The sequence below is a fragment of the Aureimonas sp. AU4 genome, assembly GCF_001463765.1.
Taxonomy (GTDB): domain Bacteria; phylum Pseudomonadota; class Alphaproteobacteria; order Rhizobiales; family Rhizobiaceae; genus Aureimonas.
Map to the genome: position 1 here is coordinate 1 of NZ_BBWK01000022.1, position 57,671 is coordinate 57,671.

Below are 57,671 nucleotides of genomic sequence, written 5' to 3' on the forward strand. Positions count from 1 at the left end.
GCATGTGGTCTCCCACGGCTCTTGGGAAGGAACGGCCGCAACCGCTCCATCTGCTCGTCCGTCAGCCAGTACAGATCGCTCATATCCAGTCCCCGGACGGAGCCTGAATCAGACGGCCTACCTCATATCAATGGGTCCTGACCCTAGTGTCCCCGCCCCTTCGGCGGCGAGCTGATGGCGCCGCGAGGCGGTCATCGACAACTTGGCGACCTCGGCCACGACGGCCCTGACACCCCGGTGCCGCCAACCCCTCCTCGAAGCACGCGAGGAGCGTGGCCTCGTCGGACAGTTCGGCGTGGATGACGCATCCCGGCGTTAGGCCAGCTTGCGCCAGCGCCGGGGTAAAGAGGTCCTAGCGCGTCACGCACCACAGGATCTGCCCGCGCGTGCGAGCGGCGATGCCGGCGACAAGGAACGCTCGATCGCGGAGCCGACCTTCGTGGCCGAGCCAAAAGCGGATCGCCCAGACCTGCGGCGGCTTCAGTACGAACTTGGCACCAACCGTGCGCCCTGCGTTCCAGGCCTTGCGTGCACTAGCAACCGAATCGAATGTCGAATATTCCATTGCCGTTCTCCCATGACCAGAATGGCCAAAGGAAGTTTCCAACTGGGGACGTGCTGCCGGATGCTTCCTTTCCGGGATCTTGGGCCGAAGGCCGAAAGAGAGCTCCTCAGCAACAATCGCTCAACGCTGCCGTCTACAGTCACGGAACAAGGCGAGTTTGTGTAGCGCGTGCGGTACATCACTCGCTCGAGGAAGCAGCGGCGGTTGTCCTAGCTCCCTCGGCGATCACATGAAGACCGAGCTCCCGCACGTGTGAACAACCCAAGTGACCAAGGGTTGTCCAAAACTCGCGCTTGAGGAGCTCGAGCGTTCGGTGGACACCGTCTTGCCCATCTGCTGCCAAGCCAAGGGCGATCAGGCGTCCGAGAGCGACGGCGTTGGCGCCAAGTGCGATCGCCAATGCGATGTCGCTTCCCCTGCGGACACCGGAATCGAGAATGATGGGGACGTTGCCTCCCACTGCCTTCCGAACCTTGGGAAGGATATCCAATGTCGCGGGAACCCGATCGATTGTGCGACCACCATAGTTCGATACGTAGAGGCCGATGGCTCCAGCTTCCATGGCCTTGCCAGCGTCCGCAACACCCGCAATGCCCTTCACGATGCACGGAAGTGGAGACTGCCGGATCACCCGTGCCGCCTGCTCCCACGTCCAGCGAGGCTGCTTGAAGTCGAGGAGTTCGTGCAACGCGGCTGGATCCGACTTGCCGGGTCCGAAGTTCGAAGGCCCCGTCTCGCCTCGAATGCTGAAGCGGTCCTCCATCATCCTCTCGCGCCACTGCCGGATCGGCGAGTAGGTGACGCAGATATGTCGGTAGCCCGCAGCCTTGGCCCGCTCGATCAGAGCAAGGACGCCGTCTTCGCTACCGACAAACGTCATCTGGAAGATGGACGCGACGTTCGACACCCCTGCCACCTCTTCAAGAGAGTGGCCAGCCGCGACCGGGACCATCTGATGGATACCAGCGGCCTCGGCGGCGCGGCCGATCGCGAGATGCCCATCCGGGTGGAACTGACGCTCGCCACCCCCGAACGGGGCGATGAAGGCGGGGAAGCTCAGATCATATCCCAGAACGCGAGTGCTCGTGTCAGGGTTCGCGACCCCGGCAAAGAGCGGGGTATCGAAGCGCGGACGGTCGAAGGCGTCCGTATTCTCGCGCAGCGTAACCTCGTCACCCGTCCCGCACCAAAGATAGTTCCAATCGATCTGTGACAGACGCCGCTCAGCGTCACGACGCAGGCCACGCAACGTCGTATATCGCTCGTTCGTCGCGTAGCGATCATCCACCCGGCTCGGCTGATCCGTCATCGCCCGTTCACCCGTCAGATCTTGGCGGCGATCAGGACAACCTCGATCAGGCGCTTGGGATCGCCGAGATCGGCCACGCCGATCGTGGCGCGCGACGGCAGGTCGTCTTCACCGATCCATTCCAGCCAAGCCTCGTTCATGGCTTCCTTCGCAGTCATATCGGTCAGGTAGATGCGAGCCGACAGAATATGCCGCTTGTCCGAGCCCACTTCTGCCAAAACGGCATCGAGCTTGGCGCAGGTCTCGAGCGTCTGCCCCTTCATGTCGAGCGATAGGTCGCCGGCGGCGTGACCGCCGAGATAAAGAACGCCGTTGTGCTCAACGACGCCGTGCATGATGCGGTGCTTGCGGTGACGGGTGATCATGAGGTTGGTATCCATGCAAAAGGGAATTGGAATGGGCCGCGATTAGGCAGCGGTGGGTTGGTAGCGATCCAGCGGGACAGCGAGCCCCTCGCCGGTCACGACTTGCGCCAGCAGCAGACCGGCAAAGGGTCCGACGGTCAGACCGGACGCACCCAAACCGTTGCCGATCACCAGTCCATCCATGCCCGGAACGCGACCGAGGATCGGCCGGATCGTGCCGGCCGCAGGACGGAAGCCGATCCGTGTCTCGATATGCGTTGCGTTTGCCAGCCCTGGCGCGATGGAAAGGCCGGCCTGCAACACCTCCATCTGACCGGCCGCGGTGACGCGGTAGTCGAAGCCTGAACCGTCCTCGCGCGTCGCACCGATCACGACTCGCGAGTCGTCGAACGCCAGCATGTAGTGGCTGCCCATGGGGAGCAGGACCGGCCAGCGGGATGTGTCGACGCCCGGTAGACCGAGATGCACGATCTGCCCCTTCTGAGGCTGGACCGGATGATCAAGTCCGAGCGGACGAAGGATCTGAGCTGCCCAAGCGCCTGCCGTAACGACGATCTCGTCCGCCGCGATGATCGCGCCGTCGCTCGCGCGGCATTGGGGCCGCCCTTCACGAAGCTCGAGCGATACGTGATCGCGACGTAGATGAGCGCCCATCGAGACCGCCGCCCGGACCATGCTGGCCGCCAGCAGCCGTGAATCGACGCGGGCGCCACCGGGAATATGGATGGCGTCAAGATCGTCGCGCAGCGGCGGAAAGAGACCACGCGCCTCGGTAGCTGTAACGCGGCGCGCCGCTCCCGCTTCCGGTGCATCGGCGATCCGTCGCATGACGCGCTCTTCGGCGGCATCAAGTTCGGCGGGATCCTCGGCGACCACCAGTGCACCCACCTTGCCGTAGCCAAGTTGGGTCTCGCCCCGGTCCCGCAGCCCGGCAACGAGTTCATCGTAGTACCGGGCACCCAACGCATACATTCGGTACCATTCCGGCTCGTCGGCCTTGGTCGCCCAAGGACAGACGATACCAGCACCTGCCATTGTCGCCTTGCCCTGATGGACCTCATCGACGATCTCAACGTCTGCCCCCAACCGAGCGAGATGGTAGGCTGCGCTGGCACCCAGGATGCCGGCGCCGATGATCAAAACACGCATGTCATTCCATTCTGTCAGGTAGAGCTTCGGGTTATGGCCCGCAGCGCAATGGACGTCCCGTCCCCTATTCCACGCTCACGCCGGACAGACGGGTCGAACCAAAGATGGCCGGCTGGTAGTTCCGCACCGTCTTCGCGACCACGGTCAGCGCATCGGCACCGCCCAGAATCACGCCAGGCACCTCCTCATGGAAGCGCACTTGCGCTTGCTTGTAGAGCTTGTCGCGCTCAGCTTGGTCGGTGATCACACCCGCCCGGTTCAACAGGTCGATGAACTCGGCATCGCACCATGCACCGATGTTGGAAGGGCTCGGCTTTCCTTGAGAGTCGCAGCTGAAGTAGTTGTTCAGGATCTGGCTTGGATCGGGAAAGTCGTAGATCCCGCCGAACATACCAACCTTCGCCTCGCCGGCGCGCGAGCGCTGGATGTACTCCGCCCATTCGTAGCTGCGAATCTCTGCCTTCACGCCGATCGCTGCCCAGTCGGCTTGGATCAGTTCGGCGGCTCGGCGCCCGTTGGGCATGTAGGGTCGGGCCACTGGCACCGCCCAAAGCTCGGTCGGAAAGCCGTCGGGAAAGCCCGCTTCGGCCAGAAGGGCCTTGGCCCGGTCCGGATCGTAGGCGTGCGGTCCGATGTCCGGATCAAACCCCCATAGAGCAGGCGGCACGATCGCGCCCGTTGCATGTCCCATGCCACTGTAGACGATCTCAACGAGCTTGCGCAGATCGATCGCGCTTGCCAGTGCTTCGCGCACGCGCTTGTCTTGGAAGCGCTCGTCCCGGAAGTTGAAGTTGATGAAGCCGACCGAGGCGACCGGCGTCTCGACGAGATCCAGCGTTTGGCTCGACCGGATCGCGTCCGCATCCACCAGGTTGGGATAAAGGGCGACCTGACACTCGCCCGCCATGGCTCGCTGGAGGCGAACAGAGGCGTCCTGGCTGATGGCGAGGACGACGCCATCGACGGCCGGCGTGCGGGCCGCATCCCCGAGCGCTGCGCCCCACGTCCCGGCGAACGGCAGAAGGCGAACGGCCACGTCGGGCTGGTAGGCTTGCAACATGAACGGACCGGTTCCAACCGGATCCAGGTCGAAGCGCTCGGGCTGTCCGGCCGTCAGGAGCTTCCCGGCATACTCGGCCGAAGTGATGGCTAGCGACTGGTGCGCCATGATGCCGATGAACGGGGCCAGCGGGCGCTTGAGCCTGAACGTCACCGTCCGATCGTCGACCTTGGCGACCTCTTCCAGTTCATCGGCAAGCTTGGTGTTGAACGTGATGAAGTTGCCGCCGTTGACCTTGGCGTAGGGATGGTCCGCCTTCATCATGCGGTCGAAGGTGAAGACGACGTCGTCAGCGTTGAAGTCACGGCTTGGCGTGAAGTTGGATGTGGTTTGCCATTTGACGCCCGGCCGCAGCTTGAAGGTGTAGGTCCGTCCGTCGTCGGAAACCGTCCAGCTTTCGGCCAGCGACGGCTCGATCTCTGAGGATCCCGACTTCACCGACACCAGACCGTCGTAGATCTGGGTGAGGACGTAGGAGGTCGATCCGCTGCTCGTCAGCTCCGGATTGAACGTCTCCGGCGACGCCTCGATACAGACGGATAGGATGCCGGCTTGAGCTGAAGTCAGCGAGGCGGCGAGAAGTCCGGCAGCCCATGCGAACTTGATCATACCTGTCTCCTCAAACCCTGCCCGTTGGTGCCGTGGTGTTGGTTCCGCTGTCCCTGCGCGTTCACCGAACACGCAGAAGGGGGATCGATGGGAGTAGAAAATCCCGACATATGATTGTCAAATCGCTTGTTGTGCTACCAACATGACAAGAAGTTATGAGGCGAGACGAGGCTTATGAACACGCGGCAGTTGGAAGCCTTCCACGCAACGATTGCGACGGGATCGGCCACAAGGGCGGCCGAGCGTCTGGGCGTGTCTCAGCCCGCTGTGAGCAAGCTTCTGCGCAACCTGTCCGACAGCTGCGGCTTCGAGTTGTTCGCTCGCAGCGGAGGCCGGCTTGTCCCGACCTTGGAAGGACGTTTGATCGCGGCCGAGGTCGAGAGAATGTTCTCGGGCACGCAGCGTATTGCGCAACTGATAGAGGCTGTCCGCAATCAGGAGGCTGGTCAGGTCACGATTGCGGCTCCGGCGGCATTGGCTACACGGTACCTAGCGACCACTCTCGCCCCAATGATGCAGATTCAGAACGAACTGCGATTGACGATTCTCAGCCGAACATCTCCGCAGATCGCGGAACTCGTCGCGGCACAGCAAATCGACATTGGCCTTTCGCTGATCCCCTTCGATCATCCAAACGTGCAGGCGTCACCGATCATGCGCTTCAGCATGGTCTGCGTGATGCCTGCCGATCACCCGTTGGCTCACAATGCGGTGGTGCATGTTGAAGAGCTGGCCGGCGAGACGTTCATCGCTCTGGCCCGTGACGATTGCTCGCTCATGACGATCGATCGCGCCTTCCAGATGACCGGGGTCCAGAAGCGTAGCCGAATCGAGGTTCCCATGTCGGAGACGGCCTGTGCGTTCGTTGCGGCGGGTGCCGGCGTCTCCATCCTGCCACCGTTCGTCGGACTGGACTACGGTGAGGATCGCCTCGTGCGCCGCCCTCTCGAGCCCGACACGACGATGGACTTGTGGATGCTGACCCCAAACAGATCCGCATCCTCCCTGGCCGCGCGACGGGTTGCGGACTTTCTCAAAACCGCACTTGCGCCGTTCGACGCAGCGTCTCGGTGAACGTTTTGGGGCAAAAGCGATCAGGCGGCTTTTTGAGTTGGCCAAGCAGAAAGCTACCCATCCGCCCTCGACCCACCGCTATCCTTTGAGGTGCCATCACCGTGTCGCAGAAGCGGACGTAAAATCGTCCTGGCCTACCTACCTCACCTCGACCGATAGGCGGCAGGAGGCCGGCCCCGGCGTCGACACGTGCGAGCGCCGGGGAGCCATACTCATACCGTTCTGATCGTCCCGCCATCGATGACGAACTCGGCGCCATGGATGGCAGCGGCTCGGTCGGAGGCAAGGTAGGCGATCAGGTCGGCCACCTCTTCCGGCTCGGCGCCGCGCCCGATTGAGATGCCGCCAAGGGCATCGAGCACGGACCGACGCGCATCCTCGATCGTGCCGCCGTTGGCAGCTCGAAGCATCTCGAGGAAGTCCCCAGTGGCCTCCGTCATGATCCAGCCTGGAGAGACGGAGTTGACCCGCACGCCCTTGGGACCGAGTTCCTTCGAGATCGACTTGCTGTAGGTCCGTAGCGCAGCCTTTGCGGCGGCATAGCCTGTCGTGGACTCAGGCAGCGGCAGGACAGACTGGATTGAGGTGACGTGCACCACGGTACCCTCGCCTCGCTCCAGCATCGGCGGAATCAGAAGCCGATCGAGCCGGACGCTCGCCAGAAGATTGAGGTTGAGTTCGGCAAGCCAGTGGTCGTCCGTCAGCGCAGCGAAGCCACCTGCTGGCGATGCCGAGCCGCCGATGACATGGGCCAAGATGTCGATGCCGCCCAGCCGCTCGAGGGCTGCCTTGGCCAGCGCTTCTCCGCCCTCGGCGGTGGTCAAGTCCGCTTGGACGTATTCGACGCCCTCCATCGTGTCCTTGATCGTGCGGGCGGCGGTAACGACGCGGGCTCCGCCGGCAAGGAAGCGCTCGACCGTGGCGCGGCCCAGACCCTTGGTGCCGCCGCTGACCAAGACCCGCTTGCCGGCGAACTCGCTCGGATCCGCCCTCATGCCCGCACCGTGGTCTCGAGAGCCTTGATGGCGTCGTTCGCCATCGTGAAGCGATAGGTGAAGCGAAGCGGGCTGCCCGGGAACTCGCCGTGAGCGGGGCCTTCCAGCACGACACCGCTGTCTTCCACCTGAACGGTGTCGGGCGTGAAGACCGCCTTGACCGCAATCGCTTCCTCCTCGAGCAGCTTGCGGATCTCGGCGAGCCCTTCGTAGCGCTTGCCGTTGTCGATGAAGGTGGCATCGGGTCGGAAATGCTTCAGCATGCCTTCGAGGTCGAGACGTGCATTTGCCTCGATGTAGTCGGCGATCGGTTTGGGAAGGTTCAGCGACACGCTCATCTCCTTGGTGGTGATGAGGCTAAGCTAGCGATGGACTTGCACCCTGATAATCGAGACAAATCGGCATGCGGTGTCACGAAAAACGGGACAATGGCTCGTCATTCGCTCAGTGAGCTCGAAGCGGTTCTGGCCATCGTGCGATGCGGGTCGTTTCGGGCCGCGGCGCTTGAACTCGGCATGTCGACCACGAGCATCAGCAACGCGGTGGGCAAGCTCGAGCGCGAACTCGACGTGCGATTGTTCAACCGCACCACGCGCAGCGTCTCGTTGACCTATGCGGGACGAATCTTCGTCGCACAGATCAAGCCAGCGCTGGACGGCATCCAGAAAGCGATGAATACGGCGCGCTCTCAACAGGAGACGCCGTCCGGCACCTTGCGCATCAATGCCTTTGCGACCGCGGCGCGCGAGATCATGGCGCCGCTGATCCTGACCTACCTGCGGCGCTATCCGCAGGTTCATGTCGACATCGTCACCGAAGGTCGGCTCGTCGACGTCGTGGCGGCGGGCTTCGATCTGGGCGTGCGTAGCGCGGATCTTGTGCCCAGCGACGCGATCGCCATACCGCTGGGTCAGATGCGACGGATGGCGATTGCCGCCTCTCCCGCCTTTTTCGAGAACAGGCCGATTCCACAGTGGCCACAGGATCTGCTTTCCTACCCATGCGTCCGTGTGCGACTCCCGGATGGCGCCCTGTTCCGTTGGCGGTTCGAGAAGGGCGGCAAGGAAGTGCAACTCGATGTCGAGGGACCGATCACCCTCGACGAAGCATCCCTGGCGCGGATCGCGGTCACGAACGGCGTCGGGATCGGATATTTTATGGAAGCCGACGTCCGCGACGACATCACGGCAGGCCGCCTCGTTCGTATTCTCGAAGACTGGACGCCGCCACTCGCGCCGCTCTGCCTCTACTACTATAACCGGCGAAATTCGTCTGCCGCTTTCCAAGTCTTCATCGCACTCGCGCGTGACGTTGCCGCAGGACGGCTCGCGCAGCTCTGATGCTGCTGAGCGTCAGAAAGGCTGAGGCGGACGGCATGGCTCACAGATGCCACGGTGCGGTTGAAGCCGAGGATCGTCCGCTCTTTCCGCCGCCTTGCTCCGAAGCGGACCGGCAGGTATCCACCCATCTTTGTCTCGGCGTACGGGCGGGTTCGCAATCGCAAGCAAGAGCGCGGCGGCTCTCGCATCGAGCGGTGTGGCCACATGGCCGAGGCGAGCGTTTCTCGCTTGCGCTGATGCATACAACGCTGCCGGAGCAGTCAAGCGGCTAGCGGACGCCATCATCGCAGCCGTGACAGAGGTGCGACCGGATGCTTGCAGTTCTTCGTCCGCGCGTTCACGTCTCCCGGCCCGTCAGCCCGCCCCGTCGATGCGCACGCAGAAGCGCGTCGGGCTGTCGATCTCGCCGGGCCACATGCGGGTCAACATCTCCTCGGCTTCCTCGGAGCTCTCAAAGCGTGGCAGGCGGCTTTCAGCGTGGAAGCGGTTGGTGCGCTTCATGGCCTCGGCCGCCTGAACTTTTGCGACGGTCAGATGCTCGTCGGCCCGCATTGGTGTGCGGGTTGCGCCAGAATGAAGGACGGCGAAATGGCGGAAGCAGATCTCGCGCGCCGGAGCGGCATGAGCGAGGCGCGCATAGTGCGGCACCTCGCTCATACCGAGAAAGCGTTCCGGGTAGATGGACGATGCAGCAGACGCAGCTCCAGTTGCGCACAACCGAACGAGCGTTGCGATCGTACTCCGTCTCACACTCCACATTCTCACCCGCGGAAGCCAACTCCCTACGCAGGAGTTGAGGGGAGTTTGATAACGCAAGTGGCAACTCAACCACATCCAGGTATCGCAGTCGGACTAAACCAGGGGTTCTGGTGCTACCAACTCGTCGGCGGCATAGCGCACCATGCGGCAGCAAATCTCGTTGGTCTCAACCATGACCTTCAGAATGTCCTGCAGGTCCATCATGCGATCGTAGGTAGCCTCCAGCAACTCGCGAGCGCCGGCTTTGTCTGATTCACTTGGTATTCTTCCTCCCCTGTTTGGAAAAGAAGTACCATACCTTAGGGTTGTGTAAACCCAACCTATAGTTATCATGTATCCTGTGGAAATTAAGGCCTCGTGAGTGGACGTATAAAATTATTCCAAGAATGCTCGGTGGTGGAAGTGTGCTCCTGATATTCGGCTAGCGCCGTTGAATGAAGGCGTGGGGGTGCCTCAGCCTCATTTGGTTGAGAGGCTGGTTCCAATCGGATCGCGCTGCCATTTCGTCCTTGGGACTGAGATCAAAGCTTCTGTGTCCGCAACGAAACCGCCGGATACCGCTCGAGAGCCTTCGCCAACCCCGTCAAATAGGCTCTGATCTCGTCGTCTTGGACGCGTTCGAGTGCGGCCTGCAGTTCATCGCCAGCACCATCGCTGTGGTTGAGATCGACCGGCGCAGACCTCCCTTCCATAGCGGCAGAACAGCCGGAAAAGAAGAATGCTGTCTCAAACCCCAAGCTGTCTGCAACTCTAAATAGTATACTTGCGCTGATGCGATTCTTACCCGTCTCGTACTTTCGAACCTGTTGGTAGGTAAGGCCCAACTCCGCGGAGAGTGCCATCAACGTCATCCCTCGATACTGACGAGCAGCTTTGATCCGATCTCCAATGCTGCGCTCAATCTCGTCGCTTGGTCGCATGGTCTGAACTCTATTCGGAATGACAAAAAGACGGTCGGGTGCGTGAATGCAAGCTACAACTCGTGAGTTCCGTATTTCAACCCACACGCATGGTTTCGATACCCTAGGTTATAAGGCTATCACCGAGTTGATGCTCCGATGGGGGTTTGAGGAATGGCATGGATCGACGCAGCCCGTTACCTTTGGTGCCGACTTATGACTTTTTGGGTGTCTGGACCTGGAACGTAACGACCGGCATCGTCATCGCTTGCAGCGACGTCTGCCGCTACGCAGACATTCCGATCAAGGCCGGGATCCATGGGGTATCGACCGAACGCTTCCTGGCTGCGATCCATCCAGACGATCACGACGCCCTGGCCCGCAGCGTTGAGCAAGCGCTGCATGGAGATGATTTTTTCGTCGCCGAGTATCGCATCACCAGTACAGAGCACGGCACAGTCCGAGTCCGATCCATGGGACGATGCTTTCGAGATCCATCCGGCAACCCGACCCACATATCCGGACATCTCAGCCGCGTCAGTGCTGCACAAGACGTGAAAGCGGACGATGATGCGGTTTTGGCAGATGTGATCGAGCATCTCATCGATGCTCGCAACGCTGCGGAAAGCCTGTCGACGCCTGTCCTTTTCAAATTGATCTCGGCCGTCCTTCTTGAGGCCGGTTACCACATCGCAGCTCTTCTGCGACGGAACTGAACCAAAAGGACCAACGGCCACACCGGTGGTCAACTCCTCGGCCAATACGCGGATGGTGATGCCATTCAGGCTTGCATCACGATCGGCGAGGCGTGTCGGCTTTTCGCTTTGGACTGGCCGGAAGCAGACAGCTTTCCACCCGGTCACGCCGATCGACGCCGAGAAAGCGGACGCTCGGAAGCGGTCCATCCGCTATGCGACCCAACAAAGACATAGGTGCCCAATGCTGAGCTGTCCCAAAAGCAGACCTTGGGAAGGGCAATAGCAACACTAAAACTTCCAAGTTCGGATCAGCATCGACAAGAAACGCTCGGCGGCTGGGGAGAGCCGTCCGTTGCGCCGTTGAACGATACCGATCGTGCGGGTCACGATGGGATCGATGATGGGCCGTGTGATGAGGAAGGGATGATCGTCTTGAGGGGTGGCCAAGCGAGGCAGAACCGATATGCCGAGGCCGGCTTCAACAAGGCCCAGCGAGGTGTTCAGGTGCGTCACCTCGTAGAACCAGTTGAGCTTCAGTTTCTCCTTGGCAAGGCTGGCGTCCAGAAGGGTTCGATTACCGCTGGAGCGGTCGACGACGATCAGCCGGTGCCCCTCCAAATGGGACCATGTCAGTTCGGCGTATCGGGAAAGTTCGTGGTCCTTCCGCATGGCGAGAACGAAGGGATCGTCGATCAAGGGTTCGAAATCGAGATCAGGGTCCGAGTTCCCCATCAGATTGATGCCGAACTCAACCTCACCTCGCGCGACCGCCCGCAGCCCGTCATTGGCGGTGAGGTCTAGGATGCGAAAGCGAATATGGGGAAACTCCTCGTTGAAGCGGCGCACCACCTTGGGCAGGAAGTAGAACGCGGCGGTCGGGAGGCATGCCATCGTGATCAGGCCGCGGTGCTGGCTGCCCGTATCCTTCAGCGCAAAGAGGGAGCCGTCGAACTCCTCCAGCATTCGGCGAACCAAGGGCATCAACTCTTGCCCCATGGCGGTGGGCGCGACGTGGCGCGTGGTCCTTTCGAGGAGCGGCGCGCCGATAGAGGCTTCAAGCTTTTGGATCCGTCGCGTCAGAGCGGGCTGCGACATGTTCAGGGCCTCAGCGGCCCGGTGAAAGCTTTCAAGCTCGACGACGTTCTGAAAGGCGCGCAAGTCGAGTATCTCGCAATTAATGCGCATATTGCAATAATCCTGCCACTCTTTGCATTTCACTAATCGCTGTCATACCGCCACATAGCAATAAAGCAACGGATTGTTCCGTTCGCCGAATAATTGGTGTGGCAATGAACGACTTGACCCGAATCCCTTGTGTTTTGATGCGTGGTGGAACCTCGCGCGGTCCGTTCTTTATCGCGTCCGATCTTCCGAGCGATCCGGCTGAGCGGGATGCCACGCTCCTGTCGATCATGGGATCGGGTCACCCGCTGCAGATCGACGGAATCGGCGGTGGAAATCCCGTGACCAGCAAGGTCGCGATCATCGGTCCGGGCAGCGTCGCGAATGCAGATGTCGACTACCTGTTCGCACAGGTCCGCAACGATCGGCAGATGGTGGACTATTCGCCCAATTGCGGAAACATGCTCGCGGCGGTGGGTCCGTTCTCGATCGAAGCGGGCCTCGTCACCGCCAGCGAAGGACACACCCTCGTCCGCATCCACAACGTCAACACCGGAAAGATCATCGTCGCCAAGGTTCCCACGCACGGTGGCGAGGTGACCTATCTCGGAGACGCCTCGATCGATGGTGTTCCCGGCCAAGCCGCGCCGATCGCCCTGACCTTCCTCGACGCGGCCGGCGCCAAGACCGGGAAGTTGCTTCCGACCGGGCACCCCTTGGATGTCATCGAAGGGGTAGAGGCGACCTGCATCGACTGCGCGATACCGATGGTGCTCGTGCGCGCCGGCGACCTTGGTGTCACCGGCTACGAGCGTGCCGACGAGCTTTCCGCCAATGCCGACCTCATGCAGCGCCTAGAGGCGATCCGGGTCGAGGCGGGACGGCGGATGGGCATGGGAGATGTATCCGATATGGTCATTCCGAAGCCGGTGCTGATCTCGGCTCCGACCAAGGGCGGCACGCTGAACGTACGCTATTTCATGCCTCATGAGTGCCACCCCTCGCTGGCGACCACAGGTGCGGTCGGCATCGCGACAGCCGCCATCACGCAGGGGACGATCGCTGCGAACCTTGTCGGTTCCCTGCCGCTTCCCGCGCGGATCGGCGTCGAGCACCCAGGCGGTCGCCTCGACGTCGAACTCGAAAATCGTAACGGCGTGACGGTCGCAGGGCTTCTGCGCACGGCTCGCCGACTGTTCGAAGGCTTCGCCTTCGCCAAGCCCGCCTCGCAACTCACGCGAGCAGCCTAGACCCGTCGCCCGGCCGCAGAGCCGGCCATCTTCAAGGGAGGAATTCCATGCGTCGTCTGCTTCTTGCTGCCACCGCCGTCCTGGCATTGGCCAACGTTGCCCATGCTCAGTCCGTGCGGATGAGCGTTGGCTCCTACAATCTCAACAACCTACCTTTCCCGGTAGCTTCGAGCCTTGGCTTCTATAAGGAAGAGGGCCTGGACGTTACGACCGAGAACTTCGCGCAGGGCGGCTCGAAGGTGCTGCAGGCACTGGTCGCCGGATCGACCGACGTTGCCGTCGGCTTCTACGATCACACGATCCAGATGCAGGCACAACGCAAGAACGTCGTCGGCTTCATTCAGCTCGCCCGCAACTCCGGCCTCGTTCTCGCAGGCACGAACGACACCGACTTCGATCCCGCCAAGCCCGAGACCATCAAGGGCAAGAAGGTGGGCATCACCTCTCCCGGTTCGTCGTCCGACTTCTTCGTGCGCTACTACCTTCAGCAGCACGGCATGGGCGAGAACGACGTGTCGATCATCGGTGTCGGCTCGGGCGCCGCAGCCGTGGCGGCCCTTCAGCAGGGCAAGATCGATCTTCTCGTGAACTACGATCCGGCCGCAACGATCGTTGTGGAGCGCGGGATCGGCAAGATCCTGATCGATGCGCGCAGCGACCAGGGCGCGAAGGAGGTCTACGGCGGCATCTATCCGACGTCGGTGCTCTACGCCAACCAGAGCTACATCGACCAGCACCCGGACGTGATCCAGAAGGTCACCAACGCCACCGTGAAGGCGCTGCACTGGATGAAGGCGCACAGCGCCGAGGAGATCGTGGAGCAACTGCCGTCCGACTTCGTGACCGGCGACCGGGAGACCTACGTGAAGGCCGTCGAGAATGCCAAGGCGATCTTCTCCGACGACGGCTCGTTCGTGGCGGCCGACCTCGAGACCCCGCTCGCCGTGCTTCGATCGTTCAACGACAGCGTCAAGAACGCCGACATCGACCTTTCCAAGACCTACACGAACACGTTCGTCGAGGCCGCCGGAAAGCAGGCGGCCAACTGAAGGATCGAACCATGTCGGCCACCGTGCGCAAGTTGCAACCCGTGTCTTCCCTGAATGCTTCCGGTACCCGACCGATGGTCGGTATCGAGAAGGTGACGATGGCCTTCGGGGACTTCGTCGCGGTTGAGAACGTCAATCTGGCAGTCGGCGACGGTGAGTTTCTCGCCATCGTCGGCCCCACCGGCTGCGGCAAGTCCACCATTCTGAACGCGATTGCCGGACTTCTGAAGCCGGCGGTCGGTGCCGTTTCCATCGATGGCGCGACGGTCTCGGGCGTCCAGAACGACATCGGCTATCTCTTCCAGCAGGATGCGCTCCTGCCTTGGAAGACGGCGTTCGAGAATGTCGAACTCGGCCTGATGTTCCGCCGCGTCGGCGCTGCCGAGCGGCGGGACAAGGCCATGGCCTGGCTCGAGAAGGTCGGACTCAAGGGCTTCGAGGGGCGTTATCCCCACCAACTCTCGGGCGGCCAGCGCAAGCGCGTCCAGATGGCCCAGGCCCTGATCACGGAGCCGAAGGTCATCCTGATGGACGAACCCTTCTCGGCGCTCGACATCCACACCCGCCACCTCATGCAGAACGAGCTCCTGCGCCTGTGGCAGGAGGACCGTCGCGCGGTGGTGATGATCACCCACGACCTCGAGGAGGCCATCGCGCTCGGCGACCGCGTGGTCGTGCTCGCGGCCGGTCCCAAGAGCCACATCATCGACAGCTTCCCCGTGGACCTCGAGCGGCCGCGCAACGTCGCGGAGATCAAGCTCGATCCCCGGTTCCTGACCCTTTATCGCGACATCTGGGCGTCGCTTCGTGGAGAAGTGGAGAAGAGCTATGCGCGGCGCTAACGTCCGGTTGATTCAGATCACCCTTCTGGTGGTCGTTCTTGGCGGCTGGGAGCTGGGCGTCGCGTCGGGCATCATTGACCGCTTCTTCTTTCCGGCGCCGCTCGACATCGTGAAGCAGGTCTTCGCTTGGGTGACCGAGCTCAGCTTCTACAACCATGTCTATATCACGCTGACCGAAACCGTTCTCGGCTACGTCATCGGAACAGGCCTCGGCGTCGCGGCCGGCGTGTGGCTCGGCCTCAGCCCCTTCATGGCGCGGGTGCTTGATCCGTTCATCAAGGGTCTCAACGCCATCCCGCGCGTCGTGTTGGCGCCGATCTTTGTTCTATGGCTCGGTCTCGGGCTCTGGTCGAAGGTCGCGCTCGCCGTGACGCTCGTGTTCTTCGTGACCTTCTTCAACGCCATGCAGGGCGTGAAGGAAGTGAACCCGGTGGTCCTGTCGAACGCCCGCATCCTCGGCGCCAGCCGTTCGGACCTGCTGCGCCACGTCTATTTCCCGGCGGCGGCGAGCTGGATCCTGTCGTCGCTTCGCACCTCGGTCGGCTTCGCCGTCGTCGGCGCGATCATCGGCGAGTATCTCGGCGCCTCGGCGGGCCTTGGCTACCTGATCGCGCGTTCGGAAGGCAACTTCGACGCAGTCGGCGTGTTCGCCGGCATCCTGATCCTGGCGCTGTTCGTTCTGGTGATCGACGTCCTTCTCGACTTCGTCGAGCGTCGCCTGATCACCTGGCGGCCGAACGCCGGCGAAGAGCGTCCAGCCTGACCGATCGACCTCCGGATCGTCACGCCGATCCATGATCCGAAGTATCCATCCACCCGACGGTTGTCCGTCGGGTGGATTTTTTCGTTATATTAGAACTCAAAGCCGCTTACCCAACTTTTGATAAATTACTAAACCGGATCATTATTTCGGATAACGCATCTATTATTGATTAGATTGCAATTATCTCTCGATAAAAACTATGCCAGCATTACGGTATCGGAGGCCAATCGGGAGGATAGCCGCGTGCCGTATTCCAGCGTATCGAGACGTTCGCTTCTAAAGGGTGTGGGCGGAGGGGTCGCGAGCCTCACCCTCGTGTCCGCTCTCGGCCTGCCCGCCGCAGCCCAGTCGAAGACCTCGGATGCATCCCGCATGGCGGTTACCGACAGCGGCCCCTTCCGGCCGGACGGGCTCTTGGATGTGGAACGCAGGCTCTACGAGATGCCGACCACGTCGCTGCTGGTCTACAGCGGCGACAAACCCGTCTACGAATACGGCAATGGCCGCGACGTGAGCTATCTGGCTTCGGCCCGCAAGAGCGTCCTATCGATGCTCTACGGCAAGTACGTCGCCGACGGTACCATCGACCTCGATGCGACGCTGGCCGATCTCGATATCCAGGACAACGAGACTTTGAGTGATGCGGAGCGGCAGGCGACCGTTCGCGACCTCCTCTCGTCCAGTTCCGGCGTCTACCATCCGGCCGGCAGTCCGGGTGGCAACGACAACAATCCGCCTCGCGGCAGCAAGCCGCACGGCACCTATTTCCAGTACAACAACTGGGACTTCAACGTCCTTGGCGCGATCTTCGAAAAACGAACAGGCCAGAAGATTTTCGAAGCATTGAAGCGCGACCTTGCCGATCCGCTGGGCTTCCAAGACTACGATCTCGGGCGTCAGAAGATGCTGGGCTACGGCGACCGGTCGCGGTTCCTGGCCTATCACATGTTCCTGTCGGCCCGCGACATGGGCAAGCTTGGCCAGCTCATGCTGCGCAAGGGCGAATGGAACGGGCGCCAGCTCGTGCCCGCCGAATGGGTGGCCGAGAGCACGAAACCGCGTTTCACGCCGGAAGAGACGCGCGATTCCGCCGGCTATGCCTATCTCTGGTGGATCCCCGATCGGAAGGGCGCGGCCTGGGAAGGCTCCTTCTACGCCAACGGCAATCTCGGTCAGTACATCCTCTGCCTGCCAGCCATCGACACGGTGGTCGTGCATCGCCGCGCGGTGACGGACCAGTACGCCATGGCCCGCAATCTCGGCGAGACCACTTTCCTCCCCGCCGGTGTCAAGGCGACCGCCTTCCTCGACATCGCCGATGCGATCGTCGCCAGCTACGGCTGACACGCAAACGCGATCTTCGATCGAGCACGCGGCGAAACTTGCGCCGCGCTACGGTTTCTTCAGTTCAAGGACATGTCCATGTTCATGCGTTCGACCCTGCTCTGGGTGGGAGTTCTGATCGTTTCCACGTCCGACGGCGCGCTGGCGGCCGGCCTTGACCGGCAGGCCTGCGAGGCGCTTTCGTCGTCCGGCATCCCCGCCGACGCCATCAGCCTCAAGACGGGAGGCGCGGCGATCTCGAGCGCGCGCTGGACCGACCTTTCCGGCTCCGCCCCCTTCTGCAAGGTCTCGGGGAAGGTGCTGCCGGTCGACCCGGAAGCGCCGCCGATCTCCTGGGAGGTTGACCTCCCCTCCATCTGGAACGGCCGGATGCTGCAATATGGCGGGGGCGGCTACAACGGCATCCTCCCGGAGACCACGAAAGCCTCGATCCACGGGCCGCTCGATCGCCCCGTGCCGCTGGCACAGGGCTACGTGACCTTCGGGTCCGACAGCGGGCACACCGCGCAGAACACGAACGACGCGTCCTTCGCCAAGAACGACGAGGCGCTCGTCAATTACGCCTACATGCATATTCGCAAGACGCGCGACGTCGCGGCATGGCTGGTAGATACGGCCTACGGCCAGGCGCCGAAGGCCACGTACTTTGCCGGCGGCTCGACCGGGGGGCGCGAGGCTCTGACCGCGGCGCTGCGCTGGCCCGACATCTACGACGGTATCATCTCCTACTACCCCACGGCCAACTTCGTCGGCCTGCGCCTCTGGGGCGCCGCCCTCAACCGGGCGATCTACGACGACAACTCGGCCGGATGGATCGCACCAAACCTCGTGAAGGCGATCGCCGACTACGCGACCGCCCAGTGCGACGAGCTCGACGGGGCGAAGGACGGGCTCGTGAGCAACGTGGACGCCTGCCGCGCGCGCTCGCAGGACGTGATCGACCACTTCGCCTGCAAGGACGGCAAACGCGACGAGAGCTGCCTCACGCCCGTCCAGATCGACCGGACGATCAAGGTCTACCACGAGGGCTACAGCCTGCCCTACAAGCTGGCCAACGGCTTCGACCGGTATCCCGGTTACAACAGCCTCGAGGGGATCACGATGAACCTCGGCAAGCAGGCAGCCTACGCCGAGCCCGTGATCTCCGGCCCGAACGCCCATCACGCGGCCCGCGCCTACGAGTTCTTCCAGCACTTTGTCGGCCGCGACGGCAAGTTCGACTACCGCAGCTTCGACATCACGAACCCCGGTCCGTACAAAGACCGGCTGCTTGAGATCTCGCAAATGGCTGATGCCAACAACCCGGACCTTTCTGCGTTTCAGCAAGCTGGCGGAAAACTCATCCTTGTTCAGGGTAGCGAAGACCCGAGCGTTACCCCGCTCGGCACCGTGGCCTACTACGAGAAGGTCCGCGAGACGATGGGGGTGGACAAGGCGTCGACCTTCGTCCGTTTCTACATGTTGCCGGGTCTCGCCCATGGCGGAGGCAAATTCGCCCCCACCTGGGACAGTTTGGCCGCCCTCGACAACTGGGTCGTGAACGACATCGCGCCGGAGGGTTACGTCGCCACAGACACGACCGAAACACCGACGCGCGGCCGGACCCTGCCAGTCTGCACCTATCCGACCTGGCCTCGCTTCGAGGGCAAGGGCGACGTTCGGGACGCCGCCAACTTCACCTGCGCGTCCGACAAGTAGGAACGCAAACTCGCCTCGGCTGGCTAATAGCCGAGGCGAGCATCACGATGCCGTGTCGATCAAGCACCATTGCTAGGAGACCGGACGAAGACACTTCCGTTCAAGCGATCGTCTGCTTCCGATTTTTTCATGCTGAAACCGGACTGTCCGTAAACGACCCTTCCCGGACGTCTCGGCTAGGGTTCCGACGTCCGCGAAGCGGACAGTCTCAAATCACCTCATCGAACGTTCTGCAGTCACGTAGGCTGTCCTTGGACAATCGGCGCAACGCAGTCGGCGAGGATGCGATCGGGCGGGTGCTTCCAGATCCTGTGGGAAAACACCTCCACTTCCGTCAGCCCGCGATCGCCCGCGTCGCGCACGAAGCCACCGATGCTTTCGAGGTCGATGACCCTCTCGCCTGGCAGGCCGCGCTCCATCAGAAGATCGCCCGTGGCCACAAGCAAATCGTTGACGTGATAGGCAAGGATGCGCCCTTCCCGGCCCGCCCTCGTGATCGCCTCCGGCAGTTCGGGGTCCCACCATGTGTGGTACACGTCGATCGCGCTCCCGAGATGCGACGTTCGGGCGGGCCGCGAGACGGATATCTTCTACCGGAACTCCGAGGCGTGCCGGGACTGCCCGATACGGTCGCGATGCATGCCGAGGTTGTCCGGCACACCCGGCGCTGGGAGCACGAACGCGTCTGGATGCCATGGAGCACCGCCTCGACCGCATGCCGGACGCCATGCGGATCCGTCGGCAAACCGTCGAGCACGTGTTCGGAACACTCAAAGACTCCACGGGGCGCGGCCACTTCGAGACACGAAGGCTGCCGAACGTCGGCACGGAGATCAGCCTCCACGTCCTCGCCTACACCATGAAGCGGGCTGTCACTTGGAAAAGCCGCCGAGCGCGTCGGGCATCAGACCGTCGTGTCAGGTTCTGCTCCATCGCCGGCGCTGAGGCGTGAGAGGCTGTCGCCGACGACGGCGAGGCTGATCCCCAGAAGCGCGACGTCCTTCAGCAGGAACTGACCGGTCGCGTTGATCCACGGAAAGCCGCCGGTCGCGTCCTCCCAGATCGGGGCGGCAAGCATGATGGAAACGGTCGTGGCGAAGGTCAGCGTGGCGAGCGCGCCCCCGGCAAGGCCTGCCTTCGGCGACCAGATCGAGAGGGTCAGAAGCACCGCGGTGGCGATCTCCACGACGCCGAGAAGCGCTGCCGCGCCGCCCTCGCCGAAGACGGGGTAAAGCCATGCGAGCCACGGGGTGGCGGTGATGAGCGGGCGCAGCGCCTCGACCTCCAGCCGGGTGAACTTCACGAGCCCGATGAGGGCAAGCGGCAGGATGACGCCGGCCAGCCCGATGCCGCGCCCGAGCGCCGCGATGCGGGCTCCCGAAGCGTGACGGGTGACGGCGATCAGCGCCGGATTGCCGAAGGATGGATGATGACCGGTCACAGCACGACTCCTTTTTGTGTGCTTGAAGCATATATCATGATGGCGTGGATTTCCATGCGTCGCGCATCTATTAGTCTTCGATGAACAACGGACGGATCGAGAACATCGTCGGCGCGCTGGCCCTCGCCCTTGCCGACACCCTCCTTGACGGCACGGCCCGCGAGGCTCCCGAACCCGGGCACGCCGCCGCGGCCATCGCGTTGCTGCGGCACGACCCTGGCATGCCCATCGAGCGCCTGCGTCATGCCCTTTCGCTCTCGCATCCCGGCGCCGTCCGCCTCGTGGACCGCCTCGCGGCGAGCGGCCTGATGGAGCGTCGGCCGGCGATCCATGATCGTCGCTCCGTCGCGCTGCACCTGACCCGCGAGGGCGAGCAGAGTTGCACGCGCATCCTCGCCGCGCGGGACGCTCGGATCGCCCAGGCGCTCAGCATTCTGGATCCGGACGAGCGCCAGATGTTCGGCCGCCTCACCGAGAAGCTGCTCGGAGCCCTCGTGAAGGACGAGCGGGACGCCTACTCGGTCTGCCGGCTTTGCGACGCGGCGGCCTGCGCCGACTGTCCCGTCGAGAAGGCGCTCGACGGCGCGACCTGACCGGGCCGAGGGGTAGCGCGACCGCTGGCCCCTCCCCCATACGTCCATGCCGAGTCGATCCCGGCCGGGTCAGTCGGTCGCGACGCGCTCGAGAAACCCCGCGACGAGGCCGGCAATCTCCTCGGCGTGCGTCTCCAGCGCGAAGTGCCCCGCGTCGAGAAGATGGATCTCGGCATCGGGAAGGTCGCGGCGGTAGGCCTCGGCGCCCGCAGGCAGGAAGGCCGGATCGTGCCGGCCCCAGACCGCGAGAAGCGGCGGCCTTTGCTCGCGGAAATAGGACTGGAAGGCGGGGTAGAGCGCGACGTTGCTCTTGTAGTCGCCGATCAGGTCGAGCTGGATCTCCTCGGCGCCCGGACGCGCCATATACGCGATGTCGAGTTCAAGTCCGTCCGGCGACAGTCGACTCGGGTCGGCCCCCGTGCCGTATTGCCAGTCACGGATCGTGCCCGGCCGCAGCGAGGCCCGACAGGCCTCGCGGTTGGCCTCGCTCGGCTCGCGCCAGTAGGCCTGCCAGGCACCCCATTGGTCGCTGAAGCCTTCGAGGTAGGCGTTGCCGTTCTGCGAGACGATCGCGGATACGCGCTCGGGATGGCGCATCGCCAGGCGAAGCCCGACGGGTGCGCCGTAGTCGAAGATGTAGAGCGCATAGCGATCGAGCCCGATGCTCCGCGTGAACCCCTCGACCACCTCGGCGAGGCGATCGAACGTGTAGTCGAATGCGCCGTGCGGCGGCGCCTTCGTCTGTCCGAAGCCCGGAAGGTCGGGCGCGACGAGATGGAAGCGGTCGACAAGACGCGGGATCAGGTCCCGGAACATGTGGCTCGCCGTCGGGAAGCCATGCAGGAGCATCAGCGTCGGGTTCGAGCGATGGCCCGCCTCGCGATAGAAGACGTCGACGCCGTCGACCTCGACGGTGTGGTAGCTCACGCGTGTCATGATGGTTCTCCTTGGATGTTCGTTGTCGGGGCGATCCCGCCCCGCAGCGCGGCGTTCTCGGCCTCGAGCGCCGCGATGCGCTCGCGCAGGGGCCGGACCGCCTCGGCGATCTGCGCTTGCGTGAAGCGGGGGGTGATGTGCTGCGGGCAGTTCCAGTCGAAGGCCGCGAGCCGCAGCCGGAAGATCCGCTCGATCCGGGCGCGGTAGGACGCATCCGTCACCTGCCGCGCGAGGTCGGGCTCGGCATCGGCCGCAATGATCTCGACATGCGCGTAGATCTTCAGCCGGGCCTGGCGGGCGTAGTCCATCAGGAACAGGCAGGCGCGGTCGTCGGCACGGATGTTGCCGAGACTGATGTATTGCCGATTGCCGGCATAGTCGGCGAAGGCGAGCGACCGGTCGTCGACGAGCTTCAGGAACCCTGGCGGGCCACCGCGATGCTGGACGTAGGGCCAGCCGCTTTCGGACGCGCTCGCGATATAGAAGCTGTCGCGCGCGGCGATGAAGGCCGCCTCGTTCTCGCCGAAGCGGTCGAAGGCGCGATGACCCTTGAAGTCCCGCCAGAGATGATCGGCCCCCATCGCCGCTTGGGCGGCCTGAACGCTCGGCGTCGCGGCGATGTCCATGAAGCCGTAGGGCACGATGATCGTCCTTGCCGGGCGAGCCGGTCGGCTCGTTCACGCGACAGATGAACCTTTCCAACGAGCGGCTGAATACGGCACATTCGCAAAGCACCTTGCCGAAATCCGGAAAGGATGGAGAAGCGGATGGACCGACTGGAAGCCATGGCCCTGTTGCGGGAAGCGGTGGACCGCGGCAGCCTGTCGGCCGCCGGGCGCGCCCTGCACATCCCCGTGCCGACGCTCAGCCGCAAGATCTCGGAACTCGAGGCGCGGCTCGGAACGAGGCTTCTCGTGCGGACCACCCGCAGCCTCGCGCTGACCGACGCGGGCGAGGCCTTTCTGACGGCCGCCCGGCGTATCCTCCACGAGGTCGAGACGGCGGAACGCGAGGCGGCCGGCGAGTTCGCCGAGCCCAAGGGGGAACTCGTCCTGACCGCACCCATCCAGTTCGGGCGGCTCCATGTTCTGCCGACGGTCGCCGACTTCCTCGACGAGTTTTCCGACATCAACGTCCGCCTCGTCCTGAACGATCGCAACGTCCACCTCGTCGACGACGAGGTCGATATGGCGGTGCGGATCGGCCCCTTGGCGGACAGCGCGATGGTGGCGACGAAGGTCGGAGCGTTGCGCATCGTGACGGCCGCGAGCCCGGCCTTCCTCGATCGGCATGGCGTCCCGACAGCGCCGGACGACCTGCGCGATCGCCCCGTGGTCGCCGTCGACGGACCGATGGCGCAGACGAGCTGGCACTTCACGTCCGGGGAACGGGGAGGTCCGATCGGCGTCAAGCTGTCGCCACGCCTTGCGGTGACGACGACCGAGGCGGCGGCGGACGCGGCGATCCTCGGCATCGGGATCGTGCGGCTGCTGCACTACCAGGTGAGCGAGGCGGTCGAGGCGGGACGGTTGAGGCTCGTTCTCGAGAATGCCGAGCCGGCCCTGGTACCCGTTCATCTCGTCCACGCGACCCGCGGGCAGATGCCGTTGAAGCTGCGCTGCTTCATCGACTTCGCCGCCCGGCGCCTTCGCGAACGGTTGAACCGGCTACCGGCCAACACGCATCGGTCCTGACGCCCCCGACCGATAACGGGGGCGACCCCTCGCCTCGCCCGTCGACCTCGGCGGCGCCGGCAGCCGTCACAAGGGGAACCGGTCGGCTCGCATCGCGACAGGGGACGACGGCCGAACCTCGCGATCCGCTTTTTCCGGGCCGCTGTAATATCGCGAGGCGCCGCTGCGTAGACACTCCAGACGCCGCAGTCACCGCCGGTGACGCGGCAACCGTCGGGGAGAGGTCGGATGACGCCAGCGAAACACGTGAAGCGGTCCTGGTCGGGAAACAGGGCGTTCGTAGGGCCGGCGGCAGTTCTGGGAGTGGGTCTCATGGCCCTTCCCGCGATGGCCGCCGGCCGTCCCGTCACCGTCGTCGAACTGTTCACCAGCCAGGGATGCAGTTCCGTACCGCCCGCGAACCGCAACGTCATGGCGCTGATGAAGGCGCCCGACGTCCTGCCCCTGAGCTTCAGCGTGACCTACTGGGATCGTCTCGGCTGGAAGGACACCTTCGGCTCCGAGGCCTTCACCCTGCGCCAGCGCGACTACGAGGCGGGCCTCGGGCGAGACGGCCCCTTCACCCCGCAAGTGGTCGTCAACGGCGTCGACGACACGGTGGGCAACAGGCTGGATCCGTTGCGGGCGATGATCGACCAAGCCAGGCCGCCCGCCGAGGTTCCGATCGACATCCAGGCGAACGTCGTCAGAATCGGCCGCGGCATGGCGCCGGCGTCCGGCGCGGACGTCTGGCTCGTCCGCTACAGGCCCGGGGTCCAGAACGTCGCGATCGAGCGGGGCGAGAACGCCGGCACCACCTTGCCGGTCCCGAACGTCGTGACCGACATCCGGAATGCCGGCCGTTGGCTCGGCGTGGAGATGTCCTTCGCGGCGCCGCCGGCCGACGACGGACTGCGAACGGCCGTGCTCGTCCAGAAGCCCGGCGGGCCGATCCTGTCGGCGGTGACGGACTGAACCCTTCATAGGGCGGATCGGAACCCTGGAGCGGCGCGGCGCCATCCGCGCGGCCTTACTCCGATGCGCCCATTCCCTGCCGCGCCCGACGGCCGGCTCAACCGGAAGCGACCCTGGGGCCCGCTTCCCTATTCCCGGAGAAACGCATGACCGACTTCCTTCTTCGCCGCGCCCTGCCGCTCGGTGCCGTCCTGTTCGCGGCGACCGCCGGTCTCGCACCCGCCGCATCCGCCCAGGACGCCATGAAGCCGCATGCCGAAGACACGATGAAGCCCGACGCCATGGCGCTGGATGCGATGGTGCCGGATGCCATGAAGCCCGCCGACGCCATGGCGCCCGCCGGCGCCATGAAGGCCGACGCGATGAAGCCCGATGCCATGAAGCCGGACACTATGACGCCGGACGCCACGAAGGCCGACGCCATGGCGCCGGATGCCATGGCTCCGGCCCCCGCAAAGCCCAAGACGAAGTAGCAGCGACGTTCCGCGCCTGGGCGGCTGCGCCCGGGCGCCTCGGTTCGAAACAGGAGGATGGGCCATGACCGAGGCCGGATCGCGCATCGGGCGCGCAGCAACGGGGCGCGAGCCGCCGACCATCGTCCATCGGCACCGCTTGCCGACCCGCCTCTGGCACGGGATCAACGTCGTGACGCTCCTCGTCATGCTGATGAGCGGGCTCACCATCTTCAACGCCCATCCTCGCCTCTACTGGGGCGCCTATGGCGCGAACCAGGACCACGCCTGGCTCCAGATCGGGGCGACGGAGGCGGGCGGCTACCTTCGCGTCGGCAGCCTTTCCGTCGAGACCACCGGAGTTCTCGGACGCTGGACGAACGCCGCGGGCGCCGAGGTGACCCGTGCCTTTCCCTACTGGGCGACGATCCCGTCCGGCTACAACCTCGCGGTCGCGCGGCATTGGCACCTCTTCTTCGCCTGGATCTTCGCGGGCGGCCTGGCCCTCTATGGGCTCTGGAGCGTTGCGAGCCGCCACCTGACGCGCGACCTCCTGCCGACGCGGGCGGAGCTCGCCCCGGCGCATGTCCTCCACGACATCGGCCAGCACGCACGCCTTCGCTTTCCCAAGGGCGAGGCCGCCCGGCGCTACAACGTCCTCCAGAAGCTCAGCTATTGCGGCGTCCTTCTGGTTCTGCTGCCGGCGATCGTCCTGACGGGCCTTACCATGTCCCCGGCGATGAACGCCGCCTGGCCTTGGCTCCTCGATCTCTTCGGCGGACGACAGTCCGCGCGTTCGATCCACTTCATCGCGGCGACGCTGGTCGTCCTCTTCATCCTCGTCCACGTCGCGATGGTCGTGCTGGCCGGCCCGGTCAACGAGCTGCGCTCGATGATCACCGGCCGCTACCGGCTCCCGAAGGAATAGCCCGATGGTTCCCAGCCCCACGCGCCGCCGCTTCCTGACCGGAGCCCTCATCGGCGGAGCCCCGCTCGCGCTCACCGGCTGCGACGTCTTCGGCCTCGCGCAGTCCGAGGGCGTTTCCGACGCGCTCGGCTCCGCCGACGGCCTTGCGCGGCGCGTCCAGCGGCTGCTCGGCGGCGATGCCCTCGCCCCGGAGTTCGAGGCGGCCGAGATGTCCCCGGTCTTCCGCACGAACGGCAACACCATGCCGTCGAGCGCAGCCTACCGGACGCTTGCGGACGGCGGCTTCGCCGGCTGGTCGCTCGCCATCGACGGGCTCGTCGAGCGGCCCGTGCGCTTCAGCCTTGCCGAGATCATGGCGATGCCCTCGCGCACCCAGATCACCCGGCATGACTGCGTCGAGGGCTGGAGCGCCATCGGCCAATGGACGGGCGTGCCGCTCGGGCGCCTTCTCGACGAGGCCGGGCTGCGGCCGGCCGCGCGCTACGTCGTGTTCCACTGCGCGGACGATTTCGACGGCTCCCCCTACTACGAGAGCATCGACCTTTTCGAGGCGCGCCATCCGCAGACGATCCTCGCCTATGCGATGAACGGGGCGCCGCTCGCCATCGGCCACGGAGCGCCCCTTCGCCTGCGCGTCGAGCGGCAGCTCGGATACAAGCAGGCCAAGTACGTCATGCGGCTCGAGGTCATCGCCGGTCTAGGCGGCATCGGTGCGGGCAAGGGCGGATACTGGGAGGATGCGATCGGCTACGACTGGTATGCCGGGATCTGATCTTCGGCGAGCGCTCGAGGAAAAAGTCGAGCTAGGCTGTAACAGGGCGCCGCCTCGATCCGTACCTTGCGCGATGGACGGTAACCGGGACCTCTCATGACGACGCGGCGATCCGTTCTTCGAACGGGATCGACTGGAAGAACGGGACGTCAACCCTTGACCATGCGCTCTCGCGAGGAGGACTGGTCGGCCTGGATGTCGGCGGCGTTGGACGGCGACGAGCCGTCCTACCGCCGTTTCCTCGAAGCCGTGACGCCGCATCTCAGGATGCTCGCCGCGCGCCGTCTGTCCGCGTTCGGCGCGGACAACCAGGATCTCGAGGATGTCGTCCAGGAAGCGCTTCTCGCCATCCACCTCAAGCGGGGAACATGGGATCCCCAGCGTCCGATCGGGCCCTGGATCTCCGCCATCGCGCGCAACAAGCTCATTGACGCCCTGCGGCGGCGCGGACATAGGGTCCACGTTCCGATCGACGACGTGGTCGACCTCGTGCCCGACGAACGCCAGCCGACATCGGACGACGAGCATGACGTCGGCCGGATGCTGGGCAGACTGAAACCCGTCCAGCGCGACATCGTCCAGGCTGTCTCTCTCGACGGGTCCAGCGTCCGCGATACGGCCGCGCGTCTATCGATGACGGAAGGCGCGGTGCGCGTCGCGCTGCACCGGGCGCTGAAGAGCCTCGCGATGCTGTATCGCGGAGGAACCACATGACCCCGGACAACGATCCCGTTCAAAAGCCATCCATCGGAACGGACCGTCTCATCCGGGTGCTGTCGAAGGACGCGAAGGTTCGGGTTCGCTTTGGCCGGGTCATCGTTCAGGCCGCGGCCGCCGGCCTTCTCGCGGCTGCGGTCTCCTACCTTGTCATGCTGCACCCCCGGCCCGACCTTGAGGCCGTGCTGCGCACAGCCCGCGTCCTCTTCAAGTTCATCGTCACGGTTCCGTTGGCCGGAGCCATGATCGGCCTGCTCGATCGCATCGGTCGTCCGGCGGCACCGCTCGGGGTTTGGCCATGGCTTCTGGGCGGCGTCGCTGCCGTGCTGGCGACGGGCGTCGGCGTCGAGTTGGCGATGTCGCCGCCGGCGGAATGGGCCGCCCGTCTCGTCGGGACGAATGCGGGCTACTGCCTTTTCTTCATCCCCGTGATCGCGATCGGTCCTCTTGCCTGCTTCATCGCGGCGCTTCGCCAGGGAATGCCCTCGCGTCCGGGGCTTGCGGGCGTTGCGGCCGGCGTCGCCTCCGGAGCCATGGCGGCAGCCTTCTATGCCACCCACTGCCCCGACGACAGTCCGCTGTTCGTCGCCACGTGGTACACGCTCGGCCTGGGGATCACGGCCGCCTTCGGGTATCTCGCGGGACGTCGGTTCTTGTGATCCTCAGCGCGTCGTCGGATGCGTAGCGACGAAGCCACCGGTCGACATGGGTTTGTTTCCGTCGTCGAACGGAACCCGATCTCGAGCCTGTCGGGTTCGCGGCAGCGACGATTCGATATCGGTAGAACGATCCGACCGGGATATGGCGATGCAGCGACATCACCTATGGCTCCTTCCCGTCGCTCCCGCGATCGGGGCGCTGGCGGGGCTCTTCTATTGGTCCGCCTTCGAGCAGGCCGGGACGCTCATCGGATCCATCGTGCGTGGTGCCTGCGTCGGGTCCCTGATCCTCTTCTACGAGCGCGAGCTGCTGCTGCCGGCCTGGCGGAACCGCATCCGCCGCTGGGCCACCCCGCTCTTTGCGCTCGCCACGCTGGTCACCTACGCCTCGATGATCGTCGTCGCCAACATCATCGCAGGAATGGCTCTGGACCATGGACTGGGCGTCATGGAGAGCGCTCGCGCGGCGATGGTCATGACGCAGTCCGGGTTCGCCTACTCGATCGCAGCATCCTTGGTGATCATTCTCGTCTTCCGGATCCGGGATCTGATCGGACCGCACGTTTTCGCCAACCTTCTGCTCGGGCTCTACCATCGTCCGATCCAGGAAGAGCGCGTCTTCCTGTTTCTCGACATCGTCGGGTCCACGAGCTTTGCGGAAAGAAACGGCGATCTGGCGACCCAGGTCTGGCTCGGCCGTATCTTCAACGCGCTCGCCGCACCGGTCCGGCGATCGGGAGGCTCGATCGACGACTACGTCGGCGACCTGGCTTTGATCACATGGACGATCCGTCGCGGCACCCGCGATGCCGCCTGCCTTCGCTGCGTCTTCGACTTCGCATCCGTGCTGGCGCAGGATGCTCCACTCTGGGTGGCGGATTACGGGGAGTTGCCGCGCTTTCGCGCCGCTCTTCACTGCGGACCGGTGGTCACGGCCGAGATCGGACTCGAGCGGCACAAGATCACCTATTTCGGGGACGTGGTGAACACGACGGCCCGGCTCGAAGCCTTGTCCAAGACCCTGGATGTTCCGGTGATCGCGTCCACGGACTTGACCCGGCGTATCGATCGCCTTCCCGCCGACCTCGAAGTCCACGACCTCGGAACCCACAGCATACGCGGCCGCAACGGCGCCCTCTCGGTGGTTGCCGTTTCGAAGAGCGGCATGGCCTGCCCCTGAGAAGTGGGTCCTAACCGGAGTAGGCTTTGGAGCCTTTGGGTGGTATCGGGAATGCCGGGGGAACTGTTGATGTCGTTCGATGGGGCACGCGACTCGTCGAACCGACGGCGGTGTTGCCACGACCAACCCCGTGCGGACGTTCGGAATGTCGGAGCGGCTGATGTGCCGGGTCCTGGGGCAGCATCGACCCACACGATGCAAGGCTCTCAAAGGGCAAGCCGACGATGCGGCGCTGAGGGTCGACACCTGCGAGCCGGCGACGCAGCATGGACGCCCCGGCTACCGCCGCCTCACGGGCTTGCTTCGCGACACCTGATGGTTCGCCAACGTGACGTGCGTCGAGCGCATTTGGCAGCAGGAGGGTCTGAAGATGCAACCCAGGCAGCCCAAGCGCGGGCAGCTTCGGCGGCATGAAGGGTCCCGCATTCGACTCTGCCCTGAGCGAGCGAACCACGTCTGGTCCGACGCCTTCGCAGCCGCTCCCCGGCTCGTCCGTCAGCCAGAACACGTCAGCGATCTGCCTCGTCACCGAGGCTGGAACCCGATCACGGGCCCATGTCAGCGGTCTGCCCCTTAGCGGTCCGCCTACCGTGAGACTCGCTCGGTTGCAGCTCCAGCGACGTTGGCCTGCACTTGCTATGCGACTTCGCACGCGAATTCTAATTCCACGAATTCCCGATCCCGAAACTCGGACCGGAAGGCGAGCGCCGTCAGGTTAGCCTTGATACGACGCAGGAGCATCCTCGTTGTCATGACCGGGAGCAGGCCACCTTCTGTCTTGGGAGAAACGTACTCGTTGATGCGAGCCTTGCGATGCGAAGCCAGGTGTTCGCCCGCTCGTTGCGATAACGGAATCCAACGCTCGACCCGCATCAATCTATGACGACGACTTCATGATCGTGGATAGTCGGAACCTCCAGAAGAAACCGGCCGTCCTGATTTCGCATCTCGATGCGTAGCCCGGCAACGAGCAGATGGGCCGCATCTGTCCTAGCAGCTGGCAAGCCGTGCAGCGCGACCGTGATGGGGCCGATCGCGACGAGCTCGCTCTGACGACCCGGCACTTTTTCCGTGACGAGCCGGTTGTTGAGATGCAGGATCCATCGGTCGTCCTGCCGGAAAAGCGAAGGGATGATGAAGCCTTGCGCGCCCTCCAGTTCCACGCTCGCTTCTCCTCGAAGACACCAACGTACGGCATTGGCCAGCAGTCGGGCATGGTCGGGTGCGCCATCGCGGGCAAGACATCGATCGATGTCGGCGAAGAACCAGACGAGGCGGGACGCTCCCGCCTCGCGCGCGGTGACCGCAGGAAGGTCGGTCCGCGGCTGGCGCATCCAGGACGTCTCCGGTGGAAAGATCGGGAAGTCTGGAACGAAGGTCGCCAGCACCTGCGCGCCCTCCCGGACCTCGACCCCGCAGAGGAGACCGCCGAAAGGCAACGTGTCGGTGAGTTCGAAGCCGTCGAGGACCGGATGTCGGTGTCCTGCCAGCGTGGGGGCGGTCGCGTCGTGCGGCCCGTCGACCCCAGCGCGCAATTCGGGCATGAGGCGCAGGTAGGTATGGCGCTCGCTGTCCTCGATGCTCTGGCTGATCGGTCCCGTTCCGCCGCGGCTTGCTGTTCCGTGCCGGCGTATGCCGAAAAGGGAGCCGAGGGCGAAGTCGTCGCGCGGGGCGCCGTCGCCCGTCCGCAGGCTCGTCTCGCCGGTTGCGATCACCGACCCGCCACCCGCCGCGAAGCGCTCGACCGCCACCACCTGCTCATCCGACAGGACACCGATGTTGGGTAGAATAAGGACGCGGAACCGCCCCTGCGCCGCCCCGATGTCCTCGGCATGGACGGGCATCCAGGCGAGCCCGGCCCGATTGAGCGCCTCCGTCGCACCGCGATAGGGATCGAGTGTCCGCTCCTCGGCCTCGTTCCCCCCGTGGAGATCGTGGTTCTCCTGCGACCAGACCACGCCGACATCGGCGACCGGCTGCCGATCGACCAGATAGCGCTCGTTCTCGGCATGCCAGCGGAAGATCGACTCGGCGGTTTGGTACTGACGACGATCCTCGTGCAACGCGCCGATGTGGTGCCACCAGGGCTGGATGCCGCCGGCGAACCCTGCCGACGACCAGAGACGCACCTCGGCCTCGGGCATGGAGGACAGGCGGAAAGCCGGCTGGCCGAGCTGGTACTGCGGCGTCGATTCGGGGATCAGGATGTCCCAGCCCGCGAGCTCGTGCAGCCGCCGTCCCGCTTCGGTGTTCTGGTCGAAACCGTCCACGGCGCTGCGCCGCTGGTGGTCGAGCATCACGATGTGCGAGCGCTGGAGAATGGCGCGCAGGTCGATGAAGCGGGCGCCGTTGTTGAGGACGTCGCCACTGATCATGCCGTTCCAAAGGCAGTGCTCGCCGCCGGCTTCGGTCGTGACGCGGTTGTTGTGCTCCCACAGGCGCGTGCGGCAGCGGTAGTTCCATGCGATCCAGGCGCGATAGGTCTCACTCACCGGGTCGTGCCGCTCGGGCAACGCGTGGCCGGTCTCATTGCTGAAGCCGTCGCGGCAGTTCGCGCAGTGGCAGATGTGCCGGCGCGGGAGGCCGGCCCAGCTGTTGTCGGCAAAGCCGTCGGGCGACGAGCGCTCGACGATCTCGCGCATCACGGCCGGCAGGTGGTCGCGGTAGTAGCCCGAATTGATGCAGGTGACGTACTTGTCGCCCTGCCGGTAGGGCTCACCCGCTGCATCGCGGCAGATCCAGTCGGGATGAGCCTCGAAGAGATCGGCGGCCACGCGGTTCGAGTCCATGCGCGCGATCACGGCAAGGCCCTCCTCGCGGGCGGCCCGCACGATCTCGCCGTAGAGGTCGCGGGTCCCCAGGCGCTCGGCATGGTGGTGGTGGGGAACGGCGGACGGGTAGTAGGCGACGATCCCGCCCGCGTTCACGATGACGCCCTGGACACGCGTCCGGCGCCAGTGGTCCCGCCACCATTCGGCATCGTAGCGCTCTGGGTCGATCTCCACAAGGTTGGTCTGGCCCCAGCGAAGGGTCCGTCGATACCAGGGTCGGCTGTCCATGGGTGGGGTGTCCTTCCTCGCTGCGGCGATCGCAGGCCGCCCCGTTTCAGGCGGGCCTCGTCGTTCGCGGATCGCATCCGGTCCGCGGTATGGGTCGGTTCGGAGCGCCGAAGGGCCGGCGCCGGGGCGTCAGGGCATCCAGTCCCCGTCCCACTCCTGGACGAGGTGGTTCTCGCCGACCTGCCGGTAGCGTCGCGCGGGCGGCTCGTAGTCGGCGGGCCGGATCGGGCTCTTGATCTCGTCGTTGCTCACCGGCCGCACCTCGCGGCGGCGGGACGGATCGGGCACGGGAACGGCCGAGATGAGGCGGCGGGTGTAGGGGTGCTGCGGGCGGGAGAAGACCGATCCGGCCGGCCCGATCTCCACGATCTCGCCGAGATACATGACGGCGATCTGATGGCTGATGCGCTCCACCACCGCCATGTCATGGCTGATGAAGAGGTAGCTGATTCCCAGGCTCGCCTGCAGCTCCATGAGAAGGTTGATGACCTGCGCCTTGATCGAGACGTCGAGGCCCGACACGCTTTCGTCGGCGACGATGACCTTCGGGTCGAGCGCAAGGGCACGCGCGATGCAGATGCGCTGGCGTTGACCGCCCGAGAACTGCTGGGGAAAGCGCGAGGCCGCCGAAGGGTCGAGCCCGACGCGGCCGAGAAGATCGGCGACCTTGGCGCGCGCCTCGGTTCTCGTGCCCATCCGATGGGTCAGGAACGGCTCGGCGACAGCCGCGCCCACGGGGATGCGCGGGTTGAGCGAGGCGAAGGGATCCTGGAAGATCATCTGGATGTGGCGACGCACGTCGCGCAGCCGGCGCGCTTCCAGCCCGACGAGGTCCGCGCCCGCCACCCGGACCGTGCCGCTGTTGGGCTCCACGAGGCGCATGACGGCGCGGCCCGTCGTGGACTTGCCACAGCCCGATTCGCCGACCAGCGACAGCGTCTCGCCGGCCCTGAGATCAAACGAGACGTTCTCCACCGCGTGGACGCGACCCGTCACCTTGGCGAAGAAGCCCGAGCGCAGGTCGAAGCGCTTGACGAGGTTGCGGACCTGCAGGACGGGCTCGGCCTGCCGGTCCACCGTATCGGGCTGGGGCCGGGCGGGCCGGAGTTCTCCGCTCGCCCGGTCCACCAGCGGGAAGTGCTCGGGTCCGCTTCCGACGCCGCGCGAGCCGAGGCGCGGCACGGCCGCCAGAAGGGCGCGGGTGTAGGGATGCCGGGCGCCGGCGAAGATCGCGTCGGTCTCGTCGCTTTCCACCACCTCGCCGCCCAGCATCACCACCGTGCGGTCGGCGATCTCGGCGACGACGCCCATGTCATGGGTGATGAAGAGGACGCCCATCCCCTCCTCGCGCTGCAGCTCCTTGATCAGCTGGAGGATCTGCGACTGGATCGTGACGTCGAGCGCGGTGGTGGGCTCGTCGGCGATCAGGAGGCGGGGCCGGCAGGCGAGCGCGAGCGCGATCATGACGCGCTGGCGCATGCCGCCCGAAAGGGCGTGCGGGTGGTCCATGGCGCGGGCGCGGGCGCCCGGAATGCGCACCCGCTCGAGCAGCCGCACGGCCTCCTCGCGCGCCGCCGCGCCTTCCTGGAGGCGGTGGATCTCGAGGACCTCGGCGATCTGGTCGCCGACGGTTAGGAGCGGGTTGAGGCTCGTCATCGCCTCCTGGAACACCATGCCCATGGCGCGCCCGCGCATCTCCCGCATCTCGGCCTCGGGCAGGCCCACCAGCTCGCGCCCGTCGATCCGCACCGATCCCTCGACACGGCTCGACGCGCGGTCGAGAAGGCGCATGATCGAGAGCGCCGTGACGCTCTTGCCCGAGCCCGACTCGCCCACCACCGCCAGCGTTTCGCGCTCCGCGATGTCGAACGACACGCCCCGCACGATGGGCAGCCAGCCCGAGCGCGTGCGGAACGAGGTGCGCAGGTCCCGCACCGAGAGAACCGGCCCGGTGGCGGGGTCCGCCTCTCGGGCGGCGTCGCGGCGTTCGAAGGTCATGAGCATGGCTCCCGCCCCTATCGTCCGGTGGAGGGGTCGAGCACGTCGCGCACCGCGTCCCCCAGGAGGTTGAAGGCGAGCACGACGCCGGTGATGGCGAGACCCGCACCGACGATCGGCCAGGGCGAGCCGAACAGGTTGTTCAGCCCGTCGCGGATGATGTTGCCCCAGCTGGGGTTGGGCGGCTGCGTGCCGATGCCGAGGAAGCTGAGCGCCGCCTCGAGCCGGATCGCCGAGGCGACCCAGAGCGTCATCAGGGCGATGATCGGCGCGGTGATGTTGGGCAGGACGTGGCGCAGGAGGATGACCGGCGTCGAGACGCCCATGGAGATCGCGGCCTCGACATAGGGCTCCTGGCGCACGGCGAGCGTCTGGGCCCTCGCGACACGCGCGAATCCGGGAATGAAGGCCACGGTGATCACGGCGATGATGTTCCAGAAGCCGCCGCCCAGCACCGCCGCGATCAGGATTGCGAGCAGGAGCTCGGGAAAGGCGAGCAGGAGATCGACGACGCGCGAGATCAGGCGATCGGCGAGCCCGCCGAAATAGCCCGCCGTGATGCCTAGCAGCGTTCCGAAGATCGCCGCGAGGAGCGGCGACAGGAGGCCGAAGATCAAAGAGTTGCGCGCCCCGTAGATCAGGCGGCTGAAGACGTCGCGGCCGAACTGATCGGTGCCGAGCCAGTTGGCCGCGCTCGGCAGGCGGTTGATCTGGATGATGCTCTGGCGCAGCGGATCGTAGGGCGCGATCAGCGGCGCGAAGGCGGCCACCAGCACGAAGAGGACGACAAGAGCGAAGGCGAGCGTCGTCGACACGCGCCCGAAGAGGATGCGGTGCAGGACGCCGAGCGGTCCCGCCTGCGGGTCGGAGGGGATCAGGACGGGATGGTGATGGTCGGTCGCAAGGGTCATGTCAGCTCACCCGGACGCGTGGATCGATGAAGACGTAGACGAGGTCCATCAGGAGGTTGATCAGCACCACGAACAGCGCGAAGACGACGACCCCGCCCTGGATCACGGCATAGTCGCGCTCCGCGATCGCGCTGATCAGCAGCTTGCCGATGCCGGGCCGGTTGAAGACGAGCTCGATCGCGACCGAGCCCGAGAGGGTGGCGAGCGTCGACAGGCCGAGGCCGGTCGCGATCGGCAGCAGCGCGTTGCGTAGGCCGTGGCGGTAGATCACGCGGTTCTCGCGCGCGCCCTTGGCGCGCGCCGTGCGCACGTAGTCCCGCGACAGGACCTCGAGCAGCGAGCCGCGTGTCAGGCGGCCGATGAAGGCGGCCTTCACCATGGCGAGCGTGACCGCGGGCAGGACGAGGTGGTGCAGGCGGTCGAGGAACCCCTCGCCGCCGCCGTTGATCGGGAACCAGCCGAGGTTCAGCGAGAAGGCGATCAGGAGCAGCGCACCGAGATAGAAGTCCGGCACGGCGTAGCCGATCAGCGAGAAGCCGCGCACGCCGCTATCCGGCCAGCGGTCGCGATGGGTGGCGGCGAGGACCCCGAGCGGGATGCCGACCACCGTCCCGAGCAGCATCGCCGCGACCGTCAGCTCGATCGTGTAGGGCAGGTTGTAGAGGATGAGGTCGAGAACCGGCCGGTTGTTGAGGAGCGAGGAGCCGAAGTCGAGGGTGAGGACGCCCCAGACGAAGGTGACGAACTGCATCCACAGCGGCTCGTTCAGCCCCATGCGCTCCCGGAAGCTGGCGAGCTGTTCGGGGGTGGCCAGCTCGCCGAGCGCGGCGATCGCCGGATCGCCCGGCAGGATGCGCATGGCGAGGAAGACCAGCGCCAGGACGAGAAGAACCGTCGGAATCGCGTCGAGCAGTCGCGTCAGGATGTATCGCGTCATGGGTCGGGCGCCTCCCCGCGCCGTGCCGTGGTTCAGCGTTGCAGGGCCGTCCTGTAGGGTTCGTTGCTGAGGTCGGTGGCGAGACCGGGACCGAGCACCGCGACGCCGCCCTGCGAGAGGCTGACGAAGTACTGGAGGTGGAAGGGCGATCGCGTGTAGTCACGCGGGATCTCGCCATGCCAGGCGCCGCCCTCTTGGCGCATGGGCTGGGACTGCCAGCGCTCGGCCTGGTTGACGTGCCGATAGTGCAGGACCGGCGGCGCGTCGGCCTCGGCCTGGAGCGAGACCGCGAAGGGCTCGCCGCCCCGAAAATCGGCCTCGCCCGCCGGACCGTCGAGAAGCGCGCGCGCCGGCCGCCAGGCGTCCAGCGCCGCGAGGGCCCGTTCGGTCTCCGCCGTCGGCCGGCGCGTCTCCGTCAGCCCGCCGCCGCGCAGCGCTTCGAGGTCCAGAAGCTCGGCCCGGATCTCGGGCAGGCGCGTGTGCCAGGAGCCGCGCAGCCAGGACTGGGGACCGAAGGTCAGGTCGTCGGCGTAGGTTTCACGCGAAACCGCCGCGATTCCCTCCCAAGCTGCGACCGCCCGGCGCATATGGTCGATCACCGGCTCGAGCAGCGTGGTGACACGGGTCGCGACGAAGAGTTCGGCGAAGACTGCGGCGCGGTACTTCTCAGCGAAGTAGCGCGCGATGCCGGCGAGGATCGCGCTGTCGTGCCGGATCCGAAGGGCCGGGGCCCGCGTGCCGTCGCGGCTGGCGTCGATCGACCGCACGGCGCCCTCCGCGGTATCGGCCAGCGTGTCCAGCCAGAGCGCGACGTCGAACGGCGTGTAGCGGTGTTCCGCTTCGCCTGCGAGCAGGCGCTCGGCCCATTCGCGGGCGGTGGCGAAGAGCTCGGAATCGAAGGTCGGCGCGTTTCCGAACCGCATCGGCCCGGTCATGTCGAAGCGGTAGGCGAGCGCCCCCGCGCTCTCGATCAGGGAGAGGTTCGTGTAGATTTCGGGCCAGTAGTAGTTGTTGGAGGCCGAGGGGCCGTGCGTGAGCGTCACGAGCGGCAGGACGCGGCTCGCCGCCGCGAGCGCCGCCTCGCATGCGTCGGCCGCCTCGCCGCACTCGTGGCGCAGCTCGCGCATCCACGTCTCGCGCGGCGCGTCGGGATCGAAGAGGAGCCGGCCCCAGACGCGATACTGGTAGCGGTACTTTTCCCAGTCGCGGCGCGTCGACAGCCCTTGGCGCCGGTAGCCGAAGCGCCCGCCCGGCATGCCGGTGCCCATGCGCCCCTTGAACGAGAGCGGCTCGCACCATTCCACCCCGTCGGAGCCAGCGAACATGGAGAAGCGCCCGTAGCCGCCCGCCAGCTTCGGGTCGCCCCAGAGCAGCAGGCGCTGCGTGCCCGGCCAGATCCGGTAGAGGACCTTGTAGTCCTTGTCCTTGCGCAGAAGGTCGCCGTAGCTGTAGCGCAGGAACTTGCGCGAGCCCTCGCTGAGCTGTTCGCGCGCCGAGCGCGGCTCTTCGGGGGGGTATTCCTTCTCGCGGATCGCCGACTGGTGGTAGGGCAGGCCCATGTGCTCGGCGAGATACTTCGGCGAGGCGGCGAAGGGCATGCCGCTCTGCCGGGCGAGGTCGAGAACCGTTTCGTCGAGACCCTTGCCGTGAAGGTCGATCTCGACCGGCCGGTCGGCCGCCGCGACGCCCGCGAAGGCCTCTCGCCAGAAGCCGTAGTCCCCTTCCGCGATGCCCCCTTCCACGTGGACCCGGAAGGTCAGGCCCGTGATCTCGGGAACGGTCCGCAGGAGCTGCGTGATCGCATCGCGGCAGTAGCCGGCGTGGTTCTCGCGCGTGATGCCGCGCACCGTGTAGTTGGCGCGCGGAACGTCCGAGAAATCGTAGCTCTGCGTCCAGAGCGCGAGCTGGAAGTCGAGGCCGCGCCGCGCCGCTTCGCGCCCGACGAAGCGCAGCGCCGCGAGGTTCTCCTCGCGCTCCTCAGTGCTCAGCTCCGCGACGTCCACTCCGTAGCCCGGCACGTCCAGCAGGAACGGATAGGGGAAGTAGAAGCTGACGTCGGTGATCCACGGGTTGTGGTAGGGATAGTTGTATCCCATGCCGAGCGTCAGCGAGAACCGGTTGAAGCGGTGCGTCGCGAGCATCGTGAGGTAGTCGCGCCAGCCCTGCCGGTCGTGGAACCACGCATGGTCCTCCTCGGGCGAGCAGTAGAGGCGCGCCATGGAGCGGACGCGGGCCGTCGGCGTCTCCTGCCGCGGAAAGGGTCCGTCGAAGAGATCCTCGCCCGGCGCCATGCGCACGCGATCGGCCAGTTCCGTCAGGGCATAGACAAGCCCGCGCGTTCCGGCCGCCTCGACCGTGACCGTGTCGCCCTCACGGCGCAGCGTGAAGCCCTCACCCGCCTCGCCGGTCTCGCTCGCGGCCTCGATCCGCAGCGTTTCCTCGCCGCCGCGCGACGCGCCGCCAAGCTCTGCGCCCCGCTCGCCCAGCGCGCGCGCCAGCTCCTCCAACGCCCATCGGGCGGGCGCGTTCGGCGGGAGATCGCGCAAGGCGGGTGCGTCGAGGGCGATCCGGCGGGACGTGTCGAGAAGAGCGCTCATCTAGGCGACGATCCTTGCCTTGGTGAGCGGCCAGTTCACGTAGCCGGACTCGACCTTGTATCCGAGGTCGACGGCGGGCGAGCGCACGATCATGAAGCCGTTGGTGGAGACCGGCAGGATCACCGCGTCGCCCAACGCCTTCGCCTCGATCCGGCGCACGAGGTCGAGGCGCTTTGCGAGATCGGGCTCGGCGAGAGCGGCCTCCAGCATGTCGTCGATGCCGGGGATCGCGGTGCCGTAGCGGCTGAAGTTCGATCCGCCCTTCCCGTCGCTCTTCACGGTGGCCGCCGTGGACAGGTAGTTGACGATGGGCTGGGTCGGTACGGGCGGCAGCGCTGCGGAGTGCTGCGAGAGCGTGTTGGTGCCGGTGTTCTGGTCGGCGTGGAAGGCCGTATGGTCCTTGATGTTCAGCTGCATGTCGATGCCGACGCGCTTCAGCTGGTCCTGGATCATGAGCATGATCGCCGAGTAGTCCTCGCGCTGCGAGGTGTCGGCGCGGAAGGCGAAGCCGTTCGGCACGCCGGCCTCGGCCATGAGCTGGCGGGCGCGGTCGGGATCGTAGCGGTAGGCCACCTCGGCGGGGATCGTCTCCGCCGTGAAGCCGCCGGGAAAGCTCGGCGGGTTCAGCCCATAGGTGCGCTGGCTGATCGGCGCGATCGCGGTCGCGATCTCGTCGCGGTCGACGGCATGAAACAGCGCCTGGCGGAGCCTTGGATCGTCGAAGGGCTTCACGGTCAGGTTGGGGTGGATCGTGAAGAAGCTGCCGGGGCTCACCACGTCGAAGACGAGGTCGGGCTTCTGGGCCCGGATCGAGTCCGCCCAGCCGGGCGAGCGCACGCCCTCCATCATGTGGACGTCGCCCGACAGGAGGGCGAGCGTGCGCGCCGTGGTGTCGGCGATATAGAGGCACTGGAGGCGCTCGGTCGCCGGCGGCCCATCGAAATGGTCGGGATTGGCCAGAAGCGTCACGCCCTGTCCCGGATCCTGGTGCACGGTCTCGAGGCTGTAGGGGCCCGTGCCGATCGGGTCCGTGGCGATGCCCTTCTCGCCCTTCTCCTCTAGCGCGCGACGCGACATGACGGAGGCGTCGTAGTCACTGAGGACGCCGAGCAGGAAGAGCGGGTCGGGCTGCTTCAGCCGGAACACGACTGCGGCCGGACCGTCCACCGAGACGTCCTCGATGTTCTGGAACTTCGGCCGCACGCCGCCCGAGCGCACGGGATCGCGCAGACGGTCGAAGGTGAACTTGACGTCGTCCGACGTCATGATCCCGTAGCCCTTGTGGAAGGACACGCCCTCGCGCAGGCGGATGGTCCAGGCGCGGGCGTCGGCGGAGCGCTCCCAGGAGGTCGCCAGGCGTGGCACCGGGTCGGAGCCCTCGGGCGGAAAGCGCCAGGGCGAAAGGTCCACGAGCTTGTCGTGGACGTGGATGATCGCCCAGTTGTCGACGCCCTGGATCGAGGTCTGCGGGTCCATGGTGCGAAGGCCGCGCGCGGCGAACGCGATGCGCAGCGTTCCCCCCGCGCCTTGCGCCCGCACCGAGGCGGGTGCGAGAGCCAGACCTGCCAGGGCGGCGGTGCCGCCGACGAACGTGCGCCGGTTCATGACCATGGGCTGTTCCTCCTCGTCGTCCGGCCGCCCGTGCGGCCCATTCGTTCTGGCGGGCGTTCGCGCGCCCGGTCGGTCTCAGGCGCCGGCGAAGCCGTGCCGGTGCAGGATCTGCTGCGCCACGGCGAGGACGTCCGGCGGCAGGCTCCGCCCGTCGTGAAGGCGCGCCGCGCCCCGCTCCCCGAACCGCGCGTGGAGAAGCGCCTTGTTGGCATTCGTGAAGGGGTTGCCGAACGGGAGCATGGCGACGAGTGCGAAGGCGTCGCCGACCGCGGCGGCGACCCGTCCGGACAGCGCTGTGGCCTCCTCCAGGCGGCCCGCCTCGAGGTCGGCGAGGACGGCGTGCAGCTCGGCCGGGAAGACGTTGGCGCTCGACAGGAGGAAGCCGCGATAAGGACCACCGCCCTCAAAGCTCCACGGCACGACGTCGCCCTCCGCGCCGCGCAGAAGCACGAGACGCTCTGGCGTGCCGCCGAGCGCCAGCGCGTCCTCTCCGCTGCTGTCCTTCAGGCCCGCGAGATTGGGAAAGCGCTCGCTGAGACGCCGCAGAAGCGAGGCCGGGATGGTGCTGCCGGTGACCTGGGGCAGCTGGTAGAGAAACACCGGCCGGCCGGTCTCGAGCACCGGTCGGAAGGCCGCCTCCAGCGCCGCCTCGTCCATCGGTTCGGCGGCGAGCGGCGCGGCGAGCGTGAAGCCGAAAATGTCGCTCCCCTCGTCCGCGAGATCGGCGGCGGCCCGGGCAAACGACGCGATCTCGCCCGCGCTCGGCCGCAGGAGCCCGACGAGAACGCGGATGCCGCGCGCCGGCGCCGCCTTCAGCGCGAGGCGCAGGACATCGAGCGATTCCCGCTCGCTCATCTGCCATCCCTCGCCCGTCGATCCGGGCACGAGGATGCCGCCGACATGGGGCGCGAGCCGATCGAGGTGGCGCGCAAAGGCTTCCTTGTCGAGCGAGCCGTCCTCGGTGTAGAAGGTTAGCGCCGGGCACCACAGACGATGGCGCCCGCCGGCGGCGAAGAAGTCGGCGACCGCGTCGCCGGTCACGGATCCGGGCGCGTTCACGGGCGCACCAGAACACGGCCGCGCGTTTCGCCGCGCAGGATGCGAGCCGCCGCCTCCGGGACCACATCGAGGCCGATCTCGCTGACCAGGGGTTCGAGGCGCCCGGCGTCGAAGGCGCTGGCGATGCGCTGCCAGGAGGCGACGCGTCGCTCGTAAGGGTGGGTCACGCTGTCGATGCCCGCGAGCGTGACGCCGCGCAGGAGAAAGGGCAGGACGCTTCCCTCGAAGCCGATGCCCGACGCGTTGCCGACCGCCGCCACCGCGCCGCCGGGGCTGAGCTGGCGGAGGAGGCGGCCCAGCGTTTCGCCGCCGACATTATCGATGGCGCCCGCCCAGCGTGCGGCTTCCAGGGGCTTGGGCGGCTCGCCGGTGATCTCGTCGCGTCCCGCGACGCGCGATGCGCCGAGGCGCAGAAGGTCGTCCGCGCCGTCGGTCCGCCCCGTCACCGCGACCGCCCGGAAGCCGGCCGCGGCGAGAAGCAGAAGCGCGAGCGAGCCGACGCCGCCCGAGGCGCCGGTCACCGCGATCTCGCCGCTGTCCGGCTGGACGCCCAGCGCTTCCAGCCTCTCCACCGCCATCGCCGCGGCGAGCCCGGCCGTGCCGAAGATCATGGCCTGACGGGTCGAGAGGCCCTCGGGCAGCGGTACGAGCCAGTCGGCCCGCACCCGCGCCCGCTCGGCAAAGCCGCCCCAATGCGTTTCACCGACGCGCCATCCCGTCAGGACGACGCGGTCGCCCACGTGGTAGCGCGGGTCGGCGCTGTCCGTGACGATGCCGGCAAAGTCGATGCCGCCGACATGTGGGAAGGCGCGCACCAGCCGACCCTTGTCCAGGACGCAGAGCCCGTCCTTGTAGTTGAGGCCGGACCATTCCACGGCGACCGTGACATCGCCGGCGGGCAGCCGGTCCTCGTCGAGCGTCTGGACCGAGGACCGGACGGCGCCATCGGCCGGCTTCTCGGTGAGGAGCGCGCGAAACGCCATCAGGCCGACTTCGTGGCGCGGTGGAAGCGCCAGCGGGCATAGCCGCTCTTCACGGGGTAGCCGAGATCGACGCGGCCGGAACGGGCCGTGGTGAAGGAAAGGGTCGAGAGGCCGATCAGCGGCAGGTCGCGCAGAACCTGCAGCTCGATCTGCGAGCAGGCCTTCACGTAGTCGTCGTAGGTCGTGCTGTTGAGCGCCTGCTCCAGCAGGCCGTCGATGCCGGGCATGGCGGTGCCGTAGTGGCTGTAGTTGCCCCCGCCCGAGCCGTCGCCCTTGACCTCGGACTGCGAGGACAGCTGCTGGAAGTAGATCTGCGTCGGGATCGGCGGGTAGCTGGAGGAGTGCATCGCCAGCGTGTTTTTGTCGGACCGGTTGTCGGCATGATAGGCCGTGTGGTCCATCATCCTGAGGTCCATGTTGAAGCCGGCGAGGCGCAGCTGTTCCTGCACGATCAGCATGGTGGAGGCGTAATCCTCGCGCTGGCTGCACAGCGAGGAGAAGCTGATGCCGTCGGGGAAGCCGGCTTCGGCCAGCAGCGCGCGGGCCCGCTCGGGATCGTGGGGATAGCGCAGCTCCTCGGGCAGCTGATCCGTGGTGAAGCCGGCCGGAAAGTTCGCGGGCTGCAGGCCGGCGAGGACGCCGCCCATGGGCGCCAGCGCCTGCGAGACCGCCTCGCGGTCGATCGCGTGCATCAGGGCCTGGCGCACCTTGAGCTGGTCGAAGGGGGGACGCGTCAGGTTGACGTGGAGCGTGTTGAACGAGCCCGGCACCGTCATGTCGAAGACGAGCGTCGGGTCGCGCCCCTTCATGGAATCGACCCAGCCCGGCGCGCGCACGGCCTCCATGATGTCGATGTTGCCGGCGAGCAGCGCCAACGTGCGCGCCGTCGTGTCGGCGATATAGACGTTCTCGATGTTGCCGATCTTGGCCTTCTCGCCCCAGTAGCCCTCATGTCGCTTCAGCTTCGTGCCGCTCTCGCTGGCGAAGCTTACGAGCTCGTAGGGTCCTGTTCCCACAGCATCGGTCGCGAAACGCTCCCCCATCTCCTCGGCGGCCTTGCGCGAGACGATCGAGGTGTTGTTGTTGAAGGCGCTGGTGCCGAGAAACAGCGGGTCCGGCTTCTTGAGCGTCATCGTGACCTCGAGCGGTCCGTTCGCCACGACGTCCTCGATGTTGGACAGGATCGTCCGGTTGGTGCCCTCGTTCATCGCGCGCTTGAAGGAATAGACGACGTCGTCCGACGTCATCTCGCCGTAGCCTTTGTGGAACTGGACGCCCGGACGGAGCTGGAAGGTCCAGCCGCGCGCATCGGGCGTCGAGGTCCAGGACGTCGCGAGCGTCGGCTTGTACTGGTCCGGCGTCACGGCGAAGTCGCCGTCCTCGGGCCGCACGAGCTGCTCGTACATCTGCTCGGTGGCCCAGTTGTCGGACCCTTGCGTGGTGAGGTTCGGATCGCTGTGGCGGGGACCGCGCGCCGCGATGCCCATGCGCAGCGTGTCGGTGTCGGCCTGGGCACGGGCGGGAAGGCCCATCGCGGCCAGGGCGCCGGCCGCGCCGGCGAGTTGAAGGGCCTGCCTGCGTGTGATCGTCATCGTGGCCACCGTCTGCGAGGTTTCGGTTGGAGGGGTCTTCAGCGGCGCGCGCGCAGCACGGACTCGTCGACCGCAAGGCCGAGCCCCGGTCCGTCGGGCACGCGGAAGCGTCCGTTCTCGGGCTTGGGCAGGTCGGGAAAGGCCGCGTCCATGCGTCCCGAGGGATCGGCGTACTCGGCCGGCTTCGTCAGGTGCATCAGGGTCGCCAGAACGTGGAGGTTGGCGACGTGGGCGATGGTCGGCTGGGTCTGGTGCGGCACCAGCTCGACGCCGTGCGCGTGGCAGATCGCGGCGCAGCGCATGAGGCCGGTGATGCCGCCCATCTTCACGATGTCGGGCTGCACCATGCGCACGCCGGCCCGGATGATGTCGACGAGCGCTTGCGTCGTGTAGGTCTGCTCGGCGGCCGAGACCGTGATGTCGAGCCGCTGCGCGACCTCGCCCATGCCCCGCACGTCGTAGTGCTGGACCGGCTCCTCGAACCAGACGTAACCGAGCTCTTCCAGGGCGCGACCGACCCGGATCGCGCCGCCCACCGAGTAGCCGTTGTTGGCGTCGAAGGCGAGCGGATAGCCCTCGCCCACGAGCTGTCGCACGGCGCGGGCCTTGGCGATGTCGCCGGGAATGTCGGCGTCCTGCCGCGTCCGGTCGCCATCCCAGCGGATCTTGATGGCGGACGGCATTTCCTTGCGCCAGCGCGCCTCCACGACACGCACCGTCTCGTCGAGCGTGCGCGCGGCATGCCCACCGATCGAGGCGTAGAACGGCAGCTCCGTACGCCACGCGCCGCCCAGCAGGCGGTGCACCGGCAGGCCGAGCGTCTTGCCCTTGATGTCCCAGAGCGCGATGTCGACCGCCGCCAGCGCCCCGGTGAGCGCACCCTCGGGACCGAGCTTGATGTTGCGGTGAAGAAGCTCGTCGTGGAGCACGGCCTCCTCGAAGGCATCGCGCCCGACAAGGGCGGGAGCGAGATCCCGCTCCACGATGCCGAGCGAATGAAGTCCGCCCTGCATCGGCGAGGCCTCGCCCCAGCCGACGGTCCCGTCCTCGGTCTCGATCCGCACGAAGGCGCTTCGGCGGCCCGGCGCGTCGCCGGGCGCCCAGGCGACCTGCATCGCCTCGACGGACCGGATGCGGGCGCTCAACGCCGGTCTCCGGCGAGGAATCGTGCCGATAGGACGGGGCGGTCGCGGCGGCGCCAGGACGGACGCCGATCCGCGCTCGAGAACCTGCTCAAGGCGAAAACTCCCAGATCGCGTCGCGTGGCGGTCTTGACGACCAGCTTCTGCGCGACTGACAAATACCAGCTTAGATGATTTGCATCCGCATGCAACCGCCATTCACCTCGCCGGGAATTTTACCTCGGCGACGGCCAACGGTTAGCTGCCAGCGGAGGCGTAGATCTGCACCCGGCGGTAGCGCGCCGCCGGCACGCCGTCGGCCAGCAGCGTCTCGTCGGTTTCGATGTAGTGCCGCCCGCGCCGCTCGAAGTCGGCGCTGATGCGCCCGGCCGTCGCGATGCGTGCGCCCGGGCGTACAGCAGTGAAGTGTCGGGCCTCGACCTCCACCAGGACGGCCGGGGCGGGAAAGCGGAAGGACTCGTTCGCGTCGAACATGGCGAGCCGCATCAGGCAGCCGGGGTGGACGAAGCCCTCCCGCCGGAACAGGGGGTGGTGCTCGTCGAAGACCGCGAGCGATTCCAGGACGTCGTCCCCGGTCAGCACCGCGTCGCGCGAGCCGATCGGGGCACCGATCGGCAGCTGGCCGGTTTCGACGGATGGTCGGGGCTCGGGCAAGGGCCGCACCGCGGGACGGTCGGCCGGGACCGCGCCCTCCTCCGGTGGTCCGACCCAGCCCGCGGCGACCTCCTCGCCCGCCGCGTCGCGTAGCGAGATCGCCGCCCGCACGCCGTCCGCCCCCCGCTCGAGCGGCCCGGCCGCAAGGTCCAGGACGTCGTTCTTGTAGACGGGTCGGCGAAAGCGGGCGCCCATGCGTCCCGCGCGCAGCCAGGGCTCGCCCCAAGCCTCCACGGCAACGCGCGCCATGTGCCCGTAGACGAAGGCGCCCGGCACCAGCGCGGCGCGAAAGCCCATGCGCCGCGCGACCTCGTCGTCATGGACCGAGCCGCGATAGCGCGGCCGATCATCGAGACGGATCGGCAATCGGCGGTGCGAGGGAAAGAGCGTGTCTGCCGGCGGCAATGGTGTCGCGTGCATATCCTCAGGCTCCTGGCAGTGGCGCGTCGGCCATGGCGGGGCTGCGGCGCAGCGCCTCGACCTCCGCGCCGCTCAGTTGCAGGATTGCTTCCAGGACATGACGGTTGTGGGCGCCGAAGGCCGGCGCCGCGCGGCGATGCGCACCGGGCGTGCGGCTGAGCCGGATCGGCAGGCCGGGATGGGCGTGCGCGCCGGCGTCGGGATGCTCCAGCCGTGTGAAGAAGCCGCGATGGGCGAGATAGGCGCTTTCCGACAGGTCGCGCGGCGTCTGGACGGGCGCAGCCGGAACGCCGGCCGCCTGAAGCGCGTCCGCGATCGCGTGCTTGTCGCGCGTCCGCGTCCAGCGGCGCAGGATGGCGTCGATCTCGTCGCTGCGCTCCAGACGGTCGGCCAGGGTCGCAAAACGCGGGTCGGCCGCGAGCGCCGGGCCGCCGACGACGCGGGCGAGCGCCTGCCATTCCCGGTCGTCGCGGGCGGCCATCACCACCCACTGGTCCTCGCCGGCCGTCGGATAGGCCTCGTGCGGACCGGCCGTGGGCACGCGGTTGCCGTCCGGCACCGGGTCCGTGCCGTTCTCGATCGCGGCCAGGATCTGCGGTCCGACGACCTGCATGGCCGCCTCGACCTGCGGCACCTCGACATGCTGCCCCTCGCCCGTACGCGCCCGGTGGTTGAGCGCGACGAGGATGGCGACCGCCGCGTTGAAGCCGCCGATCGGGTCGAGATAGGAAGGCCCCGTGGTCTCGGGCTGCCCGTCGCGGTAGCCGATCATGCCCGACATGCCGGCCGCCATCTCCATCGTGGGCCCGAGCGCGGCGTAGCGCGACATCGGCCCCTCCAGCCCGTAGGCGGGAAGCTCGGCCACGATGATGTCGGGCTTGATCTCGCGCAACGCCTCGTAGCCGAGACCGAGACGGTCCAGCGTGCCGGGCCGGAAGTTGCAGATCAGGACATCCGCCTTTTCCACGAGGCGGCGCAGCGTTGCGCGTCCACCCTCGTCCTTGAGGTTCAGGATGCAGGACAGCTTGTCGACGTTCTGCGAGTTGAACAGGAAGGCACGGTCGAAGGGGCGCTCGCCCGGCTCTCCGCCCGGAAAGTTCACGGGGTTGGGCACCTCCTTGTTGAGGCGCCAGGAGTTCACCCGGTTGGGCGACTCGATATGGATGCTTTCCGCCCCCAGGAAGCCGAGCACGCGCCCCGCCATCGGCCCGGCCCAGGCGGTCGCGATCTCCAGAACCCGCAAGCCGGCCAGCGGACGGGACGCGGCCAGCCCCGATGCGGCCTCCTGCGCCGTCGCGAACCGGGATGCGGGCAGCGCGTCGGCGTCGTGCGCACCCGGCGCCGGCTCGGACGCGACCGGACAGCGCGGGGTGCGCGACAAGCGGAAGGGCGCACCGAGGGCGATCCCGTTCTCGGTCCGCTCCCAGTAGCCGCGCGCGGCCAGATGGCCGCTTTGCGCCAGTTCGCTCGGGCGATAGGCCTTGGCGGCGATCACCTCCTCGCGCTGCAGGGCCGCGACCACGGCCTCGGCCTCGCGGTCGGCCACCGTGTCCTGGATCAGGGCGAAGAGCTCGGCCCAGTGGCGCCGGCGCTCCAGCGGCTCGCTGAAGCGCGGATCGGTCTCCAGCGCCCCGAGGCCGAGCGCCCGGCAGACGGCCGCCCAGCGATGGTTGTAGATCCAGATGCAGACCCAGCCGTCGCGGCACAGGACCTGACCGGCGGGAATGTTGGGATCGAGGCGGCTCTTGACCGTGCCGTTGTAGTTGTACTGAAGCACGTAGGGAAAGCACATCGCGGCGGCCGTTTCGGCCTCGTCGACGCGCACGCCCTGCCCGAGCCCCGTCGCCTCCCGCGCCAGAAGCGCCGCCAGGACCCCGGCCGCGCCCGCAAGGCCCGCCGCGAAGGACGCGCGGTTGCCGCAGCCGTAGAGCGGCTCGCGGCCGAAGGCGCCGTTGTTGTGCATCATGCCCGACAGCGCCTGAAGCACGATCTCGGGCCCTTTCCAGTCCCGCAGCGGGCCGTCGGAGCCGAACGGGCTGAGGCGGAGCGCCACGGCCTGCGGGTTGCACCGCTCCACCTCGTCCTCGCAACCCTCGGCCGGCAGAACCACGACGTCGGCGCGGCGATACCAGTCCTGCAGCATCGCCCGCCGCGCATCCGGGTCGGCCGGCAACCGGCGCGATCGCTTGCCGGTGTTGAGGTGGCGAAACACGAGCGAAAGGCCGTCGCGCGTGCGAAACGGCGCCATGCGTCGCGTTGCCGAACCTTCCGGCGGCTCCAGAAGCGTCACGTCGGCGCCGAAGTCGCCCAGAAGGCGGGCGCAGTACTGGCCGGCGATCGTCTCCGACAGGTCGGCGACGACAAGGCCTTGCAAAGCCGATCTCAACTGCTCCTCCCGGATCATGTCTTGGGAAGCGGTCCTCGCAGGGCAGGCCAGGCCAGGCCGCAAGCCACCGAACAGCGTCGCGCCGGGCCGCTTCCTCGATCAGGCTAAGCAGGTTTGCATCCGGATGCAAGAAGTTGCGGTCGGGATTGGCATGCGTGGCCTGAAACGTGTAGCGTCCGGCGCGCGAAACGATCGAGCGAGACGAAACGAAATGTCGACGCGACGGGGCGAGGCCATGACCGCACGAGAGCTGGCGCGCGTCCTGGGCGTCAGCCAGTCCGCCGTGTCGCGCGCCTTCACGCCGGGCGCCTCGATCTCGCCCGACATGCGCGAGCGCATTCTCGCGGCGGCCGACAAGCACGGCTATCGACCCAACGTCATCGCCAGCATCCTGTCGACGCGGCGCAGCAACATCGTCGCCATCCTGATCTCGGACCTGCAGAACCCGTTCTACTTCGGGCTCATCGAGAAGCTCACGCGCGCCCTGCAGGCGGTCGGCCAGCAGAGCCTGCTGTTCAACGTCACGCCGGGCAGCGACGTCGGGCGCCAGCTCGTGGCGCTGCGCCAGTACCATGTGGATGCCATCATCGTTGTCTCGGCAACGGTTCTGTCCGGCGCGACGCTCGCCAAGGCCACCGAGGGCCGCCGCGCGATCCTGGTGAACCGCCTGGACGACGGCGCCGGCCTCACCAGCGTCTGCTGCGACAACGTCGCGGGCGCGCGGGCCATCGCGGACCATTTCTACGCCCTCGGCCATCGCCGCGCCGCCTATGTAGCCGGCCTTCCCAACACCAGCACCAACCTCGAGCGCCGCCACAGCTTCGTCGGACGCCTGGCCGAACTCGGCATGGTCCTGACGCGCGTGGTGGACGGGGGGGCCTATACCTACGAGGCGGGGCGGCGGGCGGCGCTCGAGATCGCGCGCGAAACGCAAACCGAGGCCATCTTCTTCGCCAACGACATCCTGGCCGCCGGGGGCATCGACGCCCTGCGAGACGAGGCGGGCCTGTCGGTCCCCCGCCAGGTAGCGGTCGCCGGCTTCGACGACATCGCCATGGCCGGATGGGACCACTACTCGCTGACGACCTATCGCCAGCCGATCGACGAGATGGTGGCCGTCGCCATTCGCGAGTTGATGGGGCCGTCAAGCGCTATCGAGATATCTGCCCACCGCCTGGCGGGAGAGCTTGTCGTCCGTCGCTCCTCCGCCTGATCGCCGCGGTGTCATGCCGAGCCGTTTCGATATCCCTCGACCGGACATCGCCGGGGATACGGCCCTCCCGCTTCGGCCGATCCGGATTGGAACGTGGGCCGCGCTTCCATGAGACGGCCCCGCCTCTCCCGCGCGGCGGCGCAAGGGCCGGCGCGCCGGAGAGGCGGCAGCGGTTCCGGTCCGGGCCGACCCTCGGCTCCGCGCCCTCGAGGGATGAGGGCGCTTCCTCGCCGGCTTGATCCGTGGAAGGCGGAGCGGACGGCGTGGACTGTCACCGCTCGCTTCGGAGACGGCGGCTGCGTCGTCAGGGCCCGGTTCAATGCCGCGCCCGGCCGGGGACGACACGGCCCCTGGCGCGAGTTGCGGAGTTCTCGGCCGCATGGCCGGGAGCGGGACGCGGCATCCCCTCCCCGCCCTTCGTCCCGTCGGCCGGCCCCACCCGATGCGCCGGATCGAGATCGCACCATGGCGCGTTCGGAATCCCGCCCGAGCGGGCCGCGGTCGGGATGGTCGGCGCATGGCCTCGACGCCGCCTCGGCAGTCCGGGCATATCGGCGGGGATGCGAACGCGGGACGGCACGGTGCCCGCGCTGGCGCCTGCGACAGGCGCGCCGGGGTGTCGGCGAGACGACCCGGGCCAGGATGCCGGGCGGCCAGCGCTGCGCGCTTCCTCGCGCCTGGCGCGGGCCCGGAACGCGCTCGCTCCGCCCCCCCATATCCCCCTGGGGACGCCGTCATGGGCTGCGTCGCTCCCGCCAGCGCCGGGACCGTCCCGACATCGTCCGCGCCGCTCGTGCTTTCGCCCGCCGAACGATCGGTCCCGGTCCGATCATTCCTCCGCGCGACGGGAGGCGTCTGGCGATGGGATCGACCGTCGAGACCGGTTGCCGCGCATCGCCCGGACGAGAGGTCATGCCGCCTCCGCCTGATCCCGGTGCCGCGGCCGGGCGGCTCGGCGGCCCCATGGAGCGGCGCGAGCGCCCGGGGTGGTCAGCCGAGCTTCTGGAAGCTGAACTGTGTGCCCTTACGCGTGATGCGGTGGCGGACGGCTGGGACCTCGTGGATCGCGCCCGCTGCCACGCCCTCCGCGATGGCGTCGAGGGCGGCCATGGGGTCGCGCCAGGGAATGGGATGGGTGGTGCGCACGAGATCATAGCGCCACCAGGGCTCGGCCATGAGCCGGGCGATGACCGCCGGCTTGAAGCGCGGCCGGATGAGCCGGGCTGGTGCGCCGCCCACCACCGAGTAGGGCTCGACATCGCGCGTCACCACGCTTCCGTAGGCGACGATCGACCCGTCGCCGATCGTCACGCCGCCCATGACGGCCGAGGCGCTCCCGATCCAGACGTCGTTACCGATCGTGACGGGCGCTAGCTCGTTGTGGGTCGCCAGCCGCGCGTCAGCGGGCGCGGTGCTGAAGACATCCTGGTAGGGGAAGGGGCTCGTGGTCAACCAGTCGGAAGGGTGCTGGGTGGGTCCGATCTCGCAGCGTGCGCCGATCGAGGCGTACCGTCCGACGCTGGTGAGATTCACTGCCGTTTGCGGCGAGACGTAGCTATAGGCGTCGATCTGACAGGCGATCACCGAGCCGGCGCGCATCAAGCGGATGGTCGGGGTGAAGTCGAGGCTTCCCGTGATGGGCGGAAGCGTATCGCTGAGGAGGCCGCGCTGGCGACACCACTCAAGGGTATGTTGTGTGTCCATGGAAAAGACCAAACAAAAAAGGCGGCCCAAAGGCCGCCTTCTCTCACTCGTTGCAGATGTTACGAGATGTCACCAAAACCGAAACCGGCAGGCGACGTCACGCCGGCCAGACGGATAACCTCATTCGCCGAACCATCGTTGTTGGTGTCGATGAACAGATAGCCGGTCGTGCCGTCGGTCTGGAAGCTGTAGATAACGCCAGCACCAAGCTGGGCATCAGCAGCCGTCAGAGCGGCGTTGTAATCCGCAACGGCACCTGCGCCCTCAGCATAGTTCGTCGCCGAACCGGCAGTGGCGAGATCGATCTTGTCCGTACCCGAAACGAAGTCCGTGATGAGATCCGACGTCGTGTCCGAGAGGGCAGAGTCGCCCGCAGCGAAGCGGAAGACATCAGCTCCGGTACCACCGGTCAGGATATCCGCACCCTGGCCGCCGATCAGGGTGTCAGCACCAGCACCACCGATCAACTGATCGTTGTTTGCGGTACCGGTCAGCGTGTTAGCCGACTCATTGCCGACGACTAGGACATCGCCACCCGCGAAGTCGAGCGTGACAACCTGCGACGATGCACCGTTGAACGTGATGATCTGACCGCCGTTGTCGACAACCACATTGGTTCCCGAAATCGTCACGGTCGCGGCATCAGCCGTACCGCTGGTCGCCAACACCGAGTCATCAGCCGCAACATAGTCGCCGATGACCTTGCTGCCGGACGCACCGAGCGAGATCGAGTCAGCGCCCGCACCCCCGTAGATGGTGTCGTTGCCCGTGCCAGTGATGATCGAGTCATCGCCGCCGTTGGCGTAGATCAGATGATTGCCGTCGCCGGCAATGATCGTGTCCGCGCCGTCCGTCGAGTCGTTGATGCCGTTGCCGCCGTAGATCGTGGCGTCGCCGGTGAAGCCCGTGGTGTCGACCGTGTCGGAACCAGTACCGCCGTAGACGGTGACGGAACCAGCGCCGGCATTGACCTGAATGTTGTCATCGCCCAGGCCGCCGAAGAGCGAAGCAGCGCCCTCGACCGTCGTGTTGATGACGTCGTTGCCGCCGTTGCCGTAAACGGAAGCCGTTCCGGTCGAAGCGGTCAGGTCCACGTTGATGGTGTCGACATCGGCCGACGCATCGTTCTCACCCGTGCCGCCGTAGATCGTGACCGCACCAGCGCCCGTGTAGGACAGGAAGTCCGCATCGGTGTCGCCGAACAGCACCGCCGTGGTGCCTGCAGCCGCGCCGTCGACCGTGACGCCATCGGTGCCGAGACCGCCGTGCACGGTGATGTTCGCATCGCCGGTCAGAGCCGTGATGTTGACCGAGTCGTCGCCGGCGTTCGTGTAGATCATGGCGTTGCCGCCGGAGATCGCACCCGAGACCGTGGTGGCCAGATCGTCCGCATCGCTCTCGCCGTTGCCGCCGTAAACGGTGACATCGCCCGAAGTGAGCAGGTTGATCGCGTTGGTGCCCGTGCCGCCGTAGACGACGTTCGAGCCGGTGGCCGTATCAGCGCCGAAGCCGACGTTGATCGTGTCCTGGCCGAAGCCGCCGTAAATCGTGTTGTTGCCAGCTCCGCCGACCGACACGATGTCGTCGCCGCCGTTGGCGTAGATCAGGTTATTGCCGTCGCCGATCACCGAGATGGTGTCGTTGCCGTCGTTCTGCGCGTCGAAGCCGCTGCCACCGTAGATGGTGTTGTCGCCGTTGCCGGTGACGGTGATCGAGTCATCGTCAGCCACGCCGCCAACGATCAGGTTGCTGCCGTCACCGGTGATCGAAACGGTGTCGTTGCCGACGCCGCCGTAGACGGTGTTCGCGCCGTTGCCGGTGATCGTGACATCGTCGTCGCCAGCGTTGGCGTAAACGAGGTTCGCGCCGTTGCCGGTAACCGAGATCGTGTCGTTGCCGTCGTTCAGGCTGGTCGCGCCCGATCCGCCGTAGATCGTGTTGTCGCCGTTGCCGGTGACCGAGATGTTGTCAGCGTCGTCCGCGCCGCCGACGATCTCGTTGTTGCCGTTCGACGTCACGGTGATCGTGTCGTTGCCGAGGCCGCCGTAGATCGTGTTGTCGCCGTTCGAACCAACGGTGATCAGGTCGTCGCCGCCGTTGCCGTAGACGAGGGCCGAACCTGCGCCGACGCCGACGTTGATCGTGTCCGCACCATCGACCGTGTCGGTCAGACCGCCGCCGCCGTAGACCGTCACGGTCTCGCCGGACTGGGCCAGGACCGAGATCGTGTCGGAGCCGATGCCGCCATAGACGAGATCGCTACCGCCGGTCGACGAGATGTTGTCGTCGCCGCCGTTGCCGTAGATCGTGTCGTTGCCGTTGCCGGCCGTGATGGTGTCGCCCGCATCACCCGCCGCGGTGTTCGAGCCACCGCCGAAGACGAGGTTGTTGCCGCCGCCTGCATTGATCGTGTCAGCGCCGAGCGAGCCGACGATGACGTCGCCGAACGCGGTGCCGGTCACGGCAGCGGTGCCGTCGGAGAAGGTGAACTCAGCGCCCGACGGGAACTCGATCGCGCCGTTGTTGGCGGCGAGCTCGGCGTAGGTCGCGCCGGAGAGCGTGAGGATCGCACCCGAGGTGGTGACGATCTCGGTCGAACCATTGTTCTCCCGGACGTCGGCGATCTGCGCCGGAACGATGTTCAGGGTCAGCGTGTCGGCAGTGGGATCGAACGTGATCGTCTGCGACTGCTGACCGTCAAAGGTAAAATCGGCCATTGTGTCTCCTGGAGCCCCAAAATCCGGGCAGGCGCGGGCGTGCACTCCGCGCACCCTCCCCTGCATGAAGATCCCTTACCAAAGGGTAACAGACCCGTGCCGTAGGACGTATGCATAACGGCATACTCCAGAGCAAGACGGTTCACGTGACGGCTCTCGGGCGATACGTAAGGGTGAGGCACATCTGCCACACGAAACGTCAGCCTCGAACAAGGTTCCCAGGTTGCATCGTAAAAAGGCCAATCCCCTGCAACGCCTGGACTGCGGGATCGGCACGGGCAGGAGGCTTTCCTCGACCGTCGCCACCGGCTGGCCTGCCGTCCTGCAGCATCACGATCACCCGACATGTTAAATACAGTTTGAACGGATCGGAGTCCCGTGACCGCTGGTCGACGTCCTCGCCTGCACCAGGACTCGCCTTGTAACCCAGAGGCACCCTGTCCACACTCGGGTCATCGCGTCAGGCGCAAGGGAGGGCGAGTCCCGATTCCGCCGGCCGTTGGGGAAGGTTCGGCGGTGGGCGGCGGCGGCCTTGTCGGGACGATCGCGCGCGATCCCGGCGCTCGGGAACGACGCAGCCCCCCCATCACAACCACCGCTGGCGGTTCGGTCCGGCCGATGGTGCCCGGCCTCCTCGAGCCGGCCCACACGTCAAGCGCGTGCGGGACAGGGCGATGCCGCGCCAGGCGCCATCCGCCGACGCCGCGCAGATCGACGCGCCACCGCTGCTGCGGCTGCGGCTCCGCACGCTGATGCGCGCGGCGCGTCACGCCGGTCGTCGCTCGGCGATGCCGCCGGCTCGGCCGCCTCGGGCCTTCGCGCCATCGGCTCGACGATCGCGCCGTTCGGGCGGCGGTGTCGGAAGGGGTCTCGGCGATCTTCCGCGCCATCACGGGCACAGGCGGCAGCGCGCGTCCGGCCGGCGCAACCCCACCCGCCCTTCAAGGGGACATCGTCACCGCGCAAGAGAAGGCTGGCCATCTCGCGGCAGCCCACCAAAGCCTGTTCTTCTCAGCGCTCGTGGGACGCAACGACCATTCCGACCGGGCGTGTTGCGACACCATCGCCGCTGCGGTCACCGATACGCCCGCCTCCGTCGCCGGCAGGAGGGCCCATGGCGCCACGCTCCACGAGGCGGCGGCGATCTCCTTCCGCGCGTCAAACGCCTTGGTTCGGGTCAACGATGTCCCACGCGGAGGACCCACCGACCCAAGGCATGACCATGCTTCCTTCCCTCGACGGCAACATCATCGCGACGCCGGGAGGGGCATCGCGCATCAGTGCCGGCGCGGCGCGTGGCTACCCCAGCACGTTGGCAGCCCGTCATTGATCGGGCAGCATGTCGCCGATCCCGGCCTCACGTCCTCGAGCGACAGGAAGGGCAAGGCGTCCAAGTCCGGCCATGACGACATGCCGCTGCTTCCAAAACCTGGATCGGCAGGCAAGGACATCTCCGCCCTCTCCGGCAAGCCGACGGACTGCGAGGTCGCATCCTTCCGGGGAACCGAGCCTATGGCAACCGCCGATCTTGTCATGCCGGAGATCTGACACGCGGCCGACAAGGGAGCAGGACGCTCGGGCGAGGTTCGGTATCCGCAGAACACCCATGAAGACTTGCGGGAACAACGCGTCGGAGAGGATATCGTCTAACCTCGGATCGATGTCGGAGAGGTGCGAGCAGATCCCAGTTCACAGTGTGAACGCGCAGCCCCGCCGCCGACACTGGCGCACGTCCGTCGGCGTGGCGAAGGGAGTCGTCGGCGACGTGTTTTGGAAGTCTGGAAGGTTGTGCGGAACAGCGATCCGCCTCGCACAGGGATGATCTCGCGCAGCAGGTCAGCGAAGGTGCGAAGTTGACCGTCGGTCATCGCTCGGCCTCCCTGTCTTCGATTCATAGTGTCCGGGTGAGTTTCGAGTAGTGCGTCGACACAACTTGGGATCTGACCGTCAGCCACCTCATCGTGTCGACGCAGGGCAGCCACGGACATCCTTGATCGCCCCCCCCTGAGTGGTCCGATTGGAAAGTTAGTTCAGGGTTGGTTTTTGCGCCAGCGGTCGCTTGGCCGGCGGAGCAGGTCGGGTGAGCGCTGCTGGCCAAGCGGCGAAGGCTGGAACGAACACTTCCAGTGCCGGCGGCTTGTAGCCGAGCAAGCCGTGGGGTCGGATCGTGTTGTAGTGCCGCCAGCTTTCGATGATGATCTCGGCCTCGCGCAGGCTGTTGAAGATCTCGCCATCGAGCAGTTCGTCGCGCAGCCGAGCGTTGAAGCCTTCGACAAAGCCATTCTCCCATGGACTGCCGGGCGCGATGTGGGCGGTCTTGGCGCCGACGGCCCAGATCCAGTCCTGCACGGCCTTGGCGATGAACTCCGGCCCGTTGTCGGAACGAACGTGTCCCGGCACGCCGCGCAGGATGAAGAGACCCGACAGGGCGTCGATGACGTCGGCCGCCTTCAACTTGCGCGCTACCCGGATCCACAGGCACTCGAGCGTGAACTCGTCGATCACGTCGGCGCAAACGCGCAAGCGTTTGTCGCCAGGCATACGGAACTTGTGGCCGTTATGGGTCCGGTCCTCCACGAAGTCGTAGGACCAAACGTGGTTTGGCCGCTCGGGTCGAAGGCGAACGCAGGACCCATCGTTCAGCCAGAGCCGTCCGCGCTTGGGCTGCTTGGCCGGCACCTTCAAACCTTTGCGCCGCCAGATCCGTTCGACACACTTGTCGTTCAACACCCAACCGGCATCCCACAGCAGGGCTGCGATCTTCCGGTACCCATAGCGACCATACCGACGGGCTAATTCGATGACATAGGCCATGAGTTGCTCTTCGTCGTCTCGGCCCCGCGGCCCCTGACGCTGTGTCGAACGATGCTGTCCGAGGGCGCGGCACACCCGCCGCTCGGACCGCTTCGTCACCGTGCGTCCTTGCAACACCAGAACATCAACCTGCCGAAGCGTCGCGACAATCTCTTCGGGCTTGGGTCGTCTTGTCATGTCCGGCCACCTTCAGGCTCCAAAAGCCATACTTCAGGGCGGATCATTTCAAAGAGGGCGAATCAGTGGACTACGCGCACCGCCGGCAGTTCGACGCCTGACTCACAGCAGTAGCTCTAAACAGGAAAAGGACCGCCCAAGGCGGCCCTTCTGACATTCAGATTGCAGGCTCATCTCGTCCATGGGCAGCCGCTGCAACATCGCATACTCGCTGCTGAATATGAGCTTAGGCTCCGTATCCGGCGGTAGCCTTGATCTCTAGGAAGTCCGTCAAACCGAACTCGCCGTGCTCTCGGCCGTTTCCGGATTGCTTGAAGCCGCCGAAGGGTGCGGCCGCGTCCCAGTCGGCATAGTTGATGTAGACGTTGCCGGCGCGCATGCGGTTGGCCACGCGGCGCGCCCGCTCGATCGAACCGGACTGCACGTAGGCCGACAGACCGTAGATCGACTCGTTGGCGATGCGGATGGCGTCTTCCTCGTC

Annotated in this window: 49 protein-coding genes and 4 pseudogenes (1 of these 53 running past the window's edge); 21 read left to right on the top strand and 32 right to left on the bottom strand. The window is 66.4% G+C overall.

What is annotated here, in order from left to right; genetic code table 11:
• The 6 genes and pseudogenes from AUL35_RS22040 to AUL35_RS07835 form a co-directional block, all read right to left on the bottom strand.
• Positions 1–83: pseudogene (locus tag AUL35_RS22040) on the bottom strand (IS5/IS1182 family transposase); the annotation flags it as partial.
• Positions 84–141: 58 nt separating this feature from the next.
• Positions 142–418 (bottom strand): annotated as a pseudogene (locus tag AUL35_RS21540) (damage-inducible protein); the annotation flags it as partial.
• A gap of 325 nt (positions 419–743) precedes the next feature.
• Positions 744–1,874, bottom strand: coding sequence for an alpha-hydroxy acid oxidase (locus tag AUL35_RS07820; protein ID WP_062013742.1), 1,131 nt, complete (start codon positions 1,872–1,874; stop codon positions 744–746).
• Positions 1,875–1,888: 14 nt separating this feature from the next.
• Positions 1,889–2,239, bottom strand: coding sequence for a RidA family protein (locus AUL35_RS07825; protein WP_062013744.1), 351 nt, complete (start codon positions 2,237–2,239; stop codon positions 1,889–1,891).
• Between the two features lie 42 nt (positions 2,240–2,281).
• Positions 2,282–3,388, bottom strand: coding sequence for an FAD-binding oxidoreductase (locus tag AUL35_RS07830; protein WP_062013746.1), 1,107 nt, complete (start codon positions 3,386–3,388; stop codon positions 2,282–2,284).
• Positions 3,389–3,452: 64 nt separating this feature from the next.
• Positions 3,453–5,057, bottom strand: a complete 1,605-nt coding sequence (locus tag AUL35_RS07835) for an ABC transporter substrate-binding protein (RefSeq protein WP_062013748.1) — start codon at positions 5,055–5,057, stop codon at positions 3,453–3,455.
• Between the two features lie 174 nt (positions 5,058–5,231).
• Between AUL35_RS07835 and AUL35_RS07840 the strand changes: the two genes are divergently transcribed.
• Positions 5,232–6,131, top strand: coding sequence for a LysR substrate-binding domain-containing protein (locus AUL35_RS07840; protein ID WP_062013750.1), 900 nt, complete (start codon positions 5,232–5,234; stop codon positions 6,129–6,131).
• A 212-nt stretch (positions 6,132–6,343) separates the two neighbouring features.
• On the opposite strand, the gene AUL35_RS07845 is transcribed toward AUL35_RS07840, so the two are convergent.
• Positions 6,344–7,126: an SDR family oxidoreductase gene (locus tag AUL35_RS07845; RefSeq protein ID WP_062013752.1), complete on the bottom strand. Its 783-nt coding sequence runs from the start codon at positions 7,124–7,126 to the stop codon at positions 6,344–6,346.
• Positions 7,123–7,458, bottom strand: a complete 336-nt coding sequence (locus AUL35_RS07850) for a nuclear transport factor 2 family protein (RefSeq protein WP_062013754.1) — start codon at positions 7,456–7,458, stop codon at positions 7,123–7,125. Before AUL35_RS07850 ends, AUL35_RS07845 begins: the two co-directional genes overlap by 4 nt.
• Positions 7,459–7,554: 96 nt before the next feature.
• Between AUL35_RS07850 and AUL35_RS07855 the strand changes: the two genes are divergently transcribed.
• The gene (locus tag AUL35_RS07855) at positions 7,555–8,466 is read left to right on the top strand and encodes a LysR family transcriptional regulator (protein WP_062013756.1); all 912 of its coding nucleotides are present in this window, start codon (positions 7,555–7,557) and stop codon (positions 8,464–8,466) included.
• A 354-nt stretch (positions 8,467–8,820) separates the two neighbouring features.
• Here the strand turns inward: AUL35_RS07855 and AUL35_RS07860 are convergent, their stop codons facing one another.
• Both AUL35_RS07860 and AUL35_RS07865 read right to left on the bottom strand, forming a co-directional pair.
• Positions 8,821–9,123 (bottom strand): DNA/RNA non-specific endonuclease, encoded by a 303-nt coding sequence (locus AUL35_RS07860; RefSeq protein ID WP_062013758.1) that lies wholly within the window; start codon positions 9,121–9,123, stop codon positions 8,821–8,823.
• Between the two features lie 623 nt (positions 9,124–9,746).
• Positions 9,747–10,145, bottom strand: a complete 399-nt coding sequence (locus tag AUL35_RS07865; RefSeq protein WP_082666190.1) for a helix-turn-helix transcriptional regulator — start codon at positions 10,143–10,145, stop codon at positions 9,747–9,749.
• Positions 10,146–10,303: 158 nt separating this feature from the next.
• Here AUL35_RS07865 and AUL35_RS21545 point away from each other — a divergent pair, with 158 nt between their 5' ends.
• Positions 10,304–10,840: a PAS domain-containing protein gene (locus tag AUL35_RS21545; RefSeq protein ID WP_082666191.1), complete on the top strand. Its 537-nt coding sequence runs from the start codon at positions 10,304–10,306 to the stop codon at positions 10,838–10,840.
• Between the two features lie 270 nt (positions 10,841–11,110).
• Here AUL35_RS21545 and AUL35_RS07870 read toward each other — a convergent pair whose 3' ends face one another.
• Positions 11,111–12,007 (bottom strand): LysR family transcriptional regulator, encoded by an 897-nt coding sequence (locus AUL35_RS07870; RefSeq protein ID WP_062013762.1) that lies wholly within the window; start codon positions 12,005–12,007, stop codon positions 11,111–11,113.
• A 104-nt stretch (positions 12,008–12,111) separates the two neighbouring features.
• Between AUL35_RS07870 and AUL35_RS07875 the strand changes: the two genes are divergently transcribed.
• The 6 genes from AUL35_RS07875 (at position 12,112) to AUL35_RS07900 (ending at position 18,890) form a co-directional block, all read left to right on the top strand.
• Positions 12,112–13,194 (top strand): 4-oxalomesaconate tautomerase, encoded by a 1,083-nt coding sequence (locus AUL35_RS07875; RefSeq protein WP_062013764.1) that lies wholly within the window; start codon positions 12,112–12,114, stop codon positions 13,192–13,194.
• A 47-nt stretch (positions 13,195–13,241) separates the two neighbouring features.
• Positions 13,242–14,243, top strand: a complete 1,002-nt coding sequence (locus AUL35_RS07880; protein WP_062013766.1) for an ABC transporter substrate-binding protein — start codon at positions 13,242–13,244, stop codon at positions 14,241–14,243.
• A gap of 74 nt (positions 14,244–14,317) precedes the next feature.
• A complete protein-coding gene (locus tag AUL35_RS07885) occupies positions 14,318–15,085 on the top strand; it encodes an ABC transporter ATP-binding protein (protein ID WP_062013768.1) in 768 nt (255 codons plus the stop codon).
• Complete coding sequence (locus tag AUL35_RS07890; RefSeq protein ID WP_062013770.1) at positions 15,072–15,848, top strand: ABC transporter permease; 777 nt, start codon at positions 15,072–15,074, stop codon at positions 15,846–15,848. Before AUL35_RS07885 ends, AUL35_RS07890 begins: the two co-directional genes overlap by 14 nt.
• A 174-nt stretch (positions 15,849–16,022) precedes the next feature.
• Positions 16,023–17,192 (top strand): serine hydrolase, encoded by a 1,170-nt coding sequence (locus AUL35_RS07895; protein ID WP_244493699.1) that lies wholly within the window; start codon positions 16,023–16,025, stop codon positions 17,190–17,192.
• A 78-nt stretch (positions 17,193–17,270) separates the two neighbouring features.
• Entirely contained in the window at positions 17,271–18,890 is a 1,620-nt protein-coding gene (locus tag AUL35_RS07900; protein ID WP_244493700.1) for a tannase/feruloyl esterase family alpha/beta hydrolase, read from the top strand.
• A 236-nt stretch (positions 18,891–19,126) separates the two neighbouring features.
• On the opposite strand, the gene AUL35_RS07905 is transcribed toward AUL35_RS07900, so the two are convergent.
• Complete coding sequence (locus AUL35_RS07905; RefSeq protein ID WP_374754480.1) at positions 19,127–19,477, bottom strand: TIM barrel protein; 351 nt, start codon at positions 19,475–19,477, stop codon at positions 19,127–19,129.
• Between the two features lie 19 nt (positions 19,478–19,496).
• Here AUL35_RS07905 and AUL35_RS22895 point away from each other — a divergent pair.
• Positions 19,497–19,842: pseudogene (locus tag AUL35_RS22895) on the top strand (transposase); the annotation flags it as partial.
• On the opposite strand, the gene AUL35_RS07910 reads toward AUL35_RS22895, so the two are convergent.
• Positions 19,795–20,331, bottom strand: coding sequence for a DUF417 family protein (locus AUL35_RS07910; protein ID WP_062013774.1), 537 nt, complete (start codon positions 20,329–20,331; stop codon positions 19,795–19,797). The pseudogene AUL35_RS22895 and the gene AUL35_RS07910 overlap by 48 nt on opposite strands.
• Complete coding sequence (locus AUL35_RS22555; RefSeq protein ID WP_192847066.1) at positions 20,328–20,576, bottom strand: hypothetical protein; 249 nt, start codon at positions 20,574–20,576, stop codon at positions 20,328–20,330. The genes AUL35_RS07910 and AUL35_RS22555 overlap by 4 nt, the downstream gene beginning before the upstream one ends.
• Here AUL35_RS22555 and AUL35_RS07915 point away from each other — a divergent pair.
• Complete coding sequence (locus AUL35_RS07915; protein WP_192847067.1) at positions 20,553–20,924, top strand: MarR family winged helix-turn-helix transcriptional regulator; 372 nt, start codon at positions 20,553–20,555, stop codon at positions 20,922–20,924. The genes AUL35_RS22555 and AUL35_RS07915 overlap by 24 nt on opposite strands.
• Before the next feature lie 69 nt (positions 20,925–20,993).
• Here the strand turns inward: AUL35_RS07915 and AUL35_RS07920 are convergent, their stop codons facing one another.
• Together AUL35_RS07920 and AUL35_RS07925 are read right to left on the bottom strand one after the other, a co-directional pair.
• Positions 20,994–21,860, bottom strand: coding sequence for an alpha/beta fold hydrolase (locus AUL35_RS07920; protein WP_062013778.1), 867 nt, complete (start codon positions 21,858–21,860; stop codon positions 20,994–20,996).
• A complete protein-coding gene (locus AUL35_RS07925) occupies positions 21,857–22,501 on the bottom strand; it encodes a pyridoxamine 5'-phosphate oxidase family protein (protein WP_062013780.1) in 645 nt (214 codons plus the stop codon). Before AUL35_RS07925 ends, AUL35_RS07920 begins: the two co-directional genes overlap by 4 nt.
• Before the next feature lie 126 nt (positions 22,502–22,627).
• On the opposite strand from AUL35_RS07925, the gene AUL35_RS07930 reads away from it, so the two are divergent.
• From AUL35_RS07930 to AUL35_RS07965, 8 genes are all read left to right on the top strand, one after another.
• Positions 22,628–23,554 (top strand): LysR family transcriptional regulator, encoded by a 927-nt coding sequence (locus AUL35_RS07930; RefSeq protein WP_062013903.1) that lies wholly within the window; start codon positions 22,628–22,630, stop codon positions 23,552–23,554.
• 312 nt (positions 23,555–23,866) lie between these two features.
• Entirely contained in the window at positions 23,867–24,508 is a 642-nt protein-coding gene (locus AUL35_RS07935) for a thioredoxin family protein (protein WP_244493701.1), read from the top strand.
• A 146-nt stretch (positions 24,509–24,654) separates the two neighbouring features.
• Entirely contained in the window at positions 24,655–24,981 is a 327-nt protein-coding gene (locus AUL35_RS07940) for a hypothetical protein (protein ID WP_062013784.1), read from the top strand.
• A 64-nt stretch (positions 24,982–25,045) separates the two neighbouring features.
• Complete coding sequence (locus tag AUL35_RS07945; RefSeq protein WP_062013786.1) at positions 25,046–25,888, top strand: cytochrome b/b6 domain-containing protein; 843 nt, start codon at positions 25,046–25,048, stop codon at positions 25,886–25,888.
• A 4-nt stretch (positions 25,889–25,892) separates the two neighbouring features.
• Positions 25,893–26,660: a molybdopterin-dependent oxidoreductase gene (locus AUL35_RS07950; protein ID WP_062013788.1), complete on the top strand. Its 768-nt coding sequence runs from the start codon at positions 25,893–25,895 to the stop codon at positions 26,658–26,660.
• 156 nt (positions 26,661–26,816) lie between these two features.
• Positions 26,817–27,374, top strand: a complete 558-nt coding sequence (locus AUL35_RS07955; protein ID WP_156417888.1) for a sigma-70 family RNA polymerase sigma factor — start codon at positions 26,817–26,819, stop codon at positions 27,372–27,374.
• Positions 27,371–28,036, top strand: coding sequence for an NrsF family protein (locus tag AUL35_RS07960; protein WP_244493702.1), 666 nt, complete (start codon positions 27,371–27,373; stop codon positions 28,034–28,036). Before AUL35_RS07955 ends, AUL35_RS07960 begins: the two co-directional genes overlap by 4 nt.
• 148 nt (positions 28,037–28,184) lie before the next feature.
• Positions 28,185–29,216 carry an adenylate/guanylate cyclase domain-containing protein gene (locus AUL35_RS07965; RefSeq protein WP_156417889.1) on the top strand — a complete coding sequence of 344 codons (1,032 nt, stop codon included), beginning with the start codon at positions 28,185–28,187 and terminating at the stop codon, positions 29,214–29,216.
• An 872-nt stretch (positions 29,217–30,088) separates the two neighbouring features.
• On the opposite strand, the gene AUL35_RS07970 is transcribed toward AUL35_RS07965, so the two are convergent.
• The 12 genes from AUL35_RS07970 to AUL35_RS08025 all read right to left on the bottom strand — a co-directional run bounded on the left by AUL35_RS07970 (position 30,089) and on the right by AUL35_RS08025 (position 48,565).
• Positions 30,089–32,275: a beta-galactosidase gene (locus AUL35_RS07970; protein WP_062013794.1), complete on the bottom strand. Its 2,187-nt coding sequence runs from the start codon at positions 32,273–32,275 to the stop codon at positions 30,089–30,091.
• 129 nt (positions 32,276–32,404) lie between these two features.
• Positions 32,405–34,273, bottom strand: coding sequence for an ABC transporter ATP-binding protein (locus AUL35_RS07975; RefSeq protein ID WP_062013907.1), 1,869 nt, complete (start codon positions 34,271–34,273; stop codon positions 32,405–32,407).
• 17 nt (positions 34,274–34,290) lie between these two features.
• Positions 34,291–35,184, bottom strand: a complete 894-nt coding sequence (locus tag AUL35_RS07980) for an ABC transporter permease (protein ID WP_062013796.1) — start codon at positions 35,182–35,184, stop codon at positions 34,291–34,293.
• A 1-nt stretch (position 35,185) separates the two neighbouring features.
• Positions 35,186–36,121, bottom strand: a complete 936-nt coding sequence (locus AUL35_RS07985; protein WP_062013798.1) for an ABC transporter permease — start codon at positions 36,119–36,121, stop codon at positions 35,186–35,188.
• Between the two features lie 32 nt (positions 36,122–36,153).
• Positions 36,154–38,718: a hypothetical protein gene (locus tag AUL35_RS07990; protein ID WP_062013799.1), complete on the bottom strand. Its 2,565-nt coding sequence runs from the start codon at positions 38,716–38,718 to the stop codon at positions 36,154–36,156.
• Positions 38,719–40,329 (bottom strand): ABC transporter substrate-binding protein, encoded by a 1,611-nt coding sequence (locus AUL35_RS07995; RefSeq protein WP_062013801.1) that lies wholly within the window; start codon positions 40,327–40,329, stop codon positions 38,719–38,721.
• 75 nt (positions 40,330–40,404) lie between these two features.
• Positions 40,405–41,388, bottom strand: a complete 984-nt coding sequence (locus AUL35_RS08000; RefSeq protein ID WP_062013810.1) for a dihydrodipicolinate synthase family protein — start codon at positions 41,386–41,388, stop codon at positions 40,405–40,407.
• The gene (locus AUL35_RS08005; RefSeq protein ID WP_062013817.1) at positions 41,385–42,371 is read right to left on the bottom strand and encodes an acryloyl-CoA reductase; all 987 of its coding nucleotides are present in this window, start codon (positions 42,369–42,371) and stop codon (positions 41,385–41,387) included. The genes AUL35_RS08000 and AUL35_RS08005 overlap by 4 nt, the downstream gene beginning before the upstream one ends.
• Positions 42,371–43,963, bottom strand: a complete 1,593-nt coding sequence (locus AUL35_RS08010) for an ABC transporter substrate-binding protein (RefSeq protein ID WP_156417890.1) — start codon at positions 43,961–43,963, stop codon at positions 42,371–42,373. The genes AUL35_RS08005 and AUL35_RS08010 overlap by 1 nt, the downstream gene beginning before the upstream one ends.
• 38 nt (positions 43,964–44,001) lie before the next feature.
• A complete protein-coding gene (locus tag AUL35_RS08015; RefSeq protein WP_062013821.1) occupies positions 44,002–45,108 on the bottom strand; it encodes a mandelate racemase/muconate lactonizing enzyme family protein in 1,107 nt (368 codons plus the stop codon).
• A gap of 234 nt (positions 45,109–45,342) precedes the next feature.
• Positions 45,343–46,179 carry a hypothetical protein gene (locus AUL35_RS08020; RefSeq protein ID WP_156417891.1) on the bottom strand — a complete coding sequence of 279 codons (837 nt, stop codon included), beginning with the start codon at positions 46,177–46,179 and terminating at the stop codon, positions 45,343–45,345.
• A gap of 4 nt (positions 46,180–46,183) precedes the next feature.
• Entirely contained in the window at positions 46,184–48,565 is a 2,382-nt protein-coding gene (locus AUL35_RS08025; RefSeq protein ID WP_192847068.1) for a CoA transferase, read from the bottom strand.
• A 211-nt stretch (positions 48,566–48,776) separates the two neighbouring features.
• Here AUL35_RS08025 and AUL35_RS08030 point away from each other — a divergent pair, with 211 nt between their 5' ends.
• On the top strand, positions 48,777–49,778 hold the full coding sequence (locus AUL35_RS08030; protein ID WP_062013827.1) for a LacI family DNA-binding transcriptional regulator: 1,002 nt from the start codon (positions 48,777–48,779) through the stop codon (positions 49,776–49,778).
• A 990-nt stretch (positions 49,779–50,768) separates the two neighbouring features.
• On the opposite strand, the gene AUL35_RS08035 is transcribed toward AUL35_RS08030, so the two are convergent.
• Together AUL35_RS08035 and AUL35_RS08040 are read right to left on the bottom strand one after the other, a co-directional pair.
• The gene (locus AUL35_RS08035) at positions 50,769–51,482 is read right to left on the bottom strand and encodes a CatB-related O-acetyltransferase (RefSeq protein ID WP_156417892.1); all 714 of its coding nucleotides are present in this window, start codon (positions 51,480–51,482) and stop codon (positions 50,769–50,771) included.
• 59 nt (positions 51,483–51,541) lie between these two features.
• Positions 51,542–54,199 (bottom strand): calcium-binding protein, encoded by a 2,658-nt coding sequence (locus AUL35_RS08040; RefSeq protein WP_062013833.1) that lies wholly within the window; start codon positions 54,197–54,199, stop codon positions 51,542–51,544.
• An 855-nt stretch (positions 54,200–55,054) separates the two neighbouring features.
• Here AUL35_RS08040 and AUL35_RS08045 point away from each other — a divergent pair.
• Positions 55,055–55,747, top strand: coding sequence for a hypothetical protein (locus AUL35_RS08045; RefSeq protein ID WP_062013835.1), 693 nt, complete (start codon positions 55,055–55,057; stop codon positions 55,745–55,747).
• Between the two features lie 477 nt (positions 55,748–56,224).
• Here the strand turns inward: AUL35_RS08045 and AUL35_RS08050 are convergent.
• Positions 56,225–57,100, bottom strand: a pseudogene (locus AUL35_RS08050) (IS3 family transposase); the annotation flags it as partial.
• A gap of 316 nt (positions 57,101–57,416) precedes the next feature.
• On the bottom strand, positions 57,417–57,671 hold the final stretch of the coding sequence (locus AUL35_RS08055; RefSeq protein WP_062013838.1) for an aldehyde dehydrogenase family protein. The gene runs 1,170 nt beyond the window's last position; only the last 255 of its 1,425 coding nucleotides appear in the window; its start codon lies beyond the right edge, outside the window; the stop codon is at positions 57,417–57,419.

Coding starts and splice junctions, on each gene's coding strand:
- AUL35_RS07820 (WP_062013742.1), bottom strand. CDS start 1,874: ATGACGGATCAGCCGAGCCGGGTGGATGATCGCTACGCGACGAACGAG.
- AUL35_RS07825 (WP_062013744.1), bottom strand. CDS start 2,239: ATGATCACCCGTCACCGCAAGCACCGCATCATGCACGGCGTCGTTGAG.
- AUL35_RS07830 (WP_062013746.1), bottom strand. CDS start 3,388: ATGCGTGTTTTGATCATCGGCGCCGGCATCCTGGGTGCCAGCGCAGCC.
- AUL35_RS07835 (WP_062013748.1), bottom strand. CDS start 5,057: ATGATCAAGTTCGCATGGGCTGCCGGACTTCTCGCCGCCTCGCTGACT.
- AUL35_RS07840 (WP_062013750.1), top strand. CDS start 5,232: ATGAACACGCGGCAGTTGGAAGCCTTCCACGCAACGATTGCGACGGGA.
- AUL35_RS07845 (WP_062013752.1), bottom strand. CDS start 7,126: ATGAGGGCGGATCCGAGCGAGTTCGCCGGCAAGCGGGTCTTGGTCAGC.
- AUL35_RS07855 (WP_062013756.1), top strand. CDS start 7,555: ATGGCTCGTCATTCGCTCAGTGAGCTCGAAGCGGTTCTGGCCATCGTG.
- AUL35_RS07860 (WP_062013758.1), bottom strand. CDS start 9,123: ATGAGCGAGGTGCCGCACTATGCGCGCCTCGCTCATGCCGCTCCGGCG.
- AUL35_RS07865 (WP_082666190.1), bottom strand. CDS start 10,145: ATGCGACCAAGCGACGAGATTGAGCGCAGCATTGGAGATCGGATCAAA.
- AUL35_RS21545 (WP_082666191.1), top strand. CDS start 10,304: ATGGATCGACGCAGCCCGTTACCTTTGGTGCCGACTTATGACTTTTTG.
- AUL35_RS07870 (WP_062013762.1), bottom strand. CDS start 12,007: ATGCGCATTAATTGCGAGATACTCGACTTGCGCGCCTTTCAGAACGTC.
- AUL35_RS07875 (WP_062013764.1), top strand. CDS start 12,112: ATGAACGACTTGACCCGAATCCCTTGTGTTTTGATGCGTGGTGGAACC.
- AUL35_RS07880 (WP_062013766.1), top strand. CDS start 13,242: ATGCGTCGTCTGCTTCTTGCTGCCACCGCCGTCCTGGCATTGGCCAAC.
- AUL35_RS07885 (WP_062013768.1), top strand. CDS start 14,318: ATGGTCGGTATCGAGAAGGTGACGATGGCCTTCGGGGACTTCGTCGCG.
- AUL35_RS07890 (WP_062013770.1), top strand. CDS start 15,072: ATGCGCGGCGCTAACGTCCGGTTGATTCAGATCACCCTTCTGGTGGTC.
- AUL35_RS07900 (WP_244493700.1), top strand. CDS start 17,271: ATGTTCATGCGTTCGACCCTGCTCTGGGTGGGAGTTCTGATCGTTTCC.
- AUL35_RS07915 (WP_192847067.1), top strand. CDS start 20,553: ATGCCCATCGAGCGCCTGCGTCATGCCCTTTCGCTCTCGCATCCCGGC.
- AUL35_RS22555 (WP_192847066.1), bottom strand. CDS start 20,576: ATGACGCAGGCGCTCGATGGGCATGCCAGGGTCGTGCCGCAGCAACGC.
- AUL35_RS07920 (WP_062013778.1), bottom strand. CDS start 21,860: ATGACACGCGTGAGCTACCACACCGTCGAGGTCGACGGCGTCGACGTC.
- AUL35_RS07930 (WP_062013903.1), top strand. CDS start 22,628: ATGGACCGACTGGAAGCCATGGCCCTGTTGCGGGAAGCGGTGGACCGC.
- AUL35_RS07935 (WP_244493701.1), top strand. CDS start 23,867: ATGGCCCTTCCCGCGATGGCCGCCGGCCGTCCCGTCACCGTCGTCGAA.
- AUL35_RS07940 (WP_062013784.1), top strand. CDS start 24,655: ATGACCGACTTCCTTCTTCGCCGCGCCCTGCCGCTCGGTGCCGTCCTG.
- AUL35_RS07945 (WP_062013786.1), top strand. CDS start 25,046: ATGACCGAGGCCGGATCGCGCATCGGGCGCGCAGCAACGGGGCGCGAG.
- AUL35_RS07950 (WP_062013788.1), top strand. CDS start 25,893: ATGGTTCCCAGCCCCACGCGCCGCCGCTTCCTGACCGGAGCCCTCATC.
- AUL35_RS07960 (WP_244493702.1), top strand. CDS start 27,371: ATGACCCCGGACAACGATCCCGTTCAAAAGCCATCCATCGGAACGGAC.
- AUL35_RS07965 (WP_156417889.1), top strand. CDS start 28,185: ATGCAGCGACATCACCTATGGCTCCTTCCCGTCGCTCCCGCGATCGGG.
- AUL35_RS07970 (WP_062013794.1), bottom strand. CDS start 32,275: ATGGACAGCCGACCCTGGTATCGACGGACCCTTCGCTGGGGCCAGACC.
- AUL35_RS07975 (WP_062013907.1), bottom strand. CDS start 34,273: ATGACCTTCGAACGCCGCGACGCCGCCCGAGAGGCGGACCCCGCCACC.
- AUL35_RS07980 (WP_062013796.1), bottom strand. CDS start 35,184: ATGACCCTTGCGACCGACCATCACCATCCCGTCCTGATCCCCTCCGAC.
- AUL35_RS07985 (WP_062013798.1), bottom strand. CDS start 36,121: ATGACGCGATACATCCTGACGCGACTGCTCGACGCGATTCCGACGGTT.
- AUL35_RS07990 (WP_062013799.1), bottom strand. CDS start 38,718: ATGAGCGCTCTTCTCGACACGTCCCGCCGGATCGCCCTCGACGCACCC.
- AUL35_RS07995 (WP_062013801.1), bottom strand. CDS start 40,329: ATGGTCATGAACCGGCGCACGTTCGTCGGCGGCACCGCCGCCCTGGCA.
- AUL35_RS08005 (WP_062013817.1), bottom strand. CDS start 42,371: ATGGCGTTTCGCGCGCTCCTCACCGAGAAGCCGGCCGATGGCGCCGTC.
- AUL35_RS08010 (WP_156417890.1), bottom strand. CDS start 43,963: ATGACGATCACACGCAGGCAGGCCCTTCAACTCGCCGGCGCGGCCGGC.
- AUL35_RS08020 (WP_156417891.1), bottom strand. CDS start 46,179: ATGCACGCGACACCATTGCCGCCGGCAGACACGCTCTTTCCCTCGCAC.
- AUL35_RS08030 (WP_062013827.1), top strand. CDS start 48,777: ATGTCGACGCGACGGGGCGAGGCCATGACCGCACGAGAGCTGGCGCGC.
- AUL35_RS08035 (WP_156417892.1), bottom strand. CDS start 51,482: ATGGACACACAACATACCCTTGAGTGGTGTCGCCAGCGCGGCCTCCTC.
- AUL35_RS08040 (WP_062013833.1), bottom strand. CDS start 54,199: ATGGCCGATTTTACCTTTGACGGTCAGCAGTCGCAGACGATCACGTTC.